This is a genomic window from Chryseobacterium daeguense DSM 19388, assembly GCF_000430825.1.
In the GTDB taxonomy this organism is placed as follows: Bacteria; Bacteroidota; Bacteroidia; order Flavobacteriales; family Weeksellaceae; genus Chryseobacterium; species Chryseobacterium daeguense.
The window spans coordinates 1-53,425 of the sequence record NZ_AUMT01000013.1 but is presented as its reverse complement, the minus strand read 5'-3'; the positions used below and the strand labels follow the sequence as shown (position 1 = coordinate 53,425).

At 33.7% G+C, this 53,425-nt stretch carries 78 protein-coding genes, 7 tRNA genes, 1 other RNA gene and 1 pseudogene (1 of these 87 cut by a window edge); 17 read left to right on the top strand and 70 right to left on the bottom strand.

Going from position 1 to position 53,425, the window contains the following annotated elements; genetic code table 11:
* The 6 genes from H560_RS0115400 to H560_RS0115375 all read left to right on the top strand — a co-directional run.
* Positions 1–130 carry the end of a phage holin family protein gene (locus tag H560_RS0115400; protein ID WP_034752999.1) on the top strand. The gene continues 434 nt to the left of window position 1, outside the view, so only the last 130 of its 564 coding nucleotides appear in the window; its start codon lies beyond the left edge, outside the window; the stop codon is at positions 128–130.
* Positions 102–641, top strand: coding sequence for a hypothetical protein (locus H560_RS0115395; protein WP_027380855.1), 540 nt, complete (start codon positions 102–104; stop codon positions 639–641). Before H560_RS0115400 ends, H560_RS0115395 begins: the two co-directional genes overlap by 29 nt.
* Complete coding sequence (locus H560_RS0115390; RefSeq protein WP_027380854.1) at positions 634–1,182, top strand: glycoside hydrolase family 19 protein; 549 nt, start codon at positions 634–636, stop codon at positions 1,180–1,182. Before H560_RS0115395 ends, H560_RS0115390 begins: the two co-directional genes overlap by 8 nt.
* 271 nt (positions 1,183–1,453) lie before the next feature.
* Positions 1,454–1,669, top strand: coding sequence for a hypothetical protein (locus H560_RS0115385; protein WP_027380853.1), 216 nt, complete (start codon positions 1,454–1,456; stop codon positions 1,667–1,669).
* Positions 1,670–1,739: 70 nt separating this feature from the next.
* Positions 1,740–2,504: a GLPGLI family protein gene (locus tag H560_RS0115380; protein ID WP_027380852.1), complete on the top strand. Its 765-nt coding sequence runs from the start codon at positions 1,740–1,742 to the stop codon at positions 2,502–2,504.
* A 27-nt stretch (positions 2,505–2,531) separates the two neighbouring features.
* The gene (locus tag H560_RS0115375) at positions 2,532–2,819 is read left to right on the top strand and encodes a hypothetical protein (RefSeq protein WP_027380851.1); all 288 of its coding nucleotides are present in this window, start codon (positions 2,532–2,534) and stop codon (positions 2,817–2,819) included.
* Between the two features lie 60 nt (positions 2,820–2,879).
* Here the strand turns inward: H560_RS0115375 and H560_RS0115370 are convergent, their stop codons facing one another.
* The 11 genes from H560_RS0115370 to rpsU form a co-directional block, all read right to left on the bottom strand.
* Positions 2,880–4,130, bottom strand: a complete 1,251-nt coding sequence (locus H560_RS0115370; protein WP_139326095.1) for a phage integrase family protein — start codon at positions 4,128–4,130, stop codon at positions 2,880–2,882.
* Between the two features lie 107 nt (positions 4,131–4,237).
* Positions 4,238–4,309: transfer RNA gene (locus H560_RS0115365), tRNA-Thr, on the bottom strand.
* A gap of 40 nt (positions 4,310–4,349) precedes the next feature.
* Positions 4,350–4,422, bottom strand: a tRNA-Gly gene (locus H560_RS0115360).
* An 86-nt stretch (positions 4,423–4,508) separates the two neighbouring features.
* A tRNA-Tyr gene (locus tag H560_RS0115355) sits at positions 4,509–4,589 on the bottom strand.
* Positions 4,590–4,610: 21 nt separating this feature from the next.
* A tRNA-Thr gene (locus H560_RS0115350) sits at positions 4,611–4,684 on the bottom strand.
* 94 nt (positions 4,685–4,778) lie between these two features.
* Positions 4,779–4,851 (bottom strand) — tRNA-Gly (locus H560_RS0115345).
* Positions 4,852–4,937: 86 nt separating this feature from the next.
* Positions 4,938–5,018: transfer RNA gene (locus tag H560_RS0115340), tRNA-Tyr, on the bottom strand.
* A gap of 21 nt (positions 5,019–5,039) precedes the next feature.
* A tRNA-Thr gene (locus H560_RS0115335) sits at positions 5,040–5,113 on the bottom strand.
* Positions 5,114–5,223: 110 nt separating this feature from the next.
* Positions 5,224–5,514 carry an HPF/RaiA family ribosome-associated protein gene (locus H560_RS0115330; RefSeq protein WP_027380849.1) on the bottom strand — a complete coding sequence of 97 codons (291 nt, stop codon included), beginning with the start codon at positions 5,512–5,514 and terminating at the stop codon, positions 5,224–5,226.
* Positions 5,511–6,398: a tyrosine-type recombinase/integrase gene (locus H560_RS0115325; RefSeq protein ID WP_027380848.1), complete on the bottom strand. Its 888-nt coding sequence runs from the start codon at positions 6,396–6,398 to the stop codon at positions 5,511–5,513. Before H560_RS0115325 ends, H560_RS0115330 begins: the two co-directional genes overlap by 4 nt.
* Positions 6,399–6,481: 83 nt before the next feature.
* The gene (gene rpsU / locus H560_RS0115320) at positions 6,482–6,679 is read right to left on the bottom strand and encodes a 30S ribosomal protein S21 (RefSeq protein ID WP_007846872.1); all 198 of its coding nucleotides are present in this window, start codon (positions 6,677–6,679) and stop codon (positions 6,482–6,484) included.
* Between the two features lie 289 nt (positions 6,680–6,968).
* Here rpsU and ssrA point away from each other — a divergent pair.
* Positions 6,969–7,369: a transfer-messenger RNA gene (gene ssrA, locus H560_RS22760) on the top strand.
* Positions 7,370–7,478: 109 nt separating this feature from the next.
* Positions 7,479–8,636: a tyrosine-type recombinase/integrase gene (locus tag H560_RS0115315; RefSeq protein WP_027380847.1), complete on the top strand. Its 1,158-nt coding sequence runs from the start codon at positions 7,479–7,481 to the stop codon at positions 8,634–8,636.
* Positions 8,637–8,658: 22 nt separating this feature from the next.
* On the opposite strand, the gene H560_RS0115310 is transcribed toward H560_RS0115315, so the two are convergent.
* On the bottom strand, positions 8,659–9,675 hold the full coding sequence (locus H560_RS0115310) for an acyltransferase family protein (RefSeq protein WP_027380846.1): 1,017 nt from the start codon (positions 9,673–9,675) through the stop codon (positions 8,659–8,661).
* A 109-nt stretch (positions 9,676–9,784) separates the two neighbouring features.
* Here H560_RS0115310 and H560_RS0115305 point away from each other — a divergent pair, with 109 nt between their 5' ends.
* Positions 9,785–10,009, top strand: a complete 225-nt coding sequence (locus H560_RS0115305; RefSeq protein WP_027380845.1) for a hypothetical protein — start codon at positions 9,785–9,787, stop codon at positions 10,007–10,009.
* Positions 10,010–10,035: 26 nt separating this feature from the next.
* Here the strand turns inward: H560_RS0115305 and H560_RS21790 are convergent, their stop codons facing one another.
* From H560_RS21790 to H560_RS0115200, 19 genes are all read right to left on the bottom strand, one after another.
* Positions 10,036–10,587 (bottom strand): glycoside hydrolase family 19 protein, encoded by a 552-nt coding sequence (locus H560_RS21790; RefSeq protein ID WP_051289355.1) that lies wholly within the window; start codon positions 10,585–10,587, stop codon positions 10,036–10,038.
* A gap of 100 nt (positions 10,588–10,687) precedes the next feature.
* Entirely contained in the window at positions 10,688–11,215 is a 528-nt protein-coding gene (locus H560_RS0115295) for a hypothetical protein (RefSeq protein ID WP_027380844.1), read from the bottom strand.
* The gene (locus H560_RS0115290) at positions 11,193–11,618 is read right to left on the bottom strand and encodes a hypothetical protein (protein WP_155845026.1); all 426 of its coding nucleotides are present in this window, start codon (positions 11,616–11,618) and stop codon (positions 11,193–11,195) included. Before H560_RS0115290 ends, H560_RS0115295 begins: the two co-directional genes overlap by 23 nt.
* Before the next feature lie 4 nt (positions 11,619–11,622).
* Positions 11,623–12,057, bottom strand: a complete 435-nt coding sequence (locus H560_RS0115285; protein WP_027380842.1) for a hypothetical protein — start codon at positions 12,055–12,057, stop codon at positions 11,623–11,625.
* Positions 12,058–12,110: 53 nt separating this feature from the next.
* Positions 12,111–13,256 carry a glycoside hydrolase family protein gene (locus H560_RS0115280; protein WP_027380841.1) on the bottom strand — a complete coding sequence of 382 codons (1,146 nt, stop codon included), beginning with the start codon at positions 13,254–13,256 and terminating at the stop codon, positions 12,111–12,113.
* Positions 13,253–14,518, bottom strand: coding sequence for a hypothetical protein (locus H560_RS0115275; protein ID WP_027380840.1), 1,266 nt, complete (start codon positions 14,516–14,518; stop codon positions 13,253–13,255). Before H560_RS0115275 ends, H560_RS0115280 begins: the two co-directional genes overlap by 4 nt.
* Entirely contained in the window at positions 14,518–15,393 is an 876-nt protein-coding gene (locus H560_RS0115270; protein WP_155845025.1) for a hypothetical protein, read from the bottom strand. Before H560_RS0115270 ends, H560_RS0115275 begins: the two co-directional genes overlap by 1 nt.
* A gap of 104 nt (positions 15,394–15,497) precedes the next feature.
* Positions 15,498–18,710 (bottom strand): fibronectin type III domain-containing protein, encoded by a 3,213-nt coding sequence (locus H560_RS0115265; protein ID WP_027380838.1) that lies wholly within the window; start codon positions 18,708–18,710, stop codon positions 15,498–15,500.
* Positions 18,694–22,227, bottom strand: a complete 3,534-nt coding sequence (locus H560_RS22500; protein ID WP_051289354.1) for a hypothetical protein — start codon at positions 22,225–22,227, stop codon at positions 18,694–18,696. The genes H560_RS0115265 and H560_RS22500 overlap by 17 nt, the downstream gene beginning before the upstream one ends.
* Positions 22,224–22,859: a hypothetical protein gene (locus tag H560_RS0115255; RefSeq protein ID WP_027380837.1), complete on the bottom strand. Its 636-nt coding sequence runs from the start codon at positions 22,857–22,859 to the stop codon at positions 22,224–22,226. Before H560_RS0115255 ends, H560_RS22500 begins: the two co-directional genes overlap by 4 nt.
* 228 nt (positions 22,860–23,087) lie before the next feature.
* On the bottom strand, positions 23,088–23,537 hold the full coding sequence (locus tag H560_RS23000) for a hypothetical protein (RefSeq protein WP_155845024.1): 450 nt from the start codon (positions 23,535–23,537) through the stop codon (positions 23,088–23,090).
* On the bottom strand, positions 23,473–23,688 hold the full coding sequence (locus tag H560_RS0115240) for a hypothetical protein (RefSeq protein ID WP_027380834.1): 216 nt from the start codon (positions 23,686–23,688) through the stop codon (positions 23,473–23,475). The genes H560_RS23000 and H560_RS0115240 overlap by 65 nt, the downstream gene beginning before the upstream one ends.
* Positions 23,688–24,578, bottom strand: coding sequence for a hypothetical protein (locus tag H560_RS0115235; RefSeq protein WP_027380833.1), 891 nt, complete (start codon positions 24,576–24,578; stop codon positions 23,688–23,690). The genes H560_RS0115240 and H560_RS0115235 overlap by 1 nt, the downstream gene beginning before the upstream one ends.
* 11 nt (positions 24,579–24,589) lie before the next feature.
* Complete coding sequence (locus H560_RS0115230) at positions 24,590–25,132, bottom strand: hypothetical protein (protein WP_027380832.1); 543 nt, start codon at positions 25,130–25,132, stop codon at positions 24,590–24,592.
* Complete coding sequence (locus H560_RS0115225; protein ID WP_027380831.1) at positions 25,132–25,815, bottom strand: hypothetical protein; 684 nt, start codon at positions 25,813–25,815, stop codon at positions 25,132–25,134. Before H560_RS0115225 ends, H560_RS0115230 begins: the two co-directional genes overlap by 1 nt.
* Before the next feature lie 169 nt (positions 25,816–25,984).
* Positions 25,985–27,244 carry a phage major capsid protein gene (locus H560_RS0115215; protein WP_027380830.1) on the bottom strand — a complete coding sequence of 420 codons (1,260 nt, stop codon included), beginning with the start codon at positions 27,242–27,244 and terminating at the stop codon, positions 25,985–25,987.
* Positions 27,245–27,246: 2 nt separating this feature from the next.
* Positions 27,247–28,080, bottom strand: coding sequence for a hypothetical protein (locus H560_RS0115210; RefSeq protein ID WP_027380829.1), 834 nt, complete (start codon positions 28,078–28,080; stop codon positions 27,247–27,249).
* Positions 28,077–28,202, bottom strand: a complete 126-nt coding sequence (locus tag H560_RS23635; RefSeq protein ID WP_262486290.1) for a hypothetical protein — start codon at positions 28,200–28,202, stop codon at positions 28,077–28,079. Before H560_RS23635 ends, H560_RS0115210 begins: the two co-directional genes overlap by 4 nt.
* Entirely contained in the window at positions 28,202–29,410 is a 1,209-nt protein-coding gene (locus H560_RS0115200; RefSeq protein WP_228372492.1) for a phage portal protein, read from the bottom strand. Before H560_RS0115200 ends, H560_RS23635 begins: the two co-directional genes overlap by 1 nt.
* 229 nt (positions 29,411–29,639) lie before the next feature.
* On the opposite strand from H560_RS0115200, the gene H560_RS0115195 reads away from it, so the two are divergent.
* The gene (locus tag H560_RS0115195; RefSeq protein ID WP_027380827.1) at positions 29,640–30,056 is read left to right on the top strand and encodes a hypothetical protein; all 417 of its coding nucleotides are present in this window, start codon (positions 29,640–29,642) and stop codon (positions 30,054–30,056) included.
* Here H560_RS0115195 and H560_RS0115190 read toward each other — a convergent pair.
* The 8 genes from H560_RS0115190 to H560_RS0115135 form a co-directional block, all read right to left on the bottom strand.
* Positions 30,039–31,475 carry a phage terminase large subunit gene (locus H560_RS0115190; protein ID WP_027380826.1) on the bottom strand — a complete coding sequence of 479 codons (1,437 nt, stop codon included), beginning with the start codon at positions 31,473–31,475 and terminating at the stop codon, positions 30,039–30,041. The genes H560_RS0115195 and H560_RS0115190 overlap by 18 nt on opposite strands.
* Positions 31,468–31,977: a terminase small subunit gene (locus H560_RS0115185; protein WP_027380825.1), complete on the bottom strand. Its 510-nt coding sequence runs from the start codon at positions 31,975–31,977 to the stop codon at positions 31,468–31,470. The genes H560_RS0115190 and H560_RS0115185 overlap by 8 nt, the downstream gene beginning before the upstream one ends.
* 3 nt (positions 31,978–31,980) lie before the next feature.
* On the bottom strand, positions 31,981–32,520 hold the full coding sequence (locus H560_RS21780; protein WP_034752989.1) for an NUMOD4 domain-containing protein: 540 nt from the start codon (positions 32,518–32,520) through the stop codon (positions 31,981–31,983).
* 22 nt (positions 32,521–32,542) lie between these two features.
* Positions 32,543–32,857, bottom strand: coding sequence for a hypothetical protein (locus H560_RS0115175; RefSeq protein ID WP_027380824.1), 315 nt, complete (start codon positions 32,855–32,857; stop codon positions 32,543–32,545).
* 4 nt (positions 32,858–32,861) lie between these two features.
* Positions 32,862–33,275 carry a hypothetical protein gene (locus tag H560_RS0115170; RefSeq protein ID WP_155845023.1) on the bottom strand — a complete coding sequence of 138 codons (414 nt, stop codon included), beginning with the start codon at positions 33,273–33,275 and terminating at the stop codon, positions 32,862–32,864.
* Between the two features lie 970 nt (positions 33,276–34,245).
* Positions 34,246–34,482: a hypothetical protein gene (locus H560_RS0115150; RefSeq protein ID WP_027380822.1), complete on the bottom strand. Its 237-nt coding sequence runs from the start codon at positions 34,480–34,482 to the stop codon at positions 34,246–34,248.
* Between the two features lie 277 nt (positions 34,483–34,759).
* On the bottom strand, positions 34,760–35,050 hold the full coding sequence (locus H560_RS0115140; protein ID WP_027380821.1) for a hypothetical protein: 291 nt from the start codon (positions 35,048–35,050) through the stop codon (positions 34,760–34,762).
* On the bottom strand, positions 35,031–35,594 hold the full coding sequence (locus tag H560_RS0115135) for a recombination protein NinG (protein ID WP_034752986.1): 564 nt from the start codon (positions 35,592–35,594) through the stop codon (positions 35,031–35,033). The genes H560_RS0115140 and H560_RS0115135 overlap by 20 nt, the downstream gene beginning before the upstream one ends.
* Before the next feature lie 262 nt (positions 35,595–35,856).
* Here H560_RS0115135 and H560_RS0115130 point away from each other — a divergent pair, with 262 nt between their 5' ends.
* Positions 35,857–36,294 (top strand): hypothetical protein, encoded by a 438-nt coding sequence (locus H560_RS0115130; protein ID WP_155845022.1) that lies wholly within the window; start codon positions 35,857–35,859, stop codon positions 36,292–36,294.
* Between the two features lie 298 nt (positions 36,295–36,592).
* Here the strand turns inward: H560_RS0115130 and H560_RS21775 are convergent, their stop codons facing one another.
* From H560_RS21775 to H560_RS0115055, 14 genes are all read right to left on the bottom strand, one after another.
* Positions 36,593–37,141 carry an NUMOD4 motif-containing HNH endonuclease gene (locus H560_RS21775; protein WP_051289353.1) on the bottom strand — a complete coding sequence of 183 codons (549 nt, stop codon included), beginning with the start codon at positions 37,139–37,141 and terminating at the stop codon, positions 36,593–36,595.
* Positions 37,138–37,446: a hypothetical protein gene (locus H560_RS0115120; protein ID WP_027380818.1), complete on the bottom strand. Its 309-nt coding sequence runs from the start codon at positions 37,444–37,446 to the stop codon at positions 37,138–37,140. The genes H560_RS21775 and H560_RS0115120 overlap by 4 nt, the downstream gene beginning before the upstream one ends.
* A 4-nt stretch (positions 37,447–37,450) precedes the next feature.
* Positions 37,451–37,714: a hypothetical protein gene (locus tag H560_RS0115115; RefSeq protein WP_027380817.1), complete on the bottom strand. Its 264-nt coding sequence runs from the start codon at positions 37,712–37,714 to the stop codon at positions 37,451–37,453.
* Between the two features lies 1 nt (position 37,715).
* Positions 37,716–38,018 carry a hypothetical protein gene (locus tag H560_RS0115110; RefSeq protein ID WP_027380816.1) on the bottom strand — a complete coding sequence of 101 codons (303 nt, stop codon included), beginning with the start codon at positions 38,016–38,018 and terminating at the stop codon, positions 37,716–37,718.
* A gap of 45 nt (positions 38,019–38,063) precedes the next feature.
* Positions 38,064–38,504: a hypothetical protein gene (locus tag H560_RS0115105; protein WP_027380815.1), complete on the bottom strand. Its 441-nt coding sequence runs from the start codon at positions 38,502–38,504 to the stop codon at positions 38,064–38,066.
* A 53-nt stretch (positions 38,505–38,557) separates the two neighbouring features.
* Positions 38,558–38,872, bottom strand: coding sequence for a DUF3820 family protein (locus tag H560_RS0115100; protein WP_081413991.1), 315 nt, complete (start codon positions 38,870–38,872; stop codon positions 38,558–38,560).
* Between the two features lie 24 nt (positions 38,873–38,896).
* A complete protein-coding gene (locus H560_RS0115095) occupies positions 38,897–39,190 on the bottom strand; it encodes a hypothetical protein (protein WP_027380813.1) in 294 nt (97 codons plus the stop codon).
* Between the two features lie 11 nt (positions 39,191–39,201).
* On the bottom strand, positions 39,202–39,525 hold the full coding sequence (locus tag H560_RS0115090; RefSeq protein WP_027380812.1) for a hypothetical protein: 324 nt from the start codon (positions 39,523–39,525) through the stop codon (positions 39,202–39,204).
* Entirely contained in the window at positions 39,522–39,821 is a 300-nt protein-coding gene (locus H560_RS0115085) for a hypothetical protein (protein ID WP_155845021.1), read from the bottom strand. Before H560_RS0115085 ends, H560_RS0115090 begins: the two co-directional genes overlap by 4 nt.
* Positions 39,822–39,825: 4 nt before the next feature.
* Complete coding sequence (locus H560_RS0115080; protein ID WP_027380810.1) at positions 39,826–40,056, bottom strand: hypothetical protein; 231 nt, start codon at positions 40,054–40,056, stop codon at positions 39,826–39,828.
* An 83-nt stretch (positions 40,057–40,139) separates the two neighbouring features.
* The gene (locus tag H560_RS0115075) at positions 40,140–40,430 is read right to left on the bottom strand and encodes a hypothetical protein (protein WP_155845020.1); all 291 of its coding nucleotides are present in this window, start codon (positions 40,428–40,430) and stop codon (positions 40,140–40,142) included.
* A 36-nt stretch (positions 40,431–40,466) separates the two neighbouring features.
* A complete protein-coding gene (locus H560_RS0115070; protein WP_027380808.1) occupies positions 40,467–40,841 on the bottom strand; it encodes a hypothetical protein in 375 nt (124 codons plus the stop codon).
* Positions 40,842–40,883: 42 nt separating this feature from the next.
* Positions 40,884–41,303 carry a YopX family protein gene (locus H560_RS22495; RefSeq protein ID WP_051289352.1) on the bottom strand — a complete coding sequence of 140 codons (420 nt, stop codon included), beginning with the start codon at positions 41,301–41,303 and terminating at the stop codon, positions 40,884–40,886.
* A gap of 209 nt (positions 41,304–41,512) precedes the next feature.
* Positions 41,513–41,800: a hypothetical protein gene (locus tag H560_RS0115055; protein WP_027380807.1), complete on the bottom strand. Its 288-nt coding sequence runs from the start codon at positions 41,798–41,800 to the stop codon at positions 41,513–41,515.
* A gap of 165 nt (positions 41,801–41,965) precedes the next feature.
* Between H560_RS0115055 and H560_RS0115050 the strand changes: the two genes are divergently transcribed.
* Positions 41,966–42,172 carry a helix-turn-helix transcriptional regulator gene (locus H560_RS0115050; protein WP_027380806.1) on the top strand — a complete coding sequence of 69 codons (207 nt, stop codon included), beginning with the start codon at positions 41,966–41,968 and terminating at the stop codon, positions 42,170–42,172.
* Positions 42,173–42,209: 37 nt separating this feature from the next.
* On the opposite strand, the gene H560_RS0115045 is transcribed toward H560_RS0115050, so the two are convergent.
* The 16 genes and pseudogenes from H560_RS0115045 to H560_RS0114965 form a co-directional block, all read right to left on the bottom strand.
* Positions 42,210–42,419 (bottom strand): hypothetical protein, encoded by a 210-nt coding sequence (locus H560_RS0115045; protein ID WP_027380805.1) that lies wholly within the window; start codon positions 42,417–42,419, stop codon positions 42,210–42,212.
* On the bottom strand, positions 42,416–42,841 hold the full coding sequence (locus tag H560_RS0115040) for a hypothetical protein (RefSeq protein WP_027380804.1): 426 nt from the start codon (positions 42,839–42,841) through the stop codon (positions 42,416–42,418). Before H560_RS0115040 ends, H560_RS0115045 begins: the two co-directional genes overlap by 4 nt.
* Positions 42,804–43,013, bottom strand: coding sequence for a hypothetical protein (locus tag H560_RS0115035; protein WP_027380803.1), 210 nt, complete (start codon positions 43,011–43,013; stop codon positions 42,804–42,806). Before H560_RS0115035 ends, H560_RS0115040 begins: the two co-directional genes overlap by 38 nt.
* Positions 42,988–44,805, bottom strand: a complete 1,818-nt coding sequence (locus tag H560_RS21760; RefSeq protein ID WP_051289351.1) for a toprim domain-containing protein — start codon at positions 44,803–44,805, stop codon at positions 42,988–42,990. The genes H560_RS0115035 and H560_RS21760 overlap by 26 nt, the downstream gene beginning before the upstream one ends.
* Entirely contained in the window at positions 44,805–45,467 is a 663-nt protein-coding gene (locus tag H560_RS0115025; RefSeq protein ID WP_027380802.1) for a hypothetical protein, read from the bottom strand. The genes H560_RS21760 and H560_RS0115025 overlap by 1 nt, the downstream gene beginning before the upstream one ends.
* 97 nt (positions 45,468–45,564) lie before the next feature.
* Entirely contained in the window at positions 45,565–46,389 is an 825-nt protein-coding gene (locus tag H560_RS21755) for a DNA-methyltransferase (protein ID WP_034752984.1), read from the bottom strand.
* Position 46,390: 1 nt separating this feature from the next.
* Complete coding sequence (locus H560_RS0115015) at positions 46,391–46,819, bottom strand: hypothetical protein (RefSeq protein ID WP_027380801.1); 429 nt, start codon at positions 46,817–46,819, stop codon at positions 46,391–46,393.
* Positions 46,785–46,922: a hypothetical protein gene (locus H560_RS22995; protein WP_155845019.1), complete on the bottom strand. Its 138-nt coding sequence runs from the start codon at positions 46,920–46,922 to the stop codon at positions 46,785–46,787. Before H560_RS22995 ends, H560_RS0115015 begins: the two co-directional genes overlap by 35 nt.
* A 5-nt stretch (positions 46,923–46,927) precedes the next feature.
* Positions 46,928–47,197, bottom strand: a pseudogene (locus tag H560_RS21750) (DUF3127 domain-containing protein); the annotation flags it as partial.
* Positions 47,197–48,096: a hypothetical protein gene (locus H560_RS0115000; protein ID WP_027380800.1), complete on the bottom strand. Its 900-nt coding sequence runs from the start codon at positions 48,094–48,096 to the stop codon at positions 47,197–47,199. The pseudogene H560_RS21750 and the gene H560_RS0115000, both read right to left, overlap by 1 nt.
* A complete protein-coding gene (locus H560_RS0114995; RefSeq protein WP_027380799.1) occupies positions 48,096–48,617 on the bottom strand; it encodes a hypothetical protein in 522 nt (173 codons plus the stop codon). The genes H560_RS0115000 and H560_RS0114995 overlap by 1 nt, the downstream gene beginning before the upstream one ends.
* Position 48,618: 1 nt before the next feature.
* Positions 48,619–48,891, bottom strand: a complete 273-nt coding sequence (locus tag H560_RS0114990) for a hypothetical protein (RefSeq protein ID WP_027380798.1) — start codon at positions 48,889–48,891, stop codon at positions 48,619–48,621.
* Positions 48,892–49,118: 227 nt separating this feature from the next.
* Positions 49,119–49,436 carry a hypothetical protein gene (locus H560_RS0114980; RefSeq protein WP_027380797.1) on the bottom strand — a complete coding sequence of 106 codons (318 nt, stop codon included), beginning with the start codon at positions 49,434–49,436 and terminating at the stop codon, positions 49,119–49,121.
* Between the two features lies 1 nt (position 49,437).
* On the bottom strand, positions 49,438–49,752 hold the full coding sequence (locus tag H560_RS0114975) for a hypothetical protein (protein WP_027380796.1): 315 nt from the start codon (positions 49,750–49,752) through the stop codon (positions 49,438–49,440).
* 62 nt (positions 49,753–49,814) lie between these two features.
* Positions 49,815–49,991, bottom strand: coding sequence for a hypothetical protein (locus tag H560_RS23415; protein ID WP_228372491.1), 177 nt, complete (start codon positions 49,989–49,991; stop codon positions 49,815–49,817).
* Positions 49,988–50,263, bottom strand: a complete 276-nt coding sequence (locus tag H560_RS0114965) for a hypothetical protein (RefSeq protein WP_027380795.1) — start codon at positions 50,261–50,263, stop codon at positions 49,988–49,990. The genes H560_RS23415 and H560_RS0114965 overlap by 4 nt, the downstream gene beginning before the upstream one ends.
* Before the next feature lie 175 nt (positions 50,264–50,438).
* Between H560_RS0114965 and H560_RS22490 the strand changes: the two genes are divergently transcribed.
* The 5 genes from H560_RS22490 (at position 50,439) to H560_RS0114940 (ending at position 52,913) form a co-directional block, all read left to right on the top strand.
* A complete protein-coding gene (locus H560_RS22490) occupies positions 50,439–51,152 on the top strand; it encodes a S24 family peptidase (protein ID WP_051289350.1) in 714 nt (237 codons plus the stop codon).
* A 10-nt stretch (positions 51,153–51,162) separates the two neighbouring features.
* On the top strand, positions 51,163–51,579 hold the full coding sequence (locus H560_RS0114955; protein ID WP_027380794.1) for a hypothetical protein: 417 nt from the start codon (positions 51,163–51,165) through the stop codon (positions 51,577–51,579).
* A 374-nt stretch (positions 51,580–51,953) separates the two neighbouring features.
* Positions 51,954–52,466, top strand: coding sequence for a hypothetical protein (locus H560_RS0114950; RefSeq protein WP_027380793.1), 513 nt, complete (start codon positions 51,954–51,956; stop codon positions 52,464–52,466).
* On the top strand, positions 52,411–52,623 hold the full coding sequence (locus H560_RS23410; RefSeq protein ID WP_155845018.1) for a hypothetical protein: 213 nt from the start codon (positions 52,411–52,413) through the stop codon (positions 52,621–52,623). Before H560_RS0114950 ends, H560_RS23410 begins: the two co-directional genes overlap by 56 nt.
* On the top strand, positions 52,623–52,913 hold the full coding sequence (locus tag H560_RS0114940; protein ID WP_027380792.1) for a helix-turn-helix domain-containing protein: 291 nt from the start codon (positions 52,623–52,625) through the stop codon (positions 52,911–52,913). The genes H560_RS23410 and H560_RS0114940 overlap by 1 nt, the downstream gene beginning before the upstream one ends.
* A 233-nt stretch (positions 52,914–53,146) precedes the next feature.
* On the opposite strand, the gene H560_RS0114935 is transcribed toward H560_RS0114940, so the two are convergent.
* A partial coding sequence (locus H560_RS0114935; protein ID WP_027380791.1) for an IS3 family transposase occupies positions 53,147–53,425 on the bottom strand: 279 nt, incomplete at its 5' end.

Sequence of the window (53,425 nt, the reverse complement as noted above, 5' to 3'; positions counted from 1 at the left end):
GAGTATTGCTGAAAATCTGGCTAAAATGGAAATCCCAGTGGCGATATCGCTCACTAAGATTTTAAAAGTAAAAATTAAAAAAATTGAAAATTTAGAAAAAGATGAAGAAAATAATACTTCTGACAATTAGTTTTCTGACTTTCTCATGCGCTTCGGTTGAAAAAAACAAAATTGATGAGCTTCAGAAAATTACTACTCAGTCAAAGCAAAAAGGTAAAGATTTAACAGAATCAAGGTCAGGATCAGAAGTAAATTCTGAAGTAATTTCAAAAAATGAAAATGTAAATTTTTCTATTGTTCCGGAGCCTGGAAAATTTGCTGAGTTTTCATTCAATTATGGCGGTAAGTTAATCACCGGCAGCACAACCGGAGCAATTAATTTTTCAAATCATAAAACGGAAACAAAAACAAAAACCATTACTAAAACATACACAATTGAAAAACGGTTCCGGTACTGGTTAAACATTACAAAAACACAGATCATTTACAGGATAAAAACCAAAACTAAAATTATTACAGTTGACTATCCTTGGTATTTCTGGGCGATCCTCATTCCTTTTATAATTATTGCCTGGGAAATTTTAAAAAGATACCTGCCAATAAATTTATTAAAATTTTTAAAACCTAAAACCGATGATTAATAGAAAAAAATTCTTTGATGAATACAGACAGAATCTTGATCCAAATAGAAAATTAGATCAACCTGAAGTAAATGCTTTAAATATATTCTTAGATTTTGCAGATGCAGCTTGGAAAATGTTTACAGTTCAACAATGGTCTTACATTTTTGCAACCACCTTTCATGAAACTAATGCAACGTTTCTACCAATAAAAGAAGCATATTGGTTATCTGAAGACTGGCGAAAAAAAAATCTTCGTTATTTTCCATACTATGGGCGTGGTTACGTTCAAATCACATGGAAAGATAACTACAATAAATTCTCTCAGGAGATTGGAGAAGACTTTGTAAAAAATCCGGATCTGGTTATGCTTCCCAAATATGCTTTTAAAATCTTAATTGACGGATTTAAAACAGGTGCTTTTACTGGAAAGAAAATCTCGGATTATATCAATGATAAATCTAAAGATTACATCGGAGCAAGACGTTGTATTAACGGAACAGATAAGAGTGATCTTATTGCAACTTATGCTGCAACATTTGAGCGAATACTAACTAAATAAAATGAGATGTTATTTATCTACTCCCGGACGTGTTCCGGGAGTTTTTACTTTGATGTAAAATGTAAAAGCAGAGCGACCATTCCAAACAAACTGATCCATGATAATATTCCAATGATTATTGTTTCATTGTCTTTGGATTGAAATAACATACAGTCCTTAATAAAATCTCTAATAAAATTCATACTCTTTTTTGCAAAAATATACATATAAAATTCCTTTGGAGTATGGGTTTCCGTAAGGTTATAATTTTTGCTGACAGTAAATTTACTCTATGGAATTTATAGAAAAATTGATTGTTAATTATATTATAATTGGATACCTGAAGGAAGGATTAAATCAGCATGAGATTGCAGAAAAACTAAAAAAAGAAAATATTAAGCCGAATAGTTTGAGTTCTATTGAGAAAAGATTGAACCAAATTCGTCACTATTATGATGCAAAAACTATGTTTCATCTTGCTTGTATTTTACATAATAAAATAATTTAAAAAATTACGGTTTCCCGTACGAGTGAATAAAAATATTATTGTAATATTGTGTCATTAAAATTGGAAATTAATGAAATTTAAGTTTTTGCTATTATTAAGTATATTTAGCTTTATTATTAGTAAAGCTCAAAAAAATGATGCAGATTTAGAAGTTGTATATTACTTTAAAATCATTCCAGATTCTTTAAATAGATCAAATTTTACAGAGTCAAATATGATTCTGCGCTGTAATAAAAATAAGTCTGTGTACTTCAGTCCAGCTATGGCAAGTTATTATGAATACTTAAAAGATTATGCACAGAAAATTGATCCTAAAAATATTGACGTTAATTCACTGAGACCTTCAATTCCAAAAGTAAGACATAATGTTTGGAAAGAGGATAATAATGTTATTGCTACAGTTCCGTTGGGAATGTATTTTTATTCTTTTAAGGAGCCAGAATTAAAATGGGAACTATTAAATGAAATAAAGGATATTCAAGGTATGAAATGTCAACTAGCAAAAGTTAATACTGAAAATGATACTTTCTATGCATGGTATACTTCAGAAATTCCTTTCTCTGACGGTCCATTTAGATTTAAGGGTTTGCCCGGTTTGATTTTGGAAGTTTATAATAAGAATAAAACAATTGAATTTTCTTTAGCGAGTATAAAAAAATCAGATAAACCAATTGAAAAAATGGAAAGAGTTTCCACAATCGATTTACAAGCAAAAAAAGATTTTTTTAGACTTAGAGAAAAATGGTTACAATATCCTTTTAACAATATTGTAAATAAAGACATTGAAAAACGTGGTTTAGAAGAAGTGAAAAAACTAAATGTTTTTTTAGATTAATATATTAACTTATTAAATTAAAAATTTATGAAAAAAATTTTTGTTATCGGTGCATTAGCAATGTCAGCATTATCATTTGCTAAGCCAAATGTTGAATCTTCGATTGTTAAAAAAGAAACAAAAGAAGCAAAATTTAGAGGTGTATACACTGTTACATTTACGTTACCTTGTACAGGACAAACAATAACAGCTTGGTACTACACAACAACAACAGAAGGAACAGCAGCATTTAACGCTGACTTAGCATGGGCTGTAAATGTTACTGTTGATGAAAACTGTGGAGCTGGAACATCCGGTGTTAATACAGGATTCTAAAAAGAGCTTAAATAATTATAAGCCTGTCTAATTTAAGACAGGCTTTTTTAATGTATTAAGTTATTTAATTGATATCTTCTTTAGATACTCTTTATTCCTATCAGACTTTCCGACAGTATATTTTTTTGTCGTTTCCGGAGATAAATGACTTGCCATGCCTTGAGCCAAATTAATTGGAATTATTGGTGCTTCCTGTGAGTTTTGAAGTTGATCCAGTTTATCCAAGAATAAATGTTTCCAAGAATAAAAATTCTCAGTTACTTTTATTGGCTTTTTAGAAATTGGATCTATGATTTTATCCGACTCTTTTACATTCCTTCTCCATCGTTTCTCAATTTGACTAGAATTTATTTTAGTTGGTCCCGGACGTAAACCTTTTGAAAATACATAATCATCTTCCGAATTGCATTCGAGTAAAATTTGACGCCAATATGGAATTGCTGCAGGAATAATGACCTTTGTTTCCCATTCAAATTTTCTTCTTTTTTTTATTAAAACTTTATATTCCTGATTTTCTATATCAACATATTTAGCCTGAAGCCTAAATAATTCGGTAGATCTCGCTCCGGAATAATGGAAAATATTTGCATATCTATAAAACTCAGGAAAATTATCATGTAAATATTGTAGAACGATTGCTTTCTTCCGATCTGTAAGTAATTCTCTAATCGCGGGTGTTTCTGCTTTTTTAGATAGAGAGCCGACTGGATTAAATTCGACACAACCGTATTCTAACAATTCATTAAACAAAGTTTTTAAACAGCTTCTATGCTTATTGAAAACTGAATTTGTAGTATAGATAGCTTCAAGAATATTTTTAACATGCCAAATTTTAGTATCAATTATTCTAAGATCTCCATAGCCAAGCTCCGGAATAACTTTCTCAATAAGATTTAATAGCTGTCTTGATAAGCCGATGTAATCTTCAGAGAAAGGAATTTTATCTCTCACCTTCCAAAGAGCTGTCATAAAATTCAAATCAGGATTTAATTCTCCAAGAGAATTATTCATGTAAGTTTTTGAAATTGGATTAAACTTTAATTCGTCAAGTTTATGCTCCATTTCTTCTTTGAAAATCTCGGCAAAGATTTTTAGTTCTCGGAGAGAATCTTTTGAAAATTTTTTTCTGTATTGAAATCCATTAGGGTATTGATCTTTAAACTTAGGATCATAGAATCTACATTCCACAAACCATACTTTGGAAAACTTCGATTTTGAAGTAAAATCCATACACCCTTTTGGTGAAAAATAAACTCCGGTTCGTTCGCAACCATTAGTGAGCTTTATTAGCTCTGTGTTTCGTTTTCTCATTTTGGTAGATTTAATGTTGACGTTAATGTTGACATCGAACATTTTCTACCTTTGTTAAAGCTGATATAAAAAGCGGGAAACCCAGTGTAGGAAAGGTTTCCCTTTTGAGCCAACTACGGGACTTGAACCCGTGACCTCTTCCTTACCAAGGAAGCACTCTACCGCTGAGCTAAGTCGGCCTAAACAAAAAAATCACCCTAAAAAGCGTGATTCTTGTTGAGCGGAAGACGGGGGTCGAACCCGCGACATTCAGCTTGGAAGGCTGACGCTCTACCAACTGAGCTACTTCCGCAATTTTGTTTCCAAAATTATTGGTAACGCTGTGCAAACTTAGGAAAAATCCTTTAGCCGTGCAACTTTTTCATCTAATATAAAATGTGGGGAGAGCAGGATTCGAACCTACGAAGCCGAAGCAACTGAGTTACAGTCAGTCCCATTTAGCCACTCTGGAATCTCCCCAGACATATTATATTAAAATAGAGCTTCCAGAGGGATTCGAACCCACGACCCCGAGATTACAAATCACGTGCTCTGGCCAACTGAGCTATGGAAGCATTTTAATACATGGACTGAATGCTGTGAGAAACTCTACTCTACATCATTTCAGTAGTGAAAAAAAAATCACCCTAAAAAGTGTGACATTTTTTGAGCGGAAGACGGGGGTCGAACCCGCGACATTCAGCTTGGAAGGCTGACGCTCTACCAACTGAGCTACTTCCGCAATTTTGTTTCCAAAATTATTGGTAACGCTGTGCAAACTTAAGAAAAATCCTTTAGCCATGCAACTTTTTCATCTAATATAAAATGTGGGGAGAGCAGGATTCGAACCTACGAAGCCGAAGCAACTGAGTTACAGTCAGTCCCATTTAGCCACTCTGGAATCTCCCCAGACATATTATATTAAAATAGAGCTTCCAGAGGGATTCGAACCCACGACCCCGAGATTACAAATCACGTGCTCTGGCCAACTGAGCTATGGAAGCATATTTCAAAAAAGAATTCAAAAGATCGCTGTTCCCTTTTTGCGAGTGCAAATATAGAACGGATTTTTTGAATTCTCAAATTTTTTAATAACTTTTTTGAAACTTTTTTACTACGCCATTTCTTTTTTCTTGATTAATAGCTTTTTAGCAGTATCAACGCAAAGGTCTAAACTTTCTTCAAAAGTAGCACATGTCTTTTTTACAACGATATCGTCTCCCGGGACTACCAGTATAATCTCGGACGTTTTGTTCAGTTTATCCGCATTATTTTCAACTTTTAAGAACACTTTACATTCCTGAATTTTATCATAAAATGTATCAAGCTTGCTTACTTTTTTTTCAATGTGTGATTCTAATGGCTCGTGAGGAGTTAAACCAAGTGATTGTACTGTGATCTTCATAATTCGTCATTTTTTGAGGCTCTTGGATGAGCCTGATTAAACACTTTTTTCAATTGTTCAATATTAGCATTCGTGTACACCTGCGTACTGGCAAGGCTGGAATGTCCTAATATTTTTTTTACTTTTGAGATCTCTGCCCCATTATCCAATACGTGTGTAGCAAAGCTATGACGAAGGATGTGGGGGCTTCTTTTTTCTTTTGTTGTTATAAGACTAAGGTACTTATTAACCACCACATAAACAAATTTTTCGGTGAGTTTTTTCCCCTTCTTATTGACAAAAAAATATGATTTAGATTCTGTTTGCGGCTGCCGGATTTCCAGATAGCCTTTCAGCAGATCTGATAAATTTCCGGAGATAGGAATCACCCTTTCTTTATTTCCTTTCCCGATTATTTTCAGTTCATTTCCGCTTAAGTTTACATTCTCAAACATCATACCACAAAGCTCGGCTTTACGCATTCCGGTTTGATAAAGAACTTCCATAATGCACTTTTCCAGGAGATCATGCATTTGCTCAAAAACCTCATTATTAAGCATCTGCATTTCTTCTTCTGACATTGGAATTTGTTTTTCCGCGTAAAATTTTAATGAAGAAATACTTTCTGTGGGAGAAATTTTTATTCCACCTATTTTAAGAAGAAAGAGATAAAAACTGCGAAGTGACGATAATTTTCTATTGATACTTCTCTTGGAAATGTTGTTTCCGCTTAATTCAACAATGAAATTCCTGATAACTTTTTTATCTGCTTTGGAAATATCATCCAGAGATTCTGTTTTAAGGCAGAAATAAGAGAAATCTTCAAGATCTTTTTTGTAGCTTGTAATTGTGTGAGGAGAATACCTCTTTTCGAACTGTAAATATTCTAAAAACTTGTCCAGCATCATCTAGCGTATAAAAACAAAAAATTCACTCCTCAAATATAACTATTTAAGAAGTGAATTTAGTATGTGGTTAAGAAAAATTCTTAAGCCTGCTCTTCTTTGCTAAGTGCTCTTTGCTTGTGAGCAGCTTTAAGTCTAGCTTGTCTTAAAGTTACAGAAGGCTTAATAAACTGTTGTCTAGCTCTCAATTGACGAACTGTACCTGTTTTATCAAATTTTCTTTTATATTTTTTTAATGCTCTGTCGATGGATTCACCATCTTTTACTGGAATTATTAACATATTTTACATCTCATTTTGGATTGCAAAAGTAGGAATTTTTTATTTAATCACAAAATTAATCTTTCATAAATACTTAATTCTTTAATTTTAATTCTAACTTTAAACGAATGACTGCCACCCTAGCCCCGATTGAAACGACATCCTTTTGGGTTGCGGGCGGAGCGAGGCGGAGCCCGCAACCCAAAAGGATGTCGTTTCAATCGGGATTAAGCTTCTAAAAAATGAAAGTTTAGCCTGATAATATTAAGAATTTAAACAAAAGTGTTATCTTTGCATTCACTTTATCTACGGGGTTGACTGGTTTCGACAGCAAGACCAATGGGTAAGTAAGCATGCAGAGAACCGTAGCGCGATCTCTATAATCCCTTGCTACAAAATTTTAACTGGCAACGAAGAGTTCGCTCTTGCAGCTTAATATCGAAGTATAGTAGATCAAGCGTTTTCCCGAAGATTTTAGTAGGGAAGCAAGATATTCCACAAATGCTCTGTTCTGCGGCGTTTGATCCTGGGATATAGGAATGCAGAAATAAGGCTTTAGAAACTTCGGCTAAAGCACGAAAATTTAGAAGATAAGCTGAAAGTTGGGTGTCTGCTCTCTGCTTTCAGTCGAAAACCAATAGCAGAATAAGCATGTAGAAGGCTTGCGTATTGCTTGTTTGGACGAGGGTTCGAATCCCTCCAACTCCACCAAGTTTGTAAGGCGTTGATTTTCAACGCTTTACAAAACTTAAAAATAAAAAGAGTAAATTAGAGTAAAATTTTTCAAAACTCGCCCAAGTGTTCACAACTTTTTTGTGAAATGAAAAATTTTGAAGTGCGAATCTATTCGCCAGAAAACACCACTGAACGCTGGTATGTTTACATTTATGATCCAACCAACAGAAAGATCATAAAAAAAATTTACAAAGGAATTAACAATAAAGTTGATCTTGATGAAAGAAAACTTTATTGTGAAATGTACAAACAAGACCTTGAAAAAAGGTTAAGGCACGGTTGGATTCCCAAAAATGAAAAGAACACTTTACCACAACCTGAAGACCTGGGTTACAACATTATTGAAGCGTTTGACTTTGCTTTTAAAGTCTTTGAAAAGAAACTTGCTTTAAAAACAAATCAGGATTACAATTCTATTTACAGAGCAATTAAACCTGAAATTATCAATTTAGGGTGGCAAAACCACAATGTAAAAGATTTTGAAACATATCACATCAAATTGTTATTGGAAGCCACAAAAAAGGCTAATAAGTGGTCAAATATTCGATACAATAAAGGTGCTAATGTTCTTCGGTCAATTTTCACTGTATTAAAGAAAGAATTTATAGTTAAGAATAATCCGGCGCATGGATTAGAATATTTGGAAGAAGAAGAATCAATGATAATTGATCTGATCACACCGAAAGAACAAACTTTGATTATTAATCATTTTAAAATGGTTTGTCCTAACTTTAATATTTTTCTTAAAATAATCTATCAGTGCGGAATTAGACCCAATGAAATCAGGCAAATAAAATGTTCTATGATTGATATGGATAAACAAATTTTTAATTTACCAAAAGAAATAACCAAGAAAAAAGCAAGGAAAGTTCCTATTTCAGACGATTTAAAGAATGATCTACTTAAACTTGATTTATCAAATGAAGATTATTATTTATTTGGGATTGAAAGTCCATATTGCAGAAGAAAAGATAAATTGTTTGTTTCCTCTCCTTTCATTTTGTCCGTAAATGTTGCCGGAAACCTTTGGCGTGATAACGTTCATAAAGTTTTGGGAATCTATAAAAAAATGTATTGGTTCAAACATAAAGGCGCAAATGATAAAGAAGATAATGGAATGGAAATTAAAACCGTAAAAGAAGTTTTTGGACACTCCAATGAAAAGATTACACAGATTTATGCAACCAAACATCAGGAACGAGAATTTGAAACTGCAAGAAAGTTAATGCCAAAATTTTTGTAAAAACTATGCGCAACTAAAAACGCTACATCAACTTTGCCCGCCTCGGTCGGGCAATTTTTTTTATTAAAGCATTCAATGGTTCTTCAATATAATGAAAGATCAACCATGAAATGATAAGCATTATTACGTACAGTAAAACAAATGAATGAACTTTTTTAGTAATTAAGTCCTGAACAACTCCCATGTGTATAATGTAGAATACGTACGAGCTTTTGCCTAATTTTTCAAATAATCCAGTAGAAAGAATTCTGGAAATAAATGTTTCTTCTTTTATCAGCCCATATATTAGCGGAACAATGCCGAACAACGGGAGAAAATAATTATTAATGATCTGACCTTCTAAAGTCAACACGCCCACTTCCTTGTCTCCTTTAACTACATAAAGCAAAACACAACTGATTACAATAAAAAATGTTCCAAAATACGTTAAATAGACTGTTTTATAGTTTATCATTTTAATGTAATATGAAAGTAAAAATCCGGCTATAAACTCAAAAGACCTACCTAAAAAAGTATAATTCCTAATGAAATCACCATCTTTAAATATTAGTAAGGAAACTCCCAACAAAACAAAAGGAATTAATTCGATTAATAAAATCTTTTTATTTTTAACTAAAAAGATGAGCACCAAAGCAAAAGCATAAAAACATTCTTCTACAGTCAAAGTCCATCCCTGCGGTATTCCAGTAAATTTATACTCGTCTGAAAATCCTTTTAGTAACGTGAAATTTAGCGCTATTTCTTTCAGACCACTTGGAGGAAAAACTAAAAAAGTAAGTAGCGTAAAAATAAAGAATATGGGGTATATCCGGGCGAATCTATTGATAAAATACTGCTTTACATTCACTTCTTTATCACCGTATCTGTATCCAATTAAAAAACCACTTAAAACAAAGAAAATTGTTACACCTATATGAAATTCATTAACAATACCATATAAAATTGTTTCTTTCCCAAATGGGTTGAAATGATGAAAAAAAACCATGCTCGCTGCAATAGTTCTCAATCCTGTTAATGATTTTATATAATTTTCTTTCATGGTTTTCAAAAATACTAAAATTTATCTAAATAAGGATTAAAGTAAGATTTAGTATTTTACGTAAAGTTTTGTCGTATTATAATTATTAAATTGCTGAAAATTTATTGATATGAAAGTAAAGCTTAAACTATTTTACGCCCCGATTGAAGAGTGCTATTATATACACTATTTTAAAGACTATAGTTTTATTTTATACAAGGTTGAAAATATAAATCCGCTTAATATAATGCCTATTGAGAGTTTCGGAGTTGTGCATACTGCAGATAGAACAATTGTGAAATTAGTGGAAGAATTTGCTATAGCTGAATTTGAAAAGCTGAATTTTGGGTATTGAAAAACCCGCTGTTAAAGCGGGATATTTTATTTTGATTTTAAAAGTATTTGCTCAAACTCTTTAGCGTATATTGCTATTTGATCCATTCGGTCGGTCCCGTTAATACATCGACGAGCGTTTCGGTAATCTTTTTTCTTATCATTGATGTAGTCGCTTATCTTTTTTCCCGTGAAAACTCCATTTTTAAACCCGTCAATTAAAATAAACCAGGCATAATCCGGCTTCATTGCCAAATCGGGTATTTTAAGCAGGTCAACACCAAGTTTTTTAGAGTATGCCTTATAGTTGTAATCCCAAGTAATTTGAACGTAGCCACGGCCGTAATACGGATAATATCTGAAATTACGCTTTCTCCAATCTTCGGAAAGTCTCGGCGCCTCACGTACTGGAAGGAATGTTGATCCCGTTTCGTGAAAAACTGTAGCAAACACATAAGCCCACTGCGGAAGTGTAAAGTAAGCTTGATCCCTTTCGTAGAAGTTTAGAAACAAATCGATTGCCTCAACTTCCTTTTGAGACAGTGATTTATCTGGATCTAAATTCTTTCTGTATTCATCAAAGAAAATCTTTCTGTTCATTTTTCTATAAAATAATCAATTATGTATTTTAATAATATCCCGGAAGCAATTCCGAGCGAGTAGTATGTAAAGATCAATCCGACCTTTAGCATTGAATCTGTCATTTTTTATTGAATAAATTTATCCTCCATTTAGGCAGATAGCTTTTAAGCCAGTTAATTAGAAAGAACCCTAAAATCATTGAAATCAACACAATCCAGATCATGGCGCCAAATGTTACGCCTTTACGTTCTACATCAACCTTCTTAGAATCCTTTTGAGATTGATATTTGGTTTCGGTCTTATATGTAGTTTCGGTAATGTATGTAGTGTGATTGAAATATCGGTAGACATATTCAATTTGTTCATTTTTTTCGCTAAATTCTACATCTGCATCACCGGAAAAGATTAACGAGCCATATTGAAGTTGATAAGGCGTTCCGTTGGAGGTTATTTTTAAGCTGTTATTTGCAAGGAATTGCGAAAGACTGGTAAATGATTCTGTTTGGCTATTTGAATCTGTTTTTACCTCCCCAGAAGCTTTAATCTCGGATTCTGTCTTTTCTGATTCTTTAGTCATTTGGCGTTTCCGGGACCCGCAACTCACAACAAAAATAACAACCAGGCTAATCCAAATAAATTTTTTCATTGTTTTCTATTTTATATCTGCGAATCACGTAATCATTTTTATGGAAAAGCCTGTAAAGCCAACCACCACGGATAGTATCAACACCTACTGGAATGTCAATTTCGGTTACCGGTTCGGTTTTGTTTTCAACTTTTGTCGCTTCTTTGTTCCGATAATCCAACCCGCTTCCTTTATTCTTAGCCTGGTCAACATGTTCGGTTAAAGAAAGAATGTACATTTTTAACCTGTAAATCAGGTTTTCTTTCTTTTTTTCTACCTTCTCGGCCTTTTGCAGGAGCACTTTATTTTCTTGCGTTATTTCTTCCAATTTCTCTATCTTTTTAGCGAGAGTAATTGAATCGGATTTAACTTGCCCCGGCATAAAGCAAAAAATCATTGTTAAAATAAATACTAGATTTTTCATTTCATTATTTTTTTATAATACTGTTAATGTCCTCGGCCATCTTCTCGTCATTGTAAATCTTCCGTTCTAAAATCTTCTTTAATCGCTCGGCCTCTTCTATTTTTTTTGTTACCATATATTCAAGATCCTGTTTATTTGATTTTTCATTACACGAATCATATATTTTTTTGTAGTAAGCAACCCGGCCATTTAGCGTGTTTATCTCCAAAGAATCATTTAATCTTGTTGTTTTTAAAGAATTATTTAACGTTTTAATTTCTTGACTTGAAGCCTTCTCACCTTCTTTTTTACCTTCATTATAATAGTAAACAGAAAACCCCACCGCAAAAAACAAAAGAGTGAAATAGAGTATACCCCATCCGTATTTCTTTTGTAAAAAGCGCTGAATAAAAGTCATTCTGCCTTCTATCAATTCCGCACCCTCTTTCAATCTTCTCATTTCTCAGTATTTTAATCAATAATCTCAGTTTTTCATATCAGTAGTTTTTATATTTAAATTGGTGTTCCATTAATCGAAATATTTCCGTAAACGTAGGTATATCCTCCGGCCGATGCTAGTTTAAAGTATAATGGAACAGATGTTCCCGTTGGCGAAATATTTGTGGCTGTTAAATTTTCAATGGATGCAGAAAGATTTATCTTTCCACGGTTAATTGTGTACCCCGGGTTTGTTGATGGCACCGTTGTGGTTACATTGTCAATTATTACGGTTCCTATATTCCCAGCACCCGGTTTATCCACTGAATTAGGATTCTGCCAGTAATTATCAATAAGAATAGTATAATTAGCAGTTGAACCGCTAATATTTTTGATAGTGATATTATCAACCCTGCTTTGCCCGGAAAAGATTCTTATTCCAAATAGCGAGTTAATAAATTGAATATCTTCAATTTCTATATCAGAAATAGGCGCGTTTGCCTCCGGTGGAAAGAAATTCGCTGCAGTAGAAATATTGTAAAGATCATCTGCATTCATTCCTATACCATCGTCATAGGTTGAAATTACGCCTCGTTTAATTGAGCAGTCCTTACAGCCCCCATCCCAATGCACACCGTCCATATTAACGGTAGGATTTGCACCTACGTCAACCACAAAATCAGATATGTGCCCATTCAAAACGTTACAAGCATGTTGAGCGTATGTCTTTGGGGTGTACATTTTATGATTTTTAAGCGTGATATTCTCAACACCATACCAACAGAATATGATCACAAAGCCGTATTCGTTAGTTCCTTTTACCGTTTGGCCGGCGCTGTTCCCATTCCACACTCCGCCATCTAAATGAATGTTCTTGTCTAATATTGCCAAATGATTTCCCCAAACCAAATGCTTATTCCTAAACATCGGTTTATTTACCCCATTTCGAAGCACAGCGCCCTTATTGGCTGTTACATAAATATTAGTATTGCTTTCTAAGAATAAGGTGCTTGACAAGCTAACCGCCTTATCCCAATACAAATCAATATACCCTCCTGAAAGGGCGTTTTGAATTAAAGAATAGGCATCGTCATTAATTACGGGAGCACCCAAGGTCAAAACACTTTCAACGAAATTTGAAGGTAAAATATCACTCAAATGTACCACCCTCTGTTCTTTTTTAGCAGCTCTTTTTTTTAATATTTCTATTAAATAATTCATAACTCTTCAATTTTTATTGATTGAAGAACATCGCCGGCCTTACTTAAGATTATAGCAAATAAATTTCCTGTATTGGCGTTTGTATATTGGCACAAATAAACGCCCTCAAAATAAACTTTAACCAAACTTCCTACAACTTCAAAATCCCATCTATACACTGATGCTTGGGGAAATGTTATTGCTGATGTGCTAACCAGCAATTGACCACCCACCGGACTGCCTGGATAAATATGTTTAATTGTGGAAGTTGCAGCGAAATTTATATCAATGAAATTAGTCCATGTATTATATGCCGTTGCGCCAATATTAATTTCCGCTAATGTTGCCACCGACAAATATAGCGTTGCTCGATAATTCACAACTGAACCTAAATTAATAGCGATCGCTGCAGAAGTTGATCCGGCATTTGCTGTTGTTGCCGCCCATATTCCGGAAGCATTGATTCTGTAGCCTCCGGTATTACCCGTGAAAGCTGCACCATAATTTGGGGTTATAGCTGAAAGTAATGTATTTGGGGTTTTACCATTCAGGTTATAATATGAAACTACCTTTGTATAGGAAACCGCTTCTAAAGTTTGGTTTTCGATAAAATAACGAACATTTCCGTATTCATACCAGAAATATATAATATTTGTTTTTGTAGCATCATAATTATCAGAATTGGGAATTTTAACAAAATTTGTATCAAATGTTACCGTACCACCTGTTAATTTATAAACTGCAAGTTTACCCGTTTTAGCTCCTGCCTTCAATGTAAATTTGGTTGCGCCAATTAATTCAGTATATGGGCTTTCATTTGGTTGTGAAAGGTCAATGTTTTGGTAAAAATAAATAGGCTTAAAATCTACATAACTTGCAGTCGCGGACATAACAGATGTATTCACATTGTCCGAGGGATTAAAAACAACCGAAGCAGTTATCCCAGGTAATTCAACTTCTGTTTTTATCCAATTCGTTCCATCATAATAAAACAAGGTGTCATAACCCTTTCTTGCTTTTAGATTCCCGGCATTTGGGTAATTAGTTCCCGGATCTGTGCTACTCGTAGTAGGCTTATACCACCTATTTGCGGTAACTGGCGGAACGTCAGCTGGTGCAATAGGCTTGGCAAAATTATTTATGATCTGATAAAAATTATCAGTGGTCATTCTTTTTAAATTGCCATCCCCATCCTCAAAAAGAAAATTCCCGGGCTCTAATGTGGTAACTTCCTGAAGCTCATTTATTGGCTGTAATTTTATAAAAGCAGTATTTGTGTCCATTATGTTGTTGGTATTGCTGTCGTGTTATTATTGTAGACATATAGCAGTGTTTTAGCTCCATTGCCTAAAGCCAGTTTAAAAGCATCTGAGAATATATCTTCTTCATTAAGTGGAATATTTAGCCCCAATTCATCTTTCGCGTTCACAAATTTGAATCGTCCGTATGCTGCGAATTCGTCTACATCGGGCTTTTCCTTTATAGTTCTTTTGGTTCCGTCAATGTAAAAGGTGTCGTTCAGTACGTGAACTATGAGAAAAGAAAAAATATTCGCGTCTCCGGCTCCTTCAAATTCATAAGTCACCACTTCATCTATATAAGAATCAGCAATAGCCAAAGAATTTTCATTTCCGGTTCTTTCAGTTTCGAATTCGGAATCTATCGTAAATTGCCCCAAGCAGTAAGCAGGCAGATTCGTAACTACCCAATCATAATTAGAGTTGTCAAAGGCAAATAGATTTTTGTTATAATAGTGTTTTGTTGCTATTCTAATAAATTTGCGCCCAATAGCATCTGTACTGTCAAGAAATTCAACACAATTCGAATAAAAAATTGTATCACCATCCTTTATACGGATTTCGAATTGACCCATGTTAAAATCAAATGAAATAAAAGTAATCCGGAATAATTTCCCTTCATTTATTCCAAATTCGCAAGGTATTTGCGTTTCCTGATCTCCTACCAACCATAATTCAAGGTCTTCAAATTCTACTTCGTTCTGGTAATTAGGAATTAAAAATCGGTGATATTCGTTTATCTGTAAGGGATATGGTTTTTTATGCCCAAAGTATTGCGTATTTTGAGGATTTGTCATGTCAAACAATTCCTCTTTTGTCTTATAAAAACGCACCGGACTGTGATACCAAAACTTCTGCATAAACCTTCAATTAGAACAATGAATAGCCTTCATATAATTCAAAAGGCTAAATCATTGCTAATCACAAATTTATTACTTGCGTTTTATGGTATATTAGAGTGAAATTAAGGTATTTCAGGATCAGTTATTGTGGAAGACTCTCTATATCTTTTTGTGGTTGTAGCATCTAATAGAATATTTGTCATTTCATTATTGCTTAAGTCTGTAATTCCTATAGACAAGTTAGCTTCCACAATAACTAAAATATTTCCAAAAGTGCAGCTCAATAAATTTCCGGAACTTGTTTTATTAGCGTTTTTTACCATTATGGAATATTGCTTGGTTTCATTTAATAATGATAAACTTGTTATTTGGTCACCTGTATAAGGAGGAGTAAATGTAATTATATTCGAATTATCAGAAAGATCTGTCACATAAGCTTCCCCACCATCTTCGGATGTGAAAAATTGCCATAACAAACTTAAGTTAACTGTTCCTTTAATTTCAAATATCAAATAACTATAGCCACAATTAACATTTTCAGTTCTGGATATTTCTTTAATCGCCCAATCATTAAACTGCCATATTGCCCATAATGAATTTGATACTTTATTGTAGAATTCGGCATTTGTTGCTATTATTCTGAAGTAAACCGTTTCTCCGGTCATGATTCCATTGAAAATATCATTTGAAAAAGTTGCCGTTTTCAAGTTATTTACCGTATGAATAGTTTCCCAATTCGACCCGTCCAAAGAATACTGAATTTTAATCGAAGGATTTACATACTCTGTAACATAATCCCAAGTTAATGTAACAGTGTTTCTATCCACCTGAATAACGCTTAAAAGTATAGGATTTTCAATAGATCTACCCTTTACCTTGCCTTTTATGTGCAGTGTGTTTTTTGCCTTATTGTGCGAAAAAGCAGAAGGCCCGAACGGATATATATCATAAATTCCATAAGGAGTATTACACGATAGATAACCTCGGCTTAACGCTCTATTATTATCCGGTCCGAATTTCCAATTGCTATATATCTCTAAAAACTGTTCAAATGTTATTTTATTTAACGAAATCTCAATTTTTTCCCCATTGAAGAAAGTCGGTTTGAAATCACGCAATCTTAAAAGCTCTTCATTAGCCCCAACCGTAACCTGCCCCTGCAATTCATTAGACATATCACTGGAAACAATTTCCATTTTAGCCTCGGAATTGTTTTTATAATTCGTTACTTTTAATGATTCGGTGTTTAGCTTTTTTCTTAAACCGCTTCCGAATAACGACCACCACCTTGCAAGATGATATTTAGGATTGTGTCGGATATTGGTAGCTGTCTGAGGGTTGAAAATACTTTCATCATAAACAGTAAAGCCTTCGTTCGTACGATTTTTAATTAATGAGGTGATTTTATACCTTATCGGCGTATCAACAATACCGACCTGGATCCCGGTTGTTTTATCAAGCTTCATTTTGGAATCTGTAATGCTTAAAACGGTCCACGTTCCCTTATTATAACCATCAACAATTTCAATTAAATTTCCGACCTCAATTAATGTGGTGTCAAATGACGGGCTAACACAATTTAAAAGCAAATTACCCCCATCCTCAGAATGCGAGCAGTTTTGAAAAACCCCCTGATCCCAAACATCGTTCACCTCGACCATATCAATCAAAACTTTATCATCGTCATTGTCATTGGTCGCAGAACTTTTATCTTCTATCAATTCCTGAATTTTAAAGGAATCAATAATAAGATCTGTCTGTTTATCAAGTTTATTTTTATTGGTTTTTATTGGTGTGCTTAATTCGGCAGAAGTATTGAAATTTTTTATATCAAATTTAACTTCAGTTGAATATTTTTTCGACCCAAATAATAGATTATTATACGAAACCGAGGTGTCATGTTCCAATTTAAACCCTTCCCGGAGATATTGAGCTTCGGAAAGGTCGTAGCATCTTAAATCCTTAAAGAAATAATCTATATCTTCTACTATCAGTTTATCATCTAAAACGTCATAACCCAAAGCCATCAGTTTGGCGGCTCCTTCATGTAAAATGTCTTTTAATGATGTTTTCATTTTCTGAGACAAATACACCTCTGGAAGTCCTCTTAAGTACATTCCGGTGGAAATACTGGTATTATAAAAAGAGCCTCCGGGACCCAATATGTAACTATCCGCCGTAACTTCGCCAGATGTATAATTTTTGGCTATTTGATTTAAAGCCTCTAAAAGTCGAATTCCTTTTGTTTTTACTAAAGGGCTTTCTATATTTGTTGTCAGTTCAATCGACGTATTATCAGATAAAGGAAACCCCTTTAAATTTTCGGAAACATTACTCCTTATCTCAAAAGTAAGGTTTTCTCCTGGATTTAAATTTCCTAATTCTACAATTAAATTATCAATTTTAATTTCTCCATAGGTTCCTCCGGCCGGAATCGGAACAGATACGGTTTGTTTAATAAAAACTTTTCTAACCTCATTGCTTCCTACACGAATAACCGCAAAAAGCGAAGCATCAGCGAAATTTTCACCAGCAATTCCCTTTTCCACCAAGATGTTCATATTGCTTATTTCAGCCTTTAAATTAGGAAGGCTTATATTCGTTTCTATAAATGGGCCCTGATACGTTCTCGCGCCTGCGCTGGTATCGTTGTTACGCCAGCTTGCGTATTTATTTGAGTTAATTCCAAAAGCGTAATCATCCGCTCTAACAAATGAATAAAAGAAGCTTTGGACACCACCGTCTACCCCAAAATAAAACTGCGAAATATCAAACGTATAAAAATTAGATAATATTTGATCTCCCTTCTTATATCCTATTGCAAAAGTTGTAACCGGATCAATGTCATTTTCGTCCAGATCCTTTGTGTCAAAAAGATCAATTGTTGTATCTTCGCGGGTATATAATTTATTCTGTGCCTCACTTTTTATTAATTCTACTTCCGTAGCCAACATGGTCTTTTCGAAGGCCTCTGATTTCTTATTAAAATTAATCTCAAAGTTTTCGGCGAGCAAATCATATTCAACCCCGTTTTTTACCGCAATCCATTTGAATATTATTCTAGCATCACCCGCCTGTTCGTTATAAACATTTCTTATTAGATTAAACGCTGCAGGATCACTAAACTCTGAAAACTTTAATTTGGTAGAATTACCAATGATAAAATCCTCAATATTAAAATATTCCTCATTGATGTTCACAATAGAATCAACCTCATTCCAGCTGGCAGGTGTTTTTATGATATATTCACCTTCATAATCTCCTGCTGGAACAATCAATTTAAAAACCTGAGAAACTCCGGTTTCGTTTAGTATATGTTTAATTGGTACTATCATAGTTTTCTCCTGCTTTTTCTACGTCATAGGTTCCGATAATTACCGGATTATTTCCATCCTTATACTCGATAATTTTACCTTTCTTCTTAATAATTCTAGGTTTGTCATATTTTTTCATAAACCTGTCAAACTGACGACCGACTTCCCTTGCAATTTTCTCTGAATTGTCCTCCTGCTTATTCTGAATAATTACCGGAGGTTGGATATTTTGCATTGAGGCTTTACGGTAAACATTTTGACCCAGCTTAGGAAGCGAACCCATATTTTTAAGGATTTCTGAAGTTTGCTTTGCCGTGTAAACTTTATCCCCTTTATTAAGCCATGTTTTCTTTGCTCCGCCAGAGCTTCCCAAACTCACTACATTATCATTTTTATCTGTAATTAATTCTCGACCGCGTTCTTGGGTTAAAGCCCATTCTGCCGGCCCGTCTTGTCTACCAACAAAATACTGAGGAACCGGATTTTTCGAAGAAATTGCAATTGATTGAGCTACACCAAAAGCTAATGCTAAAGCCGCTGGAATTGCTCCCGCCACAAATCCCATTTGAGCTAATGTCATTGTAGCAGCTAAAGCCCCGTTTATTAAAGCTTGTTGTGATGCAGCCTTTTGTTCGGCTTTGGCTTTTTGGGTCTCAATTAATTTTTCGCGCTGTAATTGCTGTTCTTTATAAGTTCTTGCTTCGTCCTCTAATCTATTACGTTCCGAAAGCTGTTCTTTGGATAATTCGTCCAATCCATTTAGCCATTCTAAACGCTGATTAATAAAACCAATCTCCTGTTCGGTTGTTTCTCTTGTGTGTTCGAGTTGAGCATCTAAATTTGCAATTGTTCTTTCTTTTTGCTTATTGGAAAGCTGAGACATAGCATCCAAAACGGCAGAGGCGGCGAGAACAGCATAATCCCTCCATGAAGCAGTATCATTCTTCAGCCTTTCCATTGTTGCAGTATAAGCGTCAGCTAATCCGCTAAATCCAAGATCATTAAATCCTTTGGCAATAATATTTCTTATTCCCTGTGTTCTCTGGTCAACATCTTCTTTTAGCTCTATGTTTATAACTTGATTCTGGGAGGTCAATTTTTCAATGGTCGAATCAATTTCCTTTAATTTCTGTTCATCTTCTTGACTTAATAAAGGAGGCAACACATTAATTTGATTGATAGCTCTCTTTACAACCAATTGTCCTTTTAAGGTGTTAAGCCTTTCAATCTCCCTATTGTTGATATTAATCTGCTCCTGCTTATCAAGAACCGACAAACGGTAATTTCTTTCTTCGGTCGTTAACCTCTTGTTTTTTAGTATTAATTGTTTTTGCTGCTCATAAGTAATTTCACCTTCAAGCTTTAAAGATTCTGCTTCATACTCTATTTGAGAAACCATAGCGTCAGGTAAAGACTTTTGTTTTTTAAGCCTTTCATCTTGAATTTTTCCTATTTCTTCATCACGTTCTGTCTCAATCTCAATAATCTCCTGGTTTCTACTTTTTGCCACATTTATTTGATCACTATAAAAGTCTGATAACTCACTTATTATTTGATCATCAATATCAATCTGTTTTTGAAGCCTATCAAAATCTGTAAGATATTCTGATTCTGAAATTTCATTAGCGCTTCTTTCTATTTCATTTAGTTTCTTTTTGCTTTGATTTTTTAAATCTTCTAATTCTATGTCAAATAATTTTTTCTGAGTTTCTCTAATTATTTTAGATTTCTCTAATTCAGATTTTGCAACCTCCAAAGCTTCTTTTGCATTATTTCCTTTTAAATAATTTATTTTTTTATTGAAATAATCTACATTAATTGATAGAAGGTTTTCTAAATATTCCTTTTGGTCAATTTCTCCCTTTTCAAATTTAGTTTCATTTATAGCTAATTCTTGATCTTTTGCTGCTTCAAGTCTCATTAAGAAATTCCTCTGTTCTGCTGATAATTTATCTGCTGATGGCTTTTTAATTGTTTCACCTTTTCCGTTTTTATCAGCATCATAATTAAGAACATCCCTCTTATTTTCTAACTTATATTGCTCATCCATGAGGTACTTATTTTCCTCATAGTATGCTTTATTTAATTTTCTTTTCTTCCCTAAAGTCACATTGATGTCCTGAAGAGTTCTGTTATAAATGATGCTGTTGTCAATATCTTTTTTAATTAATCCCCCTTGTCCGTCTCTCACGAATTCAGAGGTAGAACCATTTATGTTTTTTCTTAACCTTAAGGCTTCCTGAACTTGTTCGTTTTGCTGTTTATTCAGCTTTTCTTCATCCTCTAGCTTCTTCTGTTGCCTTTGCTCCAATAAATTTCCAATTGCTCTTGCCCTTGCAGAATCTAAAATCGCACCCCTTAACCTTAAATAAGCATCCTTTGCCTTGCCGACCATAATAGTTTCATCAGAAAGGTTTTTAAAGAAAGATGGATATAATGCTTGTAATTTATTAACCGCCCGAATTCTGGATTCCCGTGATGCATTTTCGCTTGTTGAAACCCTATAAAGTTTTTCTAATGTGTTAATTTCACTCGCTGCTGATTTTACCGCTTCTTTTCTTGCCTTGTTTAAAGCTTCAGTACTTCTCTTTAATATTCCGGTTGCCCCATCAGCTTGAAACAGTTTTTTTATCCACTCTCCGATTTCTTTTCCATAAACAGTTAATAAGGTAATTGCAATAGATAAAATAGTATTGAATCCTAAAACAGCTAATCCCAACTGTCTCCAAACAGGAACCGTTGCCTTACCTTCCGCTCTTAATGCTGCATTTTGAGCTATTGCCGCCCTTATAGAATCCATGAAAATCGGTATATTGTTTGAAAGAGCCATAAAACCTGTTTGTACAGAATAGGTAAAAGCTGGCATTTCCCGGGCTAATTGAGCGACAGACATATTCAAACCATTATAACCACTTGCGTAGTTACCAACGTTTCTACGGTGTATTCCCATTGAAGCGTCCACCGATTTTAAGGCCTGATCATATCTTTGAATCTGCTTTTGAAGCTGTTCATATCTAACTCTTTCCTGATCGGTAAGGTTCATTCCCAACTGCTTGGCCAAAGCTAAATTTCTATACTCCATTTGAAGAGTATTCAACCTTCTTTGAACATTATTATATAATTGGAGTGTATTCCCTATTCTCTGTCTTTCGCTTTCAGATAACGCCGCCAATCGGGCCTCTTCCCTTGCCCTATCTCTTTGGGCTGCCGTTAGTTGTCTGGTTTGATTCGATAGGTTAGCAATTTGCTGACCGTGTTCAGACTGAGCAACAGCCAATTGTCTTTCAACGGCAGCTAAGCGTCTTTCGGAGTCAGATAATTCATTTGTCACACGAACAAACCCACCCATAACCTCACTGCCTTGTCTGTACGCGGCGGTTACTTCCCGGGGTGTTGCCCTTGAAAATCCTTGAGAGGCGCGTTCAGTGGTGTTTATAAGTTCCATGAATTTGCGAATAGAAATATCAACCTCTCTATTTACATCCTGAAGGTCTTTGACGGTTTTTTCCTTGTCATATATGGCTAATTTCTCACTCATTTCCGATTCATTTTATCGATTTGCTCAATCTTTCTTACTAAAGCCTTTATATATACTTGATATTGGTGTAATGATGTTTTATGTTCGTCAAAATCCATTTCCAAACCAATTTTTACATTTATAATTTGTTCATCAATATCAAAGTCATCTGCATTTTCTTTTGGTTTTTTAACCTTGCTTAAAACATCTTCAAGCTCATTTTCATATTTTGTAATCTTTTGTTTAATGATTTCAAGCTGTTCAGAAAGATCTTCTTTCTTTGGAATCTTTAATTTTGAGAGCATTTCTACGAGAATGGTATTCTCAAAATTAATTTCCAGCTTATCACAAAGGCTTTTTTCTTTAATTTTAAGCGTTATAATTTCATCTAAAACAAGAAACATCGACAACTCCAATTTGACCCTCTCCAACTTACCATAAAGAGTAAAATCAGCGCTCTTTTCGTTTAGTGATATAATGGATTCTTGCTCTATTTCCTGAAACTTAATTTTTAATTCCTCAACGTTTAATTCGATGTTGTCCCCGGATTCATAGCCCTTAACCATATAAAAAAAATCCTCAGTCTGGATTATTCTTTTATAGTTCCAAAGTGGGATTTCTTTACTGTCTTGATAGATTTTGTAATTATTCATTTAAACATGGGTGTTCGGTTACGTGATACCATTCAGGATTGCCATTCTCATCTAAAAACTCTCTTTCAAATGCTATTTGGTTGGGATTTTTGCCAGGCGGAACAAACGCGATCTTTAACCCTTTATCATCGAATATGTGATAGATAAACATTCTCTTTTCCGGGTCATTAACATATTTCCTAAGCCTTTGACACTCTGATTCGGTTATCGGCTTACTGCAATTACACATTAGGCAGAAGTAATTATTTGTTCAATTTCTCTTTTTATTTGCGGAGCCTTTTCAATTAGGATCTGATCCATTTTAGTCTGTGGAATACCAAGCGAAACCCTATTTGCTCTTTCCATCGCTCTTTCGATCCAGATTGTTTTTGCATTTCGTACTCTTTGTTTGAATAGTACATTGCTCCTTTTTATTTCCGTGTATATTCCACGATGATACTCTCCAGTATTTCTTAAATCCCATCTTCCCCTGTTTTTAGGATTACGTCTCATTTTTTCGAATCCATATTCGGAATTAGGGGAATAGAAGGGCATATCATTGCCCTCACTATCCTTGCCCTGTAATAAGTTTTCCCGGTTAATATCTTCGAGTTTACTTTCTTTTATAGCATCATCAATTATTTTTGGAACTTCCCGGATCGCCTTCTGAATTCCTCGTTTTAGCGCTATTGGATTCATCCTTTTGTTTTTTAATTAATGGCTTAACATACGGTTTTACTTCTTCTTTGGTTAGCTCCGGGAATGACTTTAATACAAAATCAATCGCGTCCTTTTCGTTAGTGAAAGGTTCGCTAACCTCGGCTTTATATTTACCTAACTGAAATTTCATTATGCAACTTCTGTTTCAATTGATTTTCCAGCGAAATAGCTTGTATCTAACACATAAACAGGATAACCGGAAACCATAGTTTGAAACGAAATCTCTTGACCTGCTACTAAAGCAGCATGAGTGAATGTATAATTTCCGTTCGATTCAGCAACGGCAGTAACAGCTTCTAAAGCCCCGTTTCTGCTCATTTTCCAATTAGCCGGCGTTGTTAATCCTGAAACGATTGTATCTGAGCATAGGTTTGTGATCTTTGCTGTAGTTGTCGTTTGTGCTGCGGCTAATGCCCCTAATTCGATTCTTAAACCGGCAACTGGTGTAATTTCTTTGAAAGAGAATTCGTCACTTTCGAAAGTTCCTGACGCTCCCTGCCAGTAGCTCATTGCATTCGGAGTAATATATACTCTTAAAATAGAGCCTGCTACATCAGCAGATGTTTGAAGTTGCTTAATTCCAACGAATAAACGGCAATCAAAACCTTTTAGCTTTCCGTCTTTTGTTTGAGCAAATAAAGCCGATCCATCATCGAAAACCGGAATGAATTCGTAGCTGTCACTTCCATGAAGCTTTTGTAATTCATTTTGGAAACAATTTCCTTTATTGAAGGTGAAATTATATCCTTTTGTTCCAGGAATAGTTTCAATTACTTCTTTTCTTACAGAAGTCTGTGTATCAGGTTCCTGATCGTTATTTTCAACATTGTAGAATTCGAGCATTCCGATTAACTTATCTTCTCTGATAAGTTGGTCTAATGCTGTTTTTGTAAATGTTGCAGGATCGATTAGCGTTCCTCTAAGCTTTAGTAAAAAACCAACCAGCAGTTTTTCACCGCAAAACATACCCCCTAATCTTGGGATAAGTTCTGAAATATTACAATTCTGTACTTTTAACATTGTATGTAAGTTTAAATTTTTACTTTATATTCGGGGTAACATTCCCCATTGATTGTAATTCCTATATTCAAGTAAACTGCATCCCAAACGTCCATTAAGGCTGTTTTTTCTCCGTAACGTTTAGAACTGGATTCTTTGGCGCTTAACTCAGAAATATCGTTGAATGGAAAGGTTATATACTCGTATTCGTTTGAAAGAGAAATTCCCTTTGTTTCGGATATTCCTTTCTTGAATTTCTCCAGTAAAGGATAAAGAATGAATTTGTATGTATCGATATAGCGTTTTGAATTTAGATCGTGTGCATCACCTTTGGTAATTAAATAGAAATTACAATTAGATAATTCCTTTACTTTATTACCTGGTAATGTGCTTTCTTTAACCCTGTAACCGCTTTGTAACCATATCAGAGGATATTTTGTTTTTGCTTTCTTTAAAATACCCCAAACCTCGAAAATATCACCTTCGATAAAGTTGTTAGTAAAAGTATTCCCGTTATATTCAACGGTAAACTTTTTATTCAGCGTGTTTTCAAGTATTTCGTTATGATTAACCATTACAAACCAAATTCATTTTTAATCGGCATTCCAAAGCGTCTTATATCAGTGTCGAGTAAAGGATATGCAGATTTATTGTCAAGCAAGAACCTCATTAACGAAACTTCGCCATAAGTGTCCCAAACCCCATAATAATCTACACCTCCGTTGATATACCAATACGGTCTACCATCCATTGTATATCCGCTAGGAAAAGCCTTAATTCCTCCATTAAACTTTGTTACGAACCTGTTATAAGCCTGTGTTACCTTTGGGGTAATACTTGCCTTATTTCCAACTTTCCCTTCGACCGCTGCCTCTCCAAATTCTGTTGTTAGAGTTGCGTTGTTTACTTTATATGTGTAGTAGACAAAATCAGCTAATAATGACGATTTCGGGTTTGTTTCAAGCAATCCGCGCCAATGACATTCTTTATCATCACCGTTTATAGCTTTTAGATAACTCTTGCCATTTACTATATCTTTATAGTTTTGAGGCGCACTATCATCTATCCCTCCATCTGTATTAATATACTGCTTAAAGTCTTCCCACATTGACCAACCAAAAGCAAGAGACAAGACATCCTTTTCAACCTGCATAATTGTAGCGTCCAGATCCTCAGATGTTCTGTTGTTAGGATCAGGCTCGTTTACGTTTGGAATCAGATTCCATTGTTCAAAATATGTCTTGTCTATCAGGCTCATGATTTTTTACTTTTTGCTTTACTTTTGGGCTTAGGCTCATTTTCGTTTTGAATTGAACCCCACTTAAGTTTCTCAAATACTTTTGCCGTATTTTCAGGCAATTCGATTACTGAACCCCTCTTGTAATGCCCATTCGTCACTGAAAAATGAAACTTTACCATTGTTATGCTTATGCTTTAGTTAATGCCGTGATCATTGTTGCAATCGCTCCTTTAACAAAAGCTCTCTTATCGTGTTCTTTAATGTAGATATGGCCTCTTGATTCTCCCAAGATTACTCTTTGGTTCTTGATAAAATCATCATTAATCCATCCCATTTCTACATGATAAGGCTCATAGCTGGTAACATCGATTTTACTCGAATCAAAAGCGATAATGTTTCCTGCGGTAACTTGTTTGGTAGAAATAAATCTAAGTCCATTATAAACCATTGATCCACCTAACATCATCTGATCAGAATAAAGGTTTCTTCCCATTGCATCTTTTACCGTAGCAAAATAGGTGAAGAAATCAATAGGGTTCATTAATACAGTATCTACGTAGAAATCCGGTTCGTCAACATAGTTTGGAGAGTTCAACACTTGAACCTGCATTGCGTTTACTACATCAATGATATTTGGATTTACAACAGTTCCTGCAAGTGATCCGGCTGAAAAAGCTGTTGCAGTAGTGTTGATATAAGCGAAAATTTGATTGTCCTTAAAAATATCGTGCTTATCTTTAAGGTAGTTTACAATCATATCCGTAATTCTCGGAATGTCATAAAGCACCTCATCGGTTACATGGATCCAACCCGCAAATTTTGTAGGTGTAACGTATCTGGTTACCCAATCAAGATCTAACTGTGGTTTTGCAGCGCCTTCTGCTACTACCGCAAAATCACCTTCACCCGGAATTGCTTCAACATAAGCCAAAGATTTTTCGGAAGTATTGAAAGTGTTTACCACATCAAATAAATAAGGACGTCTTAATCTTACATTAGGTACGCCTTGTCTTTCGGCTACATAGTTAACCGGAAGAGCAACAGGAAGCGTACCGTTAGCCGTTGTTACAGTTCCTACCGCTTTTGACACATCGAAACCTAAAGCTTTTGAAATATCGATTTTCCCTCCTGATTTCATTTTTTCAACGATTTCAGCGTGATTGTCGGTTACATATTTAAAAACTTTTGCTCTTAAATCCTGCTCATTCTCAACTCCTCCTGACTTTAGTGTTTCTTCGATCGTGTTTACTGTTTCGGAAAGATCACTAATATCCTTTGTTGTTTGGGTTTGACCGTCTAATAGAGGTTTTAAAGCTTCTTTTATAGTTGTGTCAATTTCGTCCTTTCTCACTTTATCTTCGTGAGTTTTTTTGTCAGCCAGGTATTTTTCTTGTTCATCCGGCGACAAAGCATTAATTTCTGCTACTGTTTTGTACTTAAAATCCATTTTTAAAAAATGTTTAGATTAATAATTGATTTTGTTTCACTTTCTGGAGTGGCGTCGGCCGGGTCCTGTTTCGTTGAAGTGTCGGAGACGGGTTCAACTGATGTTGTAGGCGTTGCGGGATTGCTACCTCTTGGAACCGCAGAAACCTCAATGATTTTCTGCTCTAGTACAGCCCAGAAATAACCTCGCTCATCAACATCATCTTTATTAACTACTGAAGGATAATATTTATCCCAGTTTTCTTTTTCTTCTTTCGCCCAATCTGCATTGTTATTTACACATAACTCTAATTTCACATAGCGTAAACCAGCAGAATGTTGTTTTACTTTCCCTTGGATGTACTTTTTAAACATATAAGGGTTATCCTCTTTTTCTGCAATTGAGTATTGAACAAGGCATTCGGTCGAACCTTCATACTCGTAACCTATTTCTTTCCACGACTTTATTTCAACAGCATACTTTACACCTGGTCCTTCTGCTATTATGTGATCAAATTGGCATTTATGCTCCTGCAAGTGTAATCCCTCTTTGGTGTTTTTCGCTGTACGGTTCCATGATCCATTTATTGATACATCACCATGAGAATCATAGAAATTACATGTATTACCAATAGCTGTAATTTTGATTTGATTAACTGAAGAAATATCTACTGATGATCCGGCTTTTATAACCTCATCCTTTTCATTAATTAGGTTCCCAAAAAATGAAACTCCATCACATCTTTTTATAGCACTGCACTTATTTGCAATGACAATTTTTTTATTTTCAATTAGAAACTTTAAAGCCTCTTCACTATTTGAAAATGTTTTGTTAGATATTTCTTTTAGCGTAATCATTTTTTTACCGTTTTATTTTTTGATAAAATTTCTTTCTTCTTTTCAAGCTGATCTTTTAATTGAGGAGATAAATTTTCTTCCTCTTTCAAAAGCTTGTCTATTTTGTTGACCATGTTTTTCATTACGATACCTTTAAAAAGTCATTAAATTGGTGTCTTACTAGGAAATCTTCCCATGTTATATTTTCTTCAATAGCTTTCATATTTTGATAAGTTGTGATAACAGCATTCATAGCGTTTGCCCTATCAATAAAGCCTTTGTTTTCTAGCATCTTTTTCGTCTCGGCGATACTCGGTAGATGATCATACGAGCCGATTAATTTGGTTCCTCTCGCTTGAAAATACAGCGGTGTTTTAGCTGTCAATTCTTTTAGCCAGTTATCTGTTATTGTCTTAACTTGCCCCAGAATAAACCGGGCCTCTGACATCTGTTTATTTTCGTAGGTTGAATCACCAAAGAAATCTTTCGGCACTAAAAAGCAATTACGAATGTTTTCTTTTGCGTTTTCTTGTTGTTCGATAAGCTGCATCTTCCGGTTATCCCTAGTAAGATCAAGCAGTTTTAACGATTCGTTTGTAGCAATGGTATCGCCTACCTTTTCGGCGCGGGCTCCATATTCACCCCGTCCATTTACCTTAATTTCAATATCATTCTTTTGATCAGATGCTAATGGCGCAATCCCATTTGTTCCGGTCGTCTCCCTGCTTAGTACTTTATTCACATTGTTTCCGGAAGTATAAGCCATCGAACTTTGGCTATTCATAACCGTATCTATCGATGATAATATTGAGAAAATGCGTGACATTGGCTTAAAGAAACCGTCTGCATCGTATCTGTCTTTTCCATATCCATTATTCGGTATTGTGTCATAGAAATAGGCTAATTCGAACATTTTTAGCGTTCTTGTCTTTGAATCGGCCAGATGTTCTTTAATTTCCAGTTCGCTAATGGCTTTACGATCTAAAACGTATCTGTTTTTTACCTTTGGAAATGACAGGTTGTTGAATTCAAGGTTGAATAATTGTGGTGAAATGCGAAGGTTTCCGTTCTTAAAGAAATTTCCGTATTGGAAAACAGCTCCGGCAGTAAGGTTATTTACTACCATTTCTTTTATGAAATCTGTTCCGTTCTGGAATGCATTGGGCTGACTTAGGAACTTCACATATTCCGAATCTTCCCGTTCGTTGCCTTTTTCGTCCACTTCCATGATCTTAACCTGAGAAGCGAAATCAGCGTATAAATTAATGCAGTCTTGAAGAAATAGAGTATGTTTGTAATAGTACTTAAGATTATCAACGGCTCTATTATACTCAGAACCAAAACCTAACATACCTAATAATCCGAAACGTGTTGTTTCAAAGTTATAGCTGTGTGTACCATCATCTAACCTTGCATAATAGGGCGGAACCTCAGCACTTGCAAAAGCTGATTTAAAAGCGTCCAACCCATTCCCAATCTTCGTAAAAATGTTCACATTAACTATTTGAAAACAAATGTAGTAGTTGTTATTTATGGTGTTATAGAGTGAAAATAAACTTTGTTTTTTGTATCTTTACTGTATGGAAGTAAAACATTTAAGAGCCGGAAATATTCTTAATGCTGTTGTAAGCAATGGTAAAGAAACATTAAATTTTTATGAGATTGAAGTCTTTGAAATTTTAGCAGATGGAATAAGAGAAGTAAAAGGAATTAAATTTCCTTATGAAAATCTTATTGGTACTCCCTTAACAGAAGAATGGTTGTTGAAGTTTGGGTTCACTAATGACGACAATGAATCATGGTTTTGGTCATTTGATTTTAATGAAAAACAAGAAACTTTTAAATTATTTCAATTAACAGCTGGAGGGAATCCTTTTGGGTTATGGGGTATTGTTGGATGCTCTCAATTAATTAAAAAAATAGAATACGTTCACCAACTCCAAAACTTATTTTTCGCTCTTACAGGTGAAGAACTAACCCTAAAACGCCAATCCTAAATACTCCTTAATCCCCCAGATACAGTACTCCATTGCGTTCATGTAGTGGTCATTCTTTTTTATTGGTCTTTCAGTAGGAATATCATTTATATATTCGTATTCGTATTCATCGTATTCCGATTCGAAGTTTGCATCTTCTACGTAAAATATCCGTGCTTTGGTTATAAACTCAAACCTTGATTTATATGTTGGTTTATTCGTAGGAACCGCATTAAGGTTGTAATTTACTCGTAAATCATTAGTAATCGAAATGTCACTTCCGGGCTCTTTATCCGAAGAATCGGCCCAAATATACGTTACATCACCTTGAGGGATTCCCGCAGAAACTAAAACTTCACCCAGCGGTGTTTCGCCCATTGAATTCATTGGCTTATATAATAACGGCCGGATGTAAAATGATCGATCACCATCATATTTAACCTCAACACATGCAGTAGGGTTGGCAAAACCGTAATCAAGTCCATAGTATTTCGTATAGCCTTTCTTTTTATATTCTTCCAAAGTAATTGGCGTCCATCCCTTATAAATCTTATTTGGTTTTTCTGATTTAAGACCTAACCCATAAACTAACCAATGATACTCTGATTCTGATTTAGTTATTTCATTGTAAATACAGCGTTTTAATTCCTTAAGCTGCCTTTGGGTTAATTCTTTGCTGTTTGCCTCTAAATCGTAGTTTAAAGCCTCAATTTCGCTTAATATTCCAGAAGTAACAGCTTCACACCATTTAACGGGTTGGTAGGATAATATTTGATTTTTACTTTCCGGATTAATAAAAGGATTATCGCGGAATGTTGAATAGTTGATAAATGTACTTTCTTTCAGCTTCTCTTTTTCAATCCAGTGGTTTTGTTTTGGGTTCCAGTCGAAGATAATTAATTTTGACCTTTGGGCCAATTGCTTATATACTTCATGACTGAAGTTGTAAGGCTCATTTATCCAGCAAATAGTCTGTGTCATACCCATTGCGTCGTCTTCATCATCAAGCCCGGTAAACCGCAGCATATTTCCATTATGCTTAAAAGTCCACGTGTGGTTGGTTTTATTCTCAATAAAATATTGTGCAAGGTTTTCGATCTTTAAAAACGCGTCTAATTCTTCAACAGTTATTTCGCCCCTCTCAAACTGTTTTTTACGAACCATTGGATCTTTAAGCCACTCTTTCCAGTCTTTCTCAACAATATCCCGGCAACTCTTTTGCGTATCTCTTAATACTGTTGCTGACGAAATTGGATTCTCATACAAATACAAAAACAAAACCTGAAAATTACTCCAGGTCTTTGTGCTCCTTGAACTGCCCTCTTCAAGCACTAATTTATAAATATGCTCCAACTGCCCCAGCTCGTTAATCTTTCGTTGATTAACCGCTTCCCATATTTTATGGAATACAATAGAGGCTTTAAAGTTAATATTATTCATCGGTTGGTGCTATAATATCAACAGTTATTTTAGACGGCCCTGTTTCGATCTTTTCGCCTTTGGAGGTTATGTCTTTATTATCAGCTAAACCATTAAGTCTTTGTGTTATTGAAGCGTTATAAATTCCTGCCATTCCCCCTTCTATTTGGTCCTGTCTGATAACTCTCTTCACGCGCGAACAGATACGGACATATTCGCTGTATCTTCCGTCTTTATTTTCAAAGTAATCTGTAACATCGGTTATAATATCATTATCATCTAGCCAATTTTGAAATCCTTCAAATGTTAATGGTCTCTGTGCGGGTAATTCGATTATGGGATTAGAAGCTTCTTTAATTTCTTCGCTTATATCACCTAAATCTGCATCCCCATATATCTTAAAATTAATAGCAGCTTTTCTTTGTTCAATTATTTTTATTGGATTGTTTTTTAATTCATCCCTATATAAAGAAAAGTATTCCCACATCTTCTCGGGAGTTTCTATATATTTATTCTTTGCCATAACCTACACCGTTTTCCATTGTTTCCCTGTTACTATATTGTGAATACATCCGATTGATACATTGTACTCTGATTGGAGTTGCTTGTATAAGATGCCGGAATTTCTTTTCATTCTTATTTCTTTTACCTGGTTAGCTGTTAAAATAGCCATCCCATTTCTTTCTCCTGAAGTATTTTTCCTAGTTCTGTTTTTTGCGCTTTCTTCTCTTGTAATGAAATCCACATTGTCTACATGATCATTTAAAACGTTTCCGTCTAAATACCTCAGCACCTCATTTGGCTCCGGTTCCTGCTTGAATGTTTTAGCTACTAACCTTCCGCATTGATAGCTTGTTATTCGGCCTCTCCTGTCTACTAAGGTAACTTTAAACCTTCCACATGAAATACTTTTACTGAGGACTATATTTCGCTTATTGATTATGCTTTTTACCCTTGCATATGTTGAGATCATATAACGCCCCTCATAACCTTCTATATCCTCCCAGATTTCATCTTCGAAGCTTTCAATATCTGTACTTAACAATCTTCTTACATCCTCCTTCATTGCTGAAAACTTAAATTAACATTCAATTATTCCTTTCTTCTTTCGACACGCCCTTTAAGTCAACGCCAAACATTTTATTTAATGGATCAATAGCTTCTTGACTTACTCCCATTAATTTTAGTTTAAGATTGGTAATTTCAGACTGCATTTCCCTTTCTCGATTAGAAGCATTTTTTAACACTTTTTCTAATCCTTCATAGCGATATTCAGCATGTTCATAATTATCAACTAAGATTTTTATACTTTTTAATATCGTCCACTTGTGAAAGAATTTTGGAACTCTTTTGTAATACCACCAAAATACAACGTGGTTTATTTTTATAATAATTTTATCCATATGTTTAAAAAAATTCCATTGTTGATCTTTGCTCAGGTGTTGTTTCCGGAATTATTCTTTTTAGGCTTTCACCTTGTCTCATGCTTCTCGGCTTTTGTGGTTCCGGCGGAGGTGGGCAGCTTTTCAAATCCTCTAGTGTTATAGCTCCATATACTACCTTTGGATATTTCTTTATACTATCATAAGCCTTTTGTGCCTCCTCTAATGTCTTCCATTTAGCATCCCATATTTCCGGTAAATTGTAAATATTAGCAGGTATGCCTTTTTGGGTTACAACCCTCCATCTTTTTACAGGAATAGACTTGTCCCATAAAACAAATCCTAAAAACTTAACTGGAACATGATCTCTTCCGTCCACTTCTTTCTGGATGATAAAACAATCATCTGCTGTTTGTACTATTCTAAAGTTTCCTTCCATATCCTTAATCAAAAAAACCTCCCCATTTTAAGAGTGAAAAAGTTATCACAGAGGAAATAAGGCTATGCCAGAAATTATTGTTTCCTTCCTTTGGCTTTCCATGACTGTGAGCTTGTAACAACAATGCTATTGCATAAAGAATCACTAAAATTATTTGCGGTGTTCCCATCCTTTTATATTTGTATTAAATTAAAATCCCACTACCATTTCAGCAGTGGGACACCAAATCACAAAATATTAATATGAAAAAAATATATTCCCTCTGCATTAAATCAACAACATTAAAAAGAGCTTCTCAGACTTCTTTTTCTTTCTCTAATTTCTCTACTTTAATTAAAAGATACCTTACTAATTCTGTTAACTGATAATCGTATAAGTACAACTTAGGATTTTCCTTTAATTTCGCTATTAAATCTTCTACTTCTTTTTCGTTCAACACCATACTTAAAATATTTTGTGGACAGTGAGGGTGTCGATCCCTCGAGGCTTATTATTTTCACCTCCTAACCTTAGCAGTCCAGTTGCCGGTCTTTCCCGGTGGTCAACCTCAATTTACATTAAGGATTTTATTTTATTATGAAGACTTGCTGATGCTCCCGGTGACAACCCGTGATTCTCTACCTTGCTCCTTCATTGCCTATCCACGGCGGTAGCGCATTACCTATATGCTAGCATCACGTTTAATTTAATAAGTTGTCAAGTAAATTTCTTATTCCCAAATAACAGAACACAAAGCCTATGCTGTACAAAATTACATTCTGCATGTTATCAAGTGCCGCGTTCAGACACATTAAATAAACAGCACAAAAGACTTGAATGATAGATAAAATTGTATTCCACTTCATTAGTTATCTTTAATTTTTACTTATTACCCTTGTTTTCGCCGCTTCCAGTGATTTTAATTTAACCTCTGGTGTTCTATAGATTATCTCATCTGTTGCAGTCCAATTAGCTTTTATTTGTTCGAGTGTCATAAATTAAGCCTTGATTTTATTACGTCATAAATTTCATTAAACCTCTTTTCAAATATTTCCTTATCAATCTCAATCGTATTTTTATCCCATGTTTCTTGATAATACTTGACGGTATGATCTTCAATATATTCAATAGAAGGGAATTCGGTGTTTACTCTTACCTTTACACAAAAGCCTCCGTTATTGTAAAATATTGAATCGCCGATGGCAAAATATTTATATTTAGTTATCATTGTTTAAATTTTAACTCTTTCAACCAATAAACAATTAAACAAAAGTTAATCGCCGCAATTATTGAACTAGAAATTTCACCTGACGTGCATTCAGTATAAACGAGACTTTTTAAACTAAGTAACAATGTCATTACTGCAAGCCCCATAAAAAATTAAGCTATAAATTTCATTTTTATTTTCCTTTTAATTAAAACCAAGCACCCTCCTTCATCAACCATCGCTCCACCCCCTCTGCAATCATCATCTGTGCTTGGAAATTCTAAAAAACACTTAATCATTACTTACTTTTAATAACCTTAAACCAAACTATCTCAGCGTTAGGATCATCAAAGTTTTTTATCTCATTCCAATCATCACATAAAATCTGGATGTCTGTGTACTCTTTTTCCTGATCATCTATGTAATAATAGTTTTTAGGTTTTGCAAAATCACAAGGCCATTTAACCTTTGTGTATTGCTCCCATTGTATTCCATATTCCTCATTCCTGTACTTACTGATATGCTCATCTTCCATTGCTATATGGATTATGCATTTCCATTTAATATCTTCAGGCGTTAGAATATTCATTTTTTAATTCCTTTATCTTTTTCCGGTAATATTCAATCTTTTCTTTAATCTCTGGGACTGAAAGTTTTAAAGCTAAATTTTTGTGTAAGACTAAATTTGAATAAAGCTCCAGACCTATCCTTTTAGGCAGTCTTATTGAGTATTCTGCTAAGTTTCCGTGTTTATGTAAATTACATTCAACACAGGACACATGAACATTATTCTCGTTAAACCTTAAATTTGGATGGCTTCCCACCGAGAAAAAATGTGAGGCATGGCCATTTCCTTCAATTTTACATCCACAACTTATGCACGGCAACCCTTTATCTCTTTCACGGATAAACTCATTGAAAACTTTTTGCAGGTCTTGTAACCAATCCTTATGAGTTTTTAGCTTCTCCTTTCTGACCTTCTTCTCTTTTTGCCAAGCTCGGGCTTCCTGCTTTTGAATATTTGACTTACCAAAAGAAATTGCGCAGGTCGTACTACATACTTTCTGAGTCGTTCTGAATGGAATGAACTCTTCTCCACATACTGCGCACTTCTTCGGCTTTATCTCCTTCATTTCCAACCGCTTTACAGTAAATTTACGAAGATCAATTTTCTATTCCAAATAAATTTTAAACTTTTTTTAGTTTTTTCTAACAATTTTTTTCGATTAATCTAACTGACAATTATTTTACGGAAATCCGTAATAAAAAAGTTGCCATTTTACGGTTTCCCGTAATGGATTGCAATATATCCTCCGTATCTTTACTAAGTCAAATTAATCAAAACAGTTTAACTAAAAACCGAACCCCAATGTGATAATGGCGGGATTAAAAAAAATGAAAAATCAAGTTGATTTAAGCCCAATGAAACAAGATGCTCTTTATGCTTACCTTGAGTATTGCAAATCAGTTCAGGTAGTTCCTAACAAGGAAGTTTATGAAACCATTGTTAAGTTCTACGATTCAAGTAAAATTGATTCTTTAATTTCATTTATTGAGATTGAACACGGGAATTTCGAAAGAGGCAAAAATAATCCTTCTGACGTGGAAAGCTTTGTTCAGAGATTTTTACAACAGTTCGAATTAAAGCCCTTTGAACTATCCCAAATGGTAAAGCTGGATAATGATTCAGAAAAGGAGATAGAGCAGTCAGTGAATTATGATCCTTCTGAGCATTGGATGTGTATAACACACGATACAAGTTCAATAACCCTTCGAGTGGAAAACTGGTATAAACTGGAAGAACTTGTAACAAAAACCTTAAGCAAATTGTAAAACAAAAGCCCTCTTAACTGAGGGCCTTTTTTGTCAAATTAATCTTAGTCGTTAAACTAAAACCATTACAAATGTACAAAATCAGCCCGATGTTTAAAGTATTTCGAATATTAATGTTTTATCTGGGTTGAAGGTGCGGGAACATCGTAAACAAAGTCATTATTGGACTTGCTTAGGCCATTTAATATATATTTTAATCCTGCAGAAGTCATATTCAAGTCTCTACATGCTGATTTGATACTATCCCACCTTCTTCCGGTTTTCAAACACTTTACTGGCTTATAATGCTTTTGTTTTCCTATCCACTGTGACGATCATAAGTTTTTGTTAAACCTTCTTTCCAAGCGTGTCGAGTATTATCACCTAAACTTAACCATTCTAAGTTCTCAATATCGTTATTCAACTTGTTTCCGTCTTTATGATTAACTGTGTATAATTTTTCAGGATTAGGAATAAAAGCTTTAGCTATTAAGCGGTGAAGAAAATGACTAGTTTGTTTTCCATCTTTACTTAGAATAAATTTTCTGTACCCATATCTTGTGATAGAACCTTCTAGAATTCTTTCTGGGAATAAAAAATTAAATTTTATAGCCCCTCTATTTGTCGATTTAGTATAATTAATACCTTTAACCCTTCCAAAGTTTGAAATCTGATATAATTTTTCAAATCCTTCTATGTCATTCCAAATCTCTCCAGGTAGATTTGCTATTTTAATTGCTATTTTTTTATCAGCTAGCTTTTTTCTAGCTTTTTTGTTATCAAAAGTCCATTTACATTTATGAGAACAAAATTGTTTCCGGAGATCTTTTGATTGAAATTCTTTGCTACAAGTTTTACAATTTTTCATAATATCTCAAAAATTAAAGATTTATTTAAATCTATAGTAATTCCAAGCTCTATTTGTTGTGCTTCTATTGCTGAGATGAAGGATTCTAGGGCTGTTTTATAATAGTCATCAGGATCTTTATAGTTACGAATATAATCTCCTAATTTATCAACTAATCCTTTCGCTATTTCTTCAGTAAGTTCGGAGCCTTTGCAGATACGTATAATTTTATTGTCTAACCATAACTGAGTGTATTTTGGAATTTCAAATAAATCTCCTTCCACAATAAGAAGTCTTTTCTGTAATTGCAAGTCTAAATGCTTCATTATTTTACTTTATTAGGTTGTTTTCTGATAGGATGGAATCTTTAGTTGCTCCATTGTGTAATAAGGCGCTTCCTTCACTTGGTAATTTCCCCACAATTCTCTTCTGCTGTTCCTTCTGGACTAAATCGCATGCAGCGAATAGGAAAGTATTGAACTCGTCATTACTCATTAATTGATCTTGAAAATCGTTCAATAAATCATCCCAATCTACAAAGCCATTTTCATCAGCGTACTCGTCAAAAATCTTTTGTTTTTCTATATGTGACATATTATTTAACTTTAATTTTTAATCTTATAGTTTGAAAGTCTTTCTCACTAATTATTTTCGCAGCGTGATATATTCTTTGTTCATTATTACAAACCTGAAATAACCTATAATGAGGCTTTTCTTTGTCATAATTTCGTAAAGCCAACACTGGGAAATCTTTGCCCTCCTCCATTACGGCAACGTGGTACATGTAGTGGAATTTACTTCGAGTCTTGAAATGGAAAACCTGTAATAAGTCTCCTACCAAAATCTGTTTACCTGTTTTATCAAAATAAATATTGTTTTTTCGTCCTTCTAAATCCATAATTTAATATTTTAGGTTAAAAGAGGGCCGAAGCCCTCAAGGTAATTATCTACAGTTACAAGTAGTAACTTGAGTTGCTGTATAATTTAAAAATGGCTGTCCAGTATCAGGATCAAGCTGTGGCATATTTCCATAGCCAGTGGTAGGTTCCCACGACACCATAAATAAAAACCCACCCGAATAAACACATGAATTACCTTGAAAAGACAGATAATTTGTATGACACGCTATATAGGCTCTACGATCAGTAATTACTAATTCATTAACAGAAATATTATTTTCTGCTGATCTTAATAAAACCTCATCATTTGGTGCGCCTAACAATTCCAAGGTTGTTGATTGATCCCCTTCTCTTGCAGTTGTAGACTTGCTTTCAATCTTCTGCGTTCCGGATGGAGTAGTTAAAAATTCATCATTTGAGTTTTCATTTTGACATGCTGTCAGTGAGGCAAGCATTACGATGCTCGCGAAAAATAGTTTTTTCATTTTTAAAAAATTGTTTGATTTACCGAAGAAAGAAAACGGCTCCGGCTTCCGTTTTAAAGTTTTACTACATGAAATTCTGTTCCATGATATGACTGTGTTATTTGGATGTGGTTAATTCTTTTACATTCATTTATTGCGTGATCAGAATTCCATGCATCAACATTATATATACCATCTTGACCCAGACTCCCACATACTTTTACCTGATATTTCTCTTTAGGAAGATTTAACAACTGTTGTGTATAAAATTTAATTTTCCCTTTAGAAATACCTTTGTCGAATAAATATTTTAAGTAATCTTTCGGTACATCTTTCAATTGTTTGCCTTTGTGAATTCCAAATTTTAATTTTATTGTTTCCATGCTCATAGCTTCCGTGTTATGATTGTTTATCTAGGATCTGGAATTATAAATTTCGTTTGCTTTTTCAATTGATACTTTTGTTGCTTCCATACGAGTTGCTTTATATTCTAGTTCATCATATAAATTATTATTTATTTTCCCTCTCCATAAATTTAATCCGCCCACTCTTTGATGAATGCCTATTTCAATAATTAATCCCACATGATCAAACCATTTTATTAGGTAAGCATATTTAACCAGCTCCGGTATATTATCCAAATTTTTAAAAGATTTTGGTTCGCCAAGCCATACCCTAAAAACCTCTTTTGCTTTTCCTGTTAACATACTTTCTTAATTTATTTAAGCGATTCAATAAAAATATTTCTTGCTTTCACAGCATCTTTAATTGTACAGTAACTTCCAATATACTCTTCGCAATTTTTAAATTGAAATCTGACGGTGTACTTGTTATTTGCATTTAATGATAATCCTCTCGGTAAATATCCTTCGGTGATGTCATGATAATTTTCAACAACAAATTTATCTCTTGCTTCGACAGCTTCTCCTATACTAAGATAATACCCTACATGATACGTTTTTTTATACTTCTTTGAGTATATTGCAACTTGTAATTTATCCTTATATGCATAAATAGATTTCGGAAGCTTATTTATTCTCATGTTGTTTGTTTTAGTTCGTTAAGTAGTTGTTCGATTTTATCCTCTGCCCATCCTATAGGCTCATGTGGATATTCTTTGATGTGATCTAATATTTCTTCCAGCATCTCCCTCATTTCATCCTCACGGTCGGGGACTTCGAGGAGATATTCTAAAGGTTGAGTTATACCGAAAAATTTCCTTCTGCTGCGATCAAAAAGCCTTGTTGATTTTTCCAAATTTTTATCGTAAGTGAAATAAACCTCTCCTTTTTCTGGTCTCTTCTCACTTACAGCTACTTTTATAAATTTTGTTTTCATAGAATTATTCATTTAAATCCGTAATTCCTTCAGATAGCTTTTTATACTGGTCTTTATTGACACAAAAAAGAACTGGAATATACTTCTCACTCATTAAGCCAAGTAAGGTAGATTGATCAGCTCCCATTGTTAAATGAGAACCAGCTTTAACTTTTTCACCAGATATAAAAGAGTCAAATCTTCTTATATCAAGGTCATTTTCAGCCATAAATTGCATGATTTCAAATAATTTCATAATATTTTGATTTAATTGTTTTAATAAAAACCGGGCCCGATTTCCGAGACCCGGAAAACTAATAACTGTGTGATAGTAAGGTGTCAGCTTAATTCTGTGGCTTCTTTTATTAATTGTTCACATTCAGAATATTGACAATAATGAGTGCCGCCTAAATGTTTAATTAAATCGTTGACCCTCTTTAGCATTTCAAGCATTTCCGGGGCTTTTGAAATTAGCAGAGCATCAGCTTTATAATTCGCATAATTAAAAACACCAGTATGAAATCTACAGATAGTCCCATCATGAATATTTCTTTTATTTTCGATATTACTCACTGACAACCCGCCTTCTGTTACAAACCATTTCCCTTTTGTTCCTTTAAATTCCATCATATTTCTATTTTTAAATTATTATTCTGTGAGCTGATATTACAAGTATTCAAGATCTTTTGCTTTTTTCTGAATAGCTTTCATATCATCTTCTGAATATCCCCAATGTGGACAATAAAGGCCTCCATAACCATTTTCTCCGTTCGATTTTTCTCCAGATTGAATAAATTGTTTAAAATCTTTCGTCAGCCCCCACAAAGTCCCACCGTGCGTAAATCCTTTGGGTGGATAGCCAAATTTTGTATTAAGACATAATTCAGAACCATTGTGCTCATTTTTCATGTACAGTCTATTGTTTTTCATGAAAATTTCAGCTACTCCAAACTTTCCAGAAAAGAATTTCCTACCTCTTGAAGAAATTTCTTTGATTATTTGATTAACTATTTCAATTCTGTTTTCTAATGTATTTTCCATATTAAAAAGCAGTTTAAAGACTTGCTTTGGTCGGGTTAAAGTTTATTTTAGTAGTTCAGGATTTTCGTGGATATTACCAATGATTTCAATTCTATCTTTAGACAATCTTCTATGATCAAACTTGATGGTTGTAAAATTGTGTTTACCTTTATATTTCTCTGTTACATTCCTCAAGACAAAACTTGAGGAATAATCACTAAATTCAACAATGCAAGTATGTTCAGTGTAATTAAAATTATTTCCAGAATAGTTTTCTGAATTCTGATTATATAAGATTTTCACAATATCCCCTTCGTAAATATCTACACCGTTCTTGTCTTTCAAGCCTGTGAACTGCATTATATGCATTCCTATTCCTGAAGCTTCCCATCCAAAAATTGTCTGGTTGCTTATATAATCCATTCTATTTATAATTGTGCCATTTGCATTTACTGTATACGATCTAAATTTTATTTCTCTCATGATTTTTATTTTTTAAGTTTTAAAACGTCACACTATCGTAGTGACCAACGCCCGTGCGAAATTTAAGCAGCCAATTATTCGGATCTCACAAAGGACAGCCACTGGCAATATCGCTGTGTTTTAGCCAGCCTTCTGGGTTAAGGCGCAAGGCATTTTAATGTTACGCCCTTTGTGAGGTTTATTTTAAGCGGGTATTAACCCGATGAACTTTAAAATGATTTAAAATAATTTAACAGAGTATTGAAATATTTTAAATAGCGAGATTTGTTATAGTCATTTAAAACTGTGTGACTTTTCGTTTTCAAATTATGTTCAATCTTGATTCCTAAAGTTTCACAAGCTAATAAAGTATACTGTTGTAGTTTTTCATCAAGCCATTTTATATCACAGTCTCTATAAGAACCAGCTTCTAATTGTTTTACAATTTTTCTTATTGGATCTATCAATGTTGCATCGATAATGAAATTATTTAGTGCTTCAGTATTATTTGTTGCCATGATCTTTATTATTTATTGTTGTTATATTTTTTGTACGTTTAATTACATCACAAATGTATGAAGTTATATTTTAAATATAATAATATCTAATGTTAAAGTTTTGTTAAATATTATATTTAAACTATAAGTTGTAAATCACATAGTATAATTTATTATATTTGCATTATGGAAAAGCGTAAATACAATAGAATAAAAGCTGTTTTGGCTGAAAATGATGTTACTCAAAAATCGCTGGCCGAACATTTGGGAATCGGAACTGTTTCTGTTTCCCGCTGGTGCAATAATGAAGCTCAGCCTTCAATTGATGTTTTCTTTAAAATTGCCGAATACTTAAATGTAAGTGTTTGTGATTTGCTTGTTAAACAGAATTAATCTTAGATCTTACATCTATTGGGTTTATCAAACTTGTTTAAAACTCTATTTCAAGTTGAATTGTTGTTTCTTTATAAACCTGAACTCCTGTTTTGCACCTTATTAGATCAAGGAAAACATTATCAGTACACCAGTGACCACCGTCAAATACAAATACGTAGTTTCTCCTCCCTAAAAGTTTATATTTTATTTCACATGGATCATTCGGATATTGGTATTTTTCACCTATTTTGTAACAGATATTCATTTTGCTTTATTTAATATTGATTCTTGAAATTTAATAACCCTCTTTTGGTGCTCTTCACTTCCGGTTAAGACTTGAAACATGAAATCATCTATCTGCTTTTCTTTTTCGTCATAGCTTTTGTTTCCGGCGAAATGATTTCTTAATTGCCCAAAAGCTGTGATAAGGTCGTGAACAGCGTCTCTTTTATTTATTACTCCTAAATGCATCAGCATATTTGTTCCGGTTTTTAGAATCTGCGTTCCTATTGAACAGAACGAAAGCCATAATTCAACCTTTTCCCTTCCTTTCTCGTCAAAATCAGAAATTAGTTTATTTGGCTTAATAGATTCTTTCCTGATCGTTTGGGCCGGCGCGGTATTGATAAAGTTTACCGCAATCGGCTTGTTATGAATTGGGTTTGCAAGTATTTTTTTGATGTTCATTGTTAAATTCTTTATATAAATCTGCAACTGTTTTAATTTCTGGTTTTGGTTTCTGAGTTTCAATGAAATCTTTCATCCATTCGGTTTTTAACTCTGCAATAGCTACAATTCTTTCTTTGTGATTTTTCTTAAATTTTTCTAATTCGTTAGAATGGTAGTTCTTCGTATTCATCTCCAAATGCTTGATTTATTGTTGCGGTCGGAACTTTAAATTCCGAATATTTAAATTCATTCTTTGTAATCCAGTTCAAATTGTCGAACTGTACAGCTCCGTTTCTGTTTTCGCTTTCGTAGCGACCATTGTTTAAGTTGTATCTAAACTCCCAAATTCCGGTACTTCCCATTGTTTGATTTAATTTTGCCTTGCTTATTGCTACCTGACCATAGGAAAGAAATTCTAAAGTATCGTCTTTCTGCTCTCTTCTTACTGAAATTCCGTAAGATGTCATATTGAAGAAATCTGCTGAGCCTGAAATATCATACATGGATGCAATCGGAAATTTGCCATCTTTGTTTTTTTGCAACTTTGTAGGATGCGCGATGAGAAATAAAAGCGCATCGTTTCTTTTAACAAATGAAATAATCTTTTTTAAAACCTTTTTGATGTACAAAAGCTTATCCTGTGTATAATCCTGATCAGTTTCTATACGGTTAAAAGGATCTATGACAAATATTTTTACGCCTTTCGCTTTAACCAAGTATTCAAAACGAGTAAGTATTTCATCTAGGGTCATATCGTCAACCGGTGCTACCCAATAATAATTGTCATTTAAATAATCCTGAACCGAGTACCTTTCGGCATCTGAAGGACAATGATTTTTATCAAATTTAAAGCCGGAGAACTTAGAAAACACTTTACTGAAATGAACCGGCAAAGGTGCTGATTCTGGGGAGTAATATCCCACCTTCCAATTATGAAGAAAATTTAGTTTAGCACAAATAAAATCTATAAATTCAGATTTTCCGGACGTTGGCGAACCTGTTACTGTTGCATAATGACCAGTTAACCACCTAATTTTTTCGTCTAAATCATCAATTCCAATTGTTTTTCCTTGAGGTAAACCGTTCTCAAAATAGGAATCGAGTTCATTTTCAAAATCGGAAACCTCATAAACATCTGGAACCCGAGCCAATTTAGCTGTTTTAATCACATTTAATAGGCTTTCTCTTCCTTCGTGTATCAATACTTCATTTGAGTCTTTATATTGCTTAAAAGAGGCTATTTTGCATTTTTCAATCCCAAGCCTTCTTGTAAGATCATTTTTCAGCTCGATCCCTTTCAAGTCGTTATCGGTTGCAATTATGAAAGTCTTTACATTATTAAGCAGGTCAAAGCTACTATCGAAGTATTCCATTTTTCCCGTATTTGCCCCGTTTGGAACTGAAACTACATATTCGTGTCCAGACTGGATAACTGACAAACAATCAAATTCACCCTCAACAATAACAAGCTCCCCTTCGTTCTCTATGCATTTTTTTATGCAATCGTAGTTGTACCAGATCAACTCAGCACCAGAAGAAAGTTTAAAATTCTTCTTTCCATCCCGAAATTTGATGTTTACCAGCTCTCCATCTTTGAAGTATGGGAAAATTATACAATTAGAGTTATTTTCAATCTGTGGCATGTATTCAGCCTTTTCACCGATTTTCATTTCTAAAAGAGTTCTTTGTGATATTCCCCTGCTTTCAAAATACTTAACCACATTTTCCGATAGCTTTGTAAAATTCTGCCATTCAATTTGAGGCTTTACATATTGCCTTTCCTCACGTGGCTGATGTTTCACGAATCTGGTGTCACAATGATTACAGTAACCTACTTCTTTTTCTGCGTTGTAAGAGAAACATTTTACATTCTTTTTCCTCCTGTTCCGGGAGCATTCTGGACAAGGCATTTGGTTTTCACCGTGTTTATTGGCTTCTATGTCATAGATCTGCCTTGTTGATAAAGAAATTATTGTTTCCATTAAAACATCGATAATTGAGGTTTAGAACTGTCTTTATTTTTTTCTCTGTTTTTCTTAAGCCATTTTAGCGCTGTCAAATACAAGGATGTATATTTTTTATTTTCCTTGTAATTTTCTACATCATTGAGTGTGGAATCTATTTCGTCTTCAGAAAAACCTGCTGACTTTAACTTTTCAAACTCTTCAAAAGAAATAGAGAGATGAGCGAAAGCTCTATAAGTTTCTTTTTCATTTCTCTTTATTTTCTCTTTCTCTTTCTCTTTATAAGGTGGGTTGTTTTGGGTTGTTTTTTTGGGTTGTTTGGGTTGTTTTTCGGCTCCATCTTCTTGATTTTTAGCGTTTTGGTTCCCTACGGGTGCTCCGCCTTTCTTCCCATTTTCCCTATTTGCAATTGCTTTTCTTATTCTCTTATTGACACTCTCGAGGGTTAACTGGCCACCTTCTTCGACCATTAAATCGGTAATCTTAACCCAGACATCTTCCCTAATAGTTGTGGATAAACGGCGTTCGACTTTAATCTTATCATTTAAAACATAACCTGAATTATCATACATCATAAATAATAACTCCAAGTAAATGTATCTTTCAAAAGGATTCAAAGTGTAGAACGAATCGCTAGTCCACCAATCTTTAGGATAAAATGTAAATCCTAGTTGTGACATATCTTCGTTAATTTGTGTGTGTATTCAAAAGCTTCACCAGGTCTATACCTGTGTTTTAATCCGGATTTAAAACATCACTTCTATTCCGGTAAAGGACTTATTGTAATTCTGAGAAAAGATTCATTCCAGCATTATCCATTTCTGTTTTTGCGAACCCGTATTGATCAATATATTTTTTTCTCTGGATGGTTCTTTCTATCCATTCTTTTGCTTTTGGGTAAAATTCCTTATCAATCTCAAATCCGTAGGCTTTACGATTTAATTCTATCGCCGCAACTAAACTGCTTCCGCTTCCGGCGCAAGGGTCAATGACAACTTCCCCCGGGTCTGTAAACAACTCAATAAGTCTTTTCAGAAGTCCAACAGGCTTTTGCGTAGGATGTAATTTTGGATAATTATTTATATCTTCATCTTCTACCCATTCAATACAGTTCATAACCATTTTACCTTTATTATTAAACTTTGGAAGCTTATCTCTGTATAGCAATAATCCATATTCGCAATTGCCGACTATTTTCATATTTGCTTTTAAAACCTGAGCGGAGAACTTTTTCCGAAAGACCAAAGGAATATAATTGTTAAGGCCGTGTTTCTTTCCAAGTTCAGCCACATCATACATTTGATTAAAAGCACAGAAAACAATCATAGCCGGAGCTTTACCTTTTTCTTTTGGTTCTGGCTTTAACATCTTTGAGCAGAAATGCATGAATTCGGCAGGTTTAAAATTTTTATCTGTCATAAAAAATTCTTTTCCCGCAAGTTCACTTTCACCATTTGAATTGTCCCCGTCATTGTACCACGCTGGATTGCTTGCGTAAGCTTTATTTCCTAAATTATATGGAATATCAGCTATAATTAATTGAGCTTTAGGGATGTGATATTGCTTATAATTTTGATGATGGTCTCTATATATCATATTCATTTTATTGAGGTTCAAATTCCTTTTTTCTCACTGCCATAAATCGGGTTATTTCATCTTGGGTAAAAAACACCCGACCGCCAATTTTAACACCTTCAACCTTTCCATTTCTATAATTTGATATGAATTTACCATGCTCAATTCCTGCTTTTTTAGCCGCCTGTTTTGTATTAAATAATCCTTCCGTTGGTTCTTGTTCAACTTTGGGTTTTTGCGTTGACATTCTTTCACGGTAAAATTCATCTTCGTATGATGGTGCAAACCTTACAGTTTTATTTTGTGATTTAGCGTATTCTAAAGCCGCTAATGCGTCCACTTTCGCTAGCATCTTTGCGTTATGGCTGTTCGGAATGTTATCCTGAGGTAAAAGATCTAAAGTCTTTTGACGTATCAAAGCTTCAATTTCTGGATTTTTTTGGGGTAGTTTTTTCATTTTTCTTAGCTTTTGGTTCTTCGATTCTGATTAATTCTTTTTCGTTCCATTTGAATAACCCTTTCGAGTCACGGCCGATGTAGTATTTATCATCGTGTTTCATTAGGACACTTTTTCTAATCTCCAGCCGATAATTGAATTAAAGTACTGAGTGTTACCTTGTGGACTTACCCACTCTCTTCCTCTGATATTAATCCCAACTTTAACTTTTTCACCTCCCATCAGGTTATCTAGCAATACGATTTTGTCTGACACAAATTCAATGTTGATAGGTTGAGGATATTGCTCGTCGGTAAGTATTACCATTTCTCTTTTCTGGAAACCGCTTGCAAAAGTTTGGGTTTCTCCGATGTGTTTTATTGTTCCTTGTAATTCCATTATATTGTAATTGTTTCTATGTTAATTGTTGTTGATTTATCCTCGCAGATGTCGTAAAAAGGGCATGAAATGCATTTGTTGAAACTTCCATTGCCTTTATAATTATTCTCGGCATATTCTCTTATTATTGATGCAGTATGCGATATTCTTTCCTTGTGTCTGTCAATAGCATCATGTGTTAGTTTAAATTGGAATATTTTAACCCATTTATCCTTTCCAAAGACGATAAAGTAGAAAGGCCTCCATTTGCCTGTTTTCTCATAAGAGACTAAAGAATAGTGAGCTGCTTGTATTTCAGAATCAATATCATTTTCCGGATCTCCCCAACCGTTCCACCGATCATCTTCTTTAGTTGCCGTCCATTTCAAATCATAATTTGCTATTTTCGTTTTGTCTTGCAAATCTTCATTTTCATGGTCTATATTTCCGGATAAAGTTTTAGACTTTAATTCAACTTGACTTTTACCTTTTGAAATATCCAACCCAATTTTATTAAACACATCTTTAGCAAACAGAATAAGATTATCACAATCTAGAAACGCCTTAGTTTTTTCTCCCGGAATTTCATTTTTAGGCATGAACTTTATAAACTCTGCTAATTCAGTGTTGTTTTTGCCTACATAATCAAAACCAGTCGTGTCGTTATCTCTGATGTATTTAATCAAATCTTCTTTTTTCGCAGTTGATTTTGGTTTTAATGAGGTTGGCATCAAACGGTTAGGTTCTTGTTTTAATCCCCCTCTGCACGCTCCAAGCAATTCGCTTTCAAAGTATCTTCCTAGCAACATGTTTTCCGATGGATCATATAACTCATAACCCATTACAAATGAGAAATAAATCTGTTTCGGACAATGATCCTGTTTTAAGACTTCTTTAATTAATGACTGGCTTATTAGCATTAGTTTACTGTTTCTTTAATTCTTGGCGAAAATATATCTGCTCTTGCACCCCTATTTAGATCGCGGCCAAATAGTTTTCCTAATGATTGTGCAGCGTTTTTAAGGCATTCAGCTTTTAGTTTTGGAAATCCCAAATCAAGGGCATTTGCTTTCTTTTTTGTAACATCCAATGCTGACGCCCCCTTGTCTACCATTATTATGATTGAAGCCGCTCCCACTCTTTTGTATTTTTGACCTGTAACCGGATGAGTAACAATTAAATCTAGACTTCCTACTACTTCATTACTTATTACAGACCATCTAAAGTTCTCTGTTTCCCATAATCCAAGGAAGTATTCGTCTAAGGTCATTTCAATATGAGATATTCCGATTGACCTCGCTCTTCCATCCGGTGTAGATTCAACGCCATCTTTAGGATCATGCTTATTAAGATTGGTTACAAAATTTTGAAGTTTTATTCTTAAATCTTCTTGAGGATGCGCTACTTCGTTTGTTTTGGTTTGCGCTATTGTTTTTTCCATTTTAATTTAGTTTTCTGTAAATCCCGAAAGGGGATCGTCCTATTTTTTTAATACCTATTTTTATTATCTTTCCAGAGGCTTCCAATTCTGAAAACCTTCCGCTAATCTTATGATGATGTCGCCCCATTCTTACAGCAATTTCCAGTGTGCATAAGATTCCATCAACATGACTTAATATTTCTAATTTCGTTGCTGACAAAGTTTGCTTTACAATATTAAAAGCCACTTTCGAATTCTCGTTGTTCCTTCCTCTGCTGTAATCTATTGGTTCCATATCTTCATTTTTGATTAGCTTTATATTCCTTAATAAATTCGTTAAGTGCGGTTATTTCCATGTCGGAAAGCTTGTCATGTCCTAAGCGTTTGTGGTTGATGAAAAAGATTCCTCCCACGTTTTCGATTATTATTGTGACTTTCATGGTTACTGCCTTTTCATTAAGTATTCAATTAAACACACGCATTGGTAAACAAACCATACCTTAATATTAAATAGTACTGTTTTCATGACGCAATTGATGTTTTAAATTTGTTTTTGAACTCTAAGATTTGCTCTATTGTGGCTTTAAGTTCTTCCACTTTTTCTTTAGAATCAGCCCAAGCCATAAAAAACCTAGAACTTGATACTTCTGATGGATCAACCGAATTAATTGACGTATAAGAAACCATCATTTCTGTCTGATAATCAAAATCATTTTCGTTTACTGATACATAAAGCGTCTTACTTCCTACACACAGTACTCGGGATTCTTTAACTGTTACTTTTCCAGAAGCAATTGAAATATTATAAAGAATGTCATTTGTTTTAATATTTGTTTTCATATTATTGGATTTTAATGATTAAGTTTTCTTTCAGGTAATTTTCGATTTCTCTTTTTTCCAAAGAGTTGAGATATAAATCTTCGCACTCCTCATTGTCGTAGGCATTAAGAAATTTTACCTTTACCGACTTTACGGATTTACCGTATTCAGGATGATTTTCAACCTCTATTTGTAAATTCACATCAACATTTACAGCTTCATCTTCAAATAGCGAATAATCTTCATCAATGAATCTTTCATCTGCTACAATGACCAAAGACATATTTTGTTCTTTTATTTGGTCAATAGAATAAAATTGTTGTACATTTGTTTTCATAATAATTCGATGTATTTCGATTTTTAAACTTCTAGCTTGCGGGCCCCAACCGTGAGCTATTTTTATAATTTACCTTTAGCGATTAATTCACTTATGTAATCTGAACAAAACTTCCGGATTTTAGGTTTAGTTTGTTTTTTATCATTCACTCGCCCAAGTGTCCGGTTACACAATTCTATTTTTTTATCTTCCGGAAGCTTATTCAGATATTCTTTTGCTATTTGATAGTCTAAGTTCATATACACTCAAGGATTTTTTTAACTTGCCTTTTTCCTTCCTTAGCCTCTTTTATCTTAAGATCTGCATTTTCATCTGCTTTTTTCATTAGCTTGATGATTGCTTTCTTATTCTCCTCAGAAATATTATTTCTTCTTAATCTCACATCTCTAATTGTAGATAGACTAACATTTGTTTCAGTACTCACATCAGCCATATCTTTCGGGCTGGTGAACGTTCTCAGAAATTCTGATAGCTTTTCACTTATAGGTTTTCCATTTGTCAACTCTGCCATATTTATTTCTCTTTAATTAAACTACCGTATTTTCACTATTTTTTACTGACACAATTTTTAACTACATTTGCATCGTGTTGTATTGTTGATACAAATATAAACAACTTTTCAACTACAAACAAACAACTTTTGAATAAAGTTGTAATTATGTTGTAATTTATAATCATTCTAAACAATGGATGTAATCACTTATGAACTTAAAACAAAAGGTTTTTATAACTTCTTAAAAATTAATAAATTAAGAAACAAAGACTTGGTGCAAATAACTGGATATGATAAGGGAAATGTTAGTAAATATATAAATCATAAATTATCGCCTCCCGACAACTTTATTACAACTTTAGAAAAACACTTTAGTGTAAGACTTGAAGATTATCTTAGCAATAGTGAACTGTTAAGTGTTCCTGTTCAGCCTGAAAATATAGAAAAAGTACCAAGTAATAGAAAAACTTTTGATCCTATAATTGACATACAAACTATTCCAGTGTATGATTCAACTGCTACTTTGGGAATAGTAGAGATATTTAACGGTTCTGAAAAAGGCAATGTGCTTAGCTATTTAAGCATTCCTAACCTTCCAAAAAGTGACGGAGCAATATTTATGACTGGTGATTCTATGTACCCACTTCTCAAATCGGGAGATATTGTTGCCCTTAAAATCATAAGCCCTTTGGATATAATTTATGGAGAAATGTATTATGTGGAGTATTTTGGAGAAGATGAAAGTACTGAATTTAAAGTAATTAAATATGTTAAAAAATCCCTGGCAGGATTAAACCACATACAATTGGTTTCTTACAATCAACATCATGAGCCTAAAGACATACTTATAAGTAGAATAAGAACGATTGCTATAGTAAACGCTTCGGTAAGATATAACAGATTATGAATTAAAAATCATGAAAAAAAAATTAAAAAATTCAGTATTATTTTTATTAACGTCTCTTTCTCTTTCTTCTTGTAGCAAATCAGAAGATGAAGAAGTTAAACAATTTATTGGAACCTGGAGGATTATCCAGACCGTTACGAAAAAACAAGGAGTAGTAATTAATACTTCTAATTTCACTGATTGTCAAGGCAAGTCAAATTATAAGTTTGAAAGTTCCGGAAAAACAATAGTTTCTTATTATTATAATACAGACTGCTCAAACCCTACAACTGGAAATGGCCAATACAATGATAATTCCAAAAAATTAATGATGGGGGGTTACGAGTATTCAGTACAATATTCTAATTCTGATATGTCCTTAATGCGTAATGATGTTATAGCTGGAGAAAAGTATGAATTTACAACAACATTAAATAAAATTAATTAGCATTAACTTGAACACTTGAGTAAAAAGAGTAAAAAAAGAGTAAATAATGTCTATTTTTTGCTTGTTTCGAAAAATATAAACCTCTGATTATCAGCGTTAATTAAAATTCAAGGAGAATCCCTCCAACTCCACTTAAAAACCTGTAAATCGTTGATTTACAGGTTTTTTTTATTTAAAGGTGCTACATTAGGTGCTATTTACATTTTATATAAAACTAATATAAAATTGGTTTTCCAATTATTACAACTATCAAAGCTTTCCACTATAGGAAACCATACATCCACGACAGACAACAACAAATTAAATATATTAATAAATATTTGCATTTTATATAAGTTTTACTTAAATTTGATTCAATAATAAATTCATTTAAAATGAACCATATCAGTGAAGACAGTTTATTAAATCGTAAATGCATGTATGTTGATAGAACTTCATATCTTTCAGGTAATGACCTACAAAATGCCTTAAATGAAATTCAGAATGCGTCTAGCATCTACAATATTGATTATTCTGAAAAAATCATATCAGCTTTTCAAACTTCTGCGTCAGAAAAATGCAGAATACTTTCTACAGAAGACATTATTAAATTAATTGATCTTCTTGAAAAGGTGACCGCAGAAGATGACACTCTAATACATGTAAAAAAATATTTGATAAAGCTTAAAATTGTAGCAAAGCTTTTGAAGTTTAAAATTCAATTCTTAAATATTTTAGATATGAGAGCAATTATCCGCAGTTTTAAAAATAACATAAAAAATATTGTAGAAGAAGAAGATTTTAAAATTAATATTTCAATAGATGAAAGTATTAATTTTAAAATCTTAGTAAATGAATTCCAAAATAGAGTTATCTCAAAAAATAAATTACGTACTGACACACTGTGATATGCCAGTGGAGGTGAAACAATTGCTATTAAATATTAAAGATGAATTAAACAAGGATCTTAATAGCGATGAAAAATTTGATCTTTGGATTAAATTAATTTCAATTTTTAAAGATGTTGCTATAGTAGCAACTAATATCATTAAAGGACCTGAATAATGACAATAGGACAAGTTATTAAAATATTGCTTAAAAAAAAGAATATTACTCAGTTGCAGTTAGCCGAAAAAATTGGCAAAAGTACAACAGCTATTTCTCAAATAGTAAAAGGACAATATAGTCCAACCTCAGAAACCTTAGAGAAGATATCAAAGGTTGTGGATGTACCAGTTCCGGTAATGCATTTTTTAACTATTTCAGAAAAGGATATTCCCGATGATAAGAAGCAGCTTTATAATTTATTAGCGCCCTCAATGAATAAATTTCTCAACGAAATTTTTGAAATTTAACAAAATCCCATCTGTATTAAGATGGGATTTTGTTATCTAGTAAATCATTTAATACTCCTTTAAAATTTAATTTATTATCGTTGCATAAGGCAATCCAAGTTATGTATGTTTCATGTACTTTTTAATCAGCTTCAGAATTACACAATTTCATTTAAAGAATTTTTTCGCATAAATCATTAAATCTATATAACAATGAACTTGCAACTATTTTTGAGACAAAATTTATATACTCTTTATGCTACATTTTTAGATTGATTAGACATTAAATTTTGATACTCTCTTATGGTTAAATTTCCTAAAGCTGAATGCCTTCTCTGGGTGTTGTAAAATGTTTCTATATATTCAAACACAGAGTTTTTGGCGTGGTCTCTAGTTTCATATTTATTTTGATAGACAAGTTCGGTTTTCAGAGTTTTGAAAAAACTCTCCGCTACAGCATTATCATAGCAATTTCCCTTTCCACTCATACTTCGGGTAATATTTTTCCCGACTATTGACGTAAATTCTGTGCA

Coding starts and splice junctions, on each gene's coding strand:
- H560_RS0115395 (WP_027380855.1), top strand. CDS start 102: ATGAAGAAAATAATACTTCTGACAATTAGTTTTCTGACTTTCTCATGC.
- H560_RS0115390 (WP_027380854.1), top strand. CDS start 634: ATGATTAATAGAAAAAAATTCTTTGATGAATACAGACAGAATCTTGAT.
- H560_RS0115385 (WP_027380853.1), top strand. CDS start 1,454: ATGGAATTTATAGAAAAATTGATTGTTAATTATATTATAATTGGATAC.
- H560_RS0115380 (WP_027380852.1), top strand. CDS start 1,740: ATGAAATTTAAGTTTTTGCTATTATTAAGTATATTTAGCTTTATTATT.
- H560_RS0115375 (WP_027380851.1), top strand. CDS start 2,532: ATGAAAAAAATTTTTGTTATCGGTGCATTAGCAATGTCAGCATTATCA.
- H560_RS0115370 (WP_139326095.1), bottom strand. CDS start 4,130: ATGAGAAAACGAAACACAGAGCTAATAAAGCTCACTAATGGTTGCGAA.
- H560_RS0115330 (WP_027380849.1), bottom strand. CDS start 5,514: ATGAAGATCACAGTACAATCACTTGGTTTAACTCCTCACGAGCCATTA.
- H560_RS0115325 (WP_027380848.1), bottom strand. CDS start 6,398: ATGCTGGACAAGTTTTTAGAATATTTACAGTTCGAAAAGAGGTATTCT.
- rpsU (WP_007846872.1), bottom strand. CDS start 6,679: ATGTTAATAATTCCAGTAAAAGATGGTGAATCCATCGACAGAGCATTA.
- H560_RS0115315 (WP_027380847.1), top strand. CDS start 7,479: ATGAAAAATTTTGAAGTGCGAATCTATTCGCCAGAAAACACCACTGAA.
- H560_RS0115310 (WP_027380846.1), bottom strand. CDS start 9,675: ATGAAAGAAAATTATATAAAATCATTAACAGGATTGAGAACTATTGCA.
- H560_RS0115305 (WP_027380845.1), top strand. CDS start 9,785: ATGAAAGTAAAGCTTAAACTATTTTACGCCCCGATTGAAGAGTGCTAT.
- H560_RS21790 (WP_051289355.1), bottom strand. CDS start 10,587: ATGAACAGAAAGATTTTCTTTGATGAATACAGAAAGAATTTAGATCCA.
- H560_RS0115295 (WP_027380844.1), bottom strand. CDS start 11,215: ATGAAAAAATTTATTTGGATTAGCCTGGTTGTTATTTTTGTTGTGAGT.
- H560_RS0115290 (WP_155845026.1), bottom strand. CDS start 11,618: ATGAAAAATCTAGTATTTATTTTAACAATGATTTTTTGCTTTATGCCG.
- H560_RS0115285 (WP_027380842.1), bottom strand. CDS start 12,057: ATGAGAAGATTGAAAGAGGGTGCGGAATTGATAGAAGGCAGAATGACT.
- H560_RS0115280 (WP_027380841.1), bottom strand. CDS start 13,256: ATGAATTATTTAATAGAAATATTAAAAAAAAGAGCTGCTAAAAAAGAA.
- H560_RS0115275 (WP_027380840.1), bottom strand. CDS start 14,518: ATGGACACAAATACTGCTTTTATAAAATTACAGCCAATAAATGAGCTT.
- H560_RS0115270 (WP_155845025.1), bottom strand. CDS start 15,393: ATGCAGAAGTTTTGGTATCACAGTCCGGTGCGTTTTTATAAGACAAAA.
- H560_RS0115265 (WP_027380838.1), bottom strand. CDS start 18,710: ATGATAGTACCAATTAAACATATACTAAACGAAACCGGAGTTTCTCAG.
- H560_RS22500 (WP_051289354.1), bottom strand. CDS start 22,227: ATGAGTGAGAAATTAGCCATATATGACAAGGAAAAAACCGTCAAAGAC.
- H560_RS0115255 (WP_027380837.1), bottom strand. CDS start 22,859: ATGAATAATTACAAAATCTATCAAGACAGTAAAGAAATCCCACTTTGG.
- H560_RS23000 (WP_155845024.1), bottom strand. CDS start 23,537: ATGAATCCAATAGCGCTAAAACGAGGAATTCAGAAGGCGATCCGGGAA.
- H560_RS0115240 (WP_027380834.1), bottom strand. CDS start 23,688: ATGAAATTTCAGTTAGGTAAATATAAAGCCGAGGTTAGCGAACCTTTC.
- H560_RS0115235 (WP_027380833.1), bottom strand. CDS start 24,578: ATGTTAAAAGTACAGAATTGTAATATTTCAGAACTTATCCCAAGATTA.
- H560_RS0115230 (WP_027380832.1), bottom strand. CDS start 25,132: ATGGTTAATCATAACGAAATACTTGAAAACACGCTGAATAAAAAGTTT.
- H560_RS0115225 (WP_027380831.1), bottom strand. CDS start 25,815: ATGAGCCTGATAGACAAGACATATTTTGAACAATGGAATCTGATTCCA.
- H560_RS0115215 (WP_027380830.1), bottom strand. CDS start 27,244: ATGGATTTTAAGTACAAAACAGTAGCAGAAATTAATGCTTTGTCGCCG.
- H560_RS0115210 (WP_027380829.1), bottom strand. CDS start 28,080: ATGATTACGCTAAAAGAAATATCTAACAAAACATTTTCAAATAGTGAA.
- H560_RS23635 (WP_262486290.1), bottom strand. CDS start 28,202: ATGAAAAACATGGTCAACAAAATAGACAAGCTTTTGAAAGAGGAAGAA.
- H560_RS0115200 (WP_228372492.1), bottom strand. CDS start 29,410: ATGTTAGGTTTTGGTTCTGAGTATAATAGAGCCGTTGATAATCTTAAG.
- H560_RS0115195 (WP_027380827.1), top strand. CDS start 29,640: ATGGAAGTAAAACATTTAAGAGCCGGAAATATTCTTAATGCTGTTGTA.
- H560_RS0115190 (WP_027380826.1), bottom strand. CDS start 31,475: ATGAATAATATTAACTTTAAAGCCTCTATTGTATTCCATAAAATATGG.
- H560_RS0115185 (WP_027380825.1), bottom strand. CDS start 31,977: ATGGCAAAGAATAAATATATAGAAACTCCCGAGAAGATGTGGGAATAC.
- H560_RS21780 (WP_034752989.1), bottom strand. CDS start 32,520: ATGAAGGAGGATGTAAGAAGATTGTTAAGTACAGATATTGAAAGCTTC.
- H560_RS0115175 (WP_027380824.1), bottom strand. CDS start 32,857: ATGGATAAAATTATTATAAAAATAAACCACGTTGTATTTTGGTGGTAT.
- H560_RS0115170 (WP_155845023.1), bottom strand. CDS start 33,275: ATGGAAGGAAACTTTAGAATAGTACAAACAGCAGATGATTGTTTTATC.
- H560_RS0115150 (WP_027380822.1), bottom strand. CDS start 34,482: ATGATAACTAAATATAAATATTTTGCCATCGGCGATTCAATATTTTAC.
- H560_RS0115140 (WP_027380821.1), bottom strand. CDS start 35,050: ATGAATATTCTAACGCCTGAAGATATTAAATGGAAATGCATAATCCAT.
- H560_RS0115135 (WP_034752986.1), bottom strand. CDS start 35,594: ATGAAGGAGATAAAGCCGAAGAAGTGCGCAGTATGTGGAGAAGAGTTC.
- H560_RS0115130 (WP_155845022.1), top strand. CDS start 35,857: ATGAAAAATCAAGTTGATTTAAGCCCAATGAAACAAGATGCTCTTTAT.
- H560_RS21775 (WP_051289353.1), bottom strand. CDS start 37,141: ATGAAAAATTGTAAAACTTGTAGCAAAGAATTTCAATCAAAAGATCTC.
- H560_RS0115120 (WP_027380818.1), bottom strand. CDS start 37,446: ATGAAGCATTTAGACTTGCAATTACAGAAAAGACTTCTTATTGTGGAA.
- H560_RS0115115 (WP_027380817.1), bottom strand. CDS start 37,714: ATGTCACATATAGAAAAACAAAAGATTTTTGACGAGTACGCTGATGAA.
- H560_RS0115110 (WP_027380816.1), bottom strand. CDS start 38,018: ATGGATTTAGAAGGACGAAAAAACAATATTTATTTTGATAAAACAGGT.
- H560_RS0115105 (WP_027380815.1), bottom strand. CDS start 38,504: ATGAAAAAACTATTTTTCGCGAGCATCGTAATGCTTGCCTCACTGACA.
- H560_RS0115100 (WP_081413991.1), bottom strand. CDS start 38,872: ATGAGCATGGAAACAATAAAATTAAAATTTGGAATTCACAAAGGCAAA.
- H560_RS0115095 (WP_027380813.1), bottom strand. CDS start 39,190: ATGTTAACAGGAAAAGCAAAAGAGGTTTTTAGGGTATGGCTTGGCGAA.
- H560_RS0115090 (WP_027380812.1), bottom strand. CDS start 39,525: ATGAGAATAAATAAGCTTCCGAAATCTATTTATGCATATAAGGATAAA.
- H560_RS0115085 (WP_155845021.1), bottom strand. CDS start 39,821: ATGAAAACAAAATTTATAAAAGTAGCTGTAAGTGAGAAGAGACCAGAA.
- H560_RS0115080 (WP_027380810.1), bottom strand. CDS start 40,056: ATGAAATTATTTGAAATCATGCAATTTATGGCTGAAAATGACCTTGAT.
- H560_RS0115075 (WP_155845020.1), bottom strand. CDS start 40,430: ATGATGGAATTTAAAGGAACAAAAGGGAAATGGTTTGTAACAGAAGGC.
- H560_RS0115070 (WP_027380808.1), bottom strand. CDS start 40,841: ATGGAAAATACATTAGAAAACAGAATTGAAATAGTTAATCAAATAATC.
- H560_RS22495 (WP_051289352.1), bottom strand. CDS start 41,303: ATGAGAGAAATAAAATTTAGATCGTATACAGTAAATGCAAATGGCACA.
- H560_RS0115055 (WP_027380807.1), bottom strand. CDS start 41,800: ATGGCAACAAATAATACTGAAGCACTAAATAATTTCATTATCGATGCA.
- H560_RS0115050 (WP_027380806.1), top strand. CDS start 41,966: ATGGAAAAGCGTAAATACAATAGAATAAAAGCTGTTTTGGCTGAAAAT.
- H560_RS0115045 (WP_027380805.1), bottom strand. CDS start 42,419: ATGAATATCTGTTACAAAATAGGTGAAAAATACCAATATCCGAATGAT.
- H560_RS0115040 (WP_027380804.1), bottom strand. CDS start 42,841: ATGAACATCAAAAAAATACTTGCAAACCCAATTCATAACAAGCCGATT.
- H560_RS0115035 (WP_027380803.1), bottom strand. CDS start 43,013: ATGAATACGAAGAACTACCATTCTAACGAATTAGAAAAATTTAAGAAA.
- H560_RS21760 (WP_051289351.1), bottom strand. CDS start 44,805: ATGGAAACAATAATTTCTTTATCAACAAGGCAGATCTATGACATAGAA.
- H560_RS0115025 (WP_027380802.1), bottom strand. CDS start 45,467: ATGTCACAACTAGGATTTACATTTTATCCTAAAGATTGGTGGACTAGC.
- H560_RS21755 (WP_034752984.1), bottom strand. CDS start 46,389: ATGAATATGATATATAGAGACCATCATCAAAATTATAAGCAATATCAC.
- H560_RS0115015 (WP_027380801.1), bottom strand. CDS start 46,819: ATGAAAAAACTACCCCAAAAAAATCCAGAAATTGAAGCTTTGATACGT.
- H560_RS22995 (WP_155845019.1), bottom strand. CDS start 46,922: ATGAAACACGATGATAAATACTACATCGGCCGTGACTCGAAAGGGTTA.
- H560_RS0115000 (WP_027380800.1), bottom strand. CDS start 48,096: ATGCTAATAAGCCAGTCATTAATTAAAGAAGTCTTAAAACAGGATCAT.
- H560_RS0114995 (WP_027380799.1), bottom strand. CDS start 48,617: ATGGAAAAAACAATAGCGCAAACCAAAACAAACGAAGTAGCGCATCCT.
- H560_RS0114990 (WP_027380798.1), bottom strand. CDS start 48,891: ATGGAACCAATAGATTACAGCAGAGGAAGGAACAACGAGAATTCGAAA.
- H560_RS0114980 (WP_027380797.1), bottom strand. CDS start 49,436: ATGAAAACAAATATTAAAACAAATGACATTCTTTATAATATTTCAATT.
- H560_RS0114975 (WP_027380796.1), bottom strand. CDS start 49,752: ATGAAAACAAATGTACAACAATTTTATTCTATTGACCAAATAAAAGAA.
- H560_RS23415 (WP_228372491.1), bottom strand. CDS start 49,991: ATGAACTTAGACTATCAAATAGCAAAAGAATATCTGAATAAGCTTCCG.
- H560_RS0114965 (WP_027380795.1), bottom strand. CDS start 50,263: ATGGCAGAGTTGACAAATGGAAAACCTATAAGTGAAAAGCTATCAGAA.
- H560_RS22490 (WP_051289350.1), top strand. CDS start 50,439: ATGGATGTAATCACTTATGAACTTAAAACAAAAGGTTTTTATAACTTC.
- H560_RS0114955 (WP_027380794.1), top strand. CDS start 51,163: ATGAAAAAAAAATTAAAAAATTCAGTATTATTTTTATTAACGTCTCTT.
- H560_RS0114950 (WP_027380793.1), top strand. CDS start 51,954: ATGAACCATATCAGTGAAGACAGTTTATTAAATCGTAAATGCATGTAT.
- H560_RS23410 (WP_155845018.1), top strand. CDS start 52,411: ATGAATTCCAAAATAGAGTTATCTCAAAAAATAAATTACGTACTGACA.
- H560_RS0114940 (WP_027380792.1), top strand. CDS start 52,623: ATGACAATAGGACAAGTTATTAAAATATTGCTTAAAAAAAAGAATATT.